Raw genomic sequence first — 46,557 nt, forward strand, 5'->3', positions numbered from 1 at the left:
GGCTGGGCAGTGATTCGCGACAAGGCGATGAACAAGGAATACGACGCCGCGCACATGCTCTCCCCGATGCCGATTGCCATGTCGATGGGAGTGGGCTCCAATCCGATGCCTTGGACGGTGCCTGCCATCGAGAACATCAACGGCCAGGCGATCACGCTGGCCATGAAGCACAAGGACAAGCGCGACCCGAAGCAGTGGAAAGGCTTCAAGTTCGCCGTGCCTTTCGACTTCTCGATGCACAACTACCTGCTGCGCTACTACCTCGCGGAAGCGGGCCTCGACCCCGATACCGATGTGCAGATCCGGGCCGTGCCGCCGCCGGAGATGGTGGCCAACCTGCGCGCGGAGAATATCGACGGCTTCCTCGGCCCGGACCCGATGAACCAGCGCGCGGTGTACGACGGGGTGGGCTTCATCCACATCCTCTCTCGCGACATATGGGACGGCCACCCCTGCTGCGCCTTCGGTGCCAGCAAGGAATTCGTGACCAGCATGCCAAATACCTATCAGGCGCTGCTGAAATCAATCATCGATGCGACCAAGTTCGCCAGCAACCCGGCCAACCGCAAGGACATCGCCACCGCCATCGCGCCAGCGAACTACCTCAACCAGCCCGAGACGGTGATCGAGCAGATTCTCACCGGCACCTTTGCCGATGGCTTGGGCGGCGTGAAAAAAGTGCCGGATCGTTTGGAGTTCGACCCCTTCCCGTATGAAAGCTTCGCGGTGTGGATTCTCACCCAGATGAAGCGCTGGGGGCAGATCAAGGGCGATGTGGATTACCGCAAGGTGGCACGCGACGTGTTCCTCGCCACCGATGCCGCACGCCTGATGAAGGAGAACGGCTTCCCTGCGCCCGAGGTGTCGATGAAGAAGCTGACGATCATGAACAAGGTATTCGACCCCGCCAAACCCGAGGATTACCTGAAGGGCTTTGCGATCAAGCGGAGTTGATACAACCCACCCGTAGCCCGGATGAAGGCCTGCGGCCGGAATCCGGGGCCTCTGCCACGCACCGCCCCCTGATTTCGCTGCGCTGCATCCGGGCTACTCGACACGAATCACCATGACCAAACAAAAACCCTGGCTCGCGCCACTCCTCTCACTGCTGATCCTGCTGCTCACGCTCGCCGCCTGGCATCTGGCCACGCGCCCGAAAGAGGCGGCGGTGATCGTCGATCCTGAATACGCGGCACTGGTGGGCGGCGCAGCCGCCACCGGAAGCAAGAGCGCCTTCCCCGGCCCCGGTGAAGTGGGTGCCAAGATCTGGTCGCACCTCAAGGACCCCTTCTACGACAAGGGCACCAACGACAAGGGTCTGGGCATCCAGATCAGCTTTTCGCTGGCGCGCGTGCTGGGTGGTTATCTGCTCGCCGCGCTGGTGGCAATTCCGCTCGGATTTGCCATTGGCATGTCGCCGCTGATCTACCGCGCGCTGGACCCCTTCATCCAGATCCTCAAGCCGATCTCGCCGCTGGCCTGGATGCCGCTGGCGCTCTACACGATCAAGGATTCGGGCATCTCGGCGATCTTCGTGATCTTCATCTGCTCGATCTGGCCGATGCTGATCAACACGGCTTTCGGCGTGGCCAGCGTGCGGCGCGACTGGCTCAACGTGGCGCGCACACTGGAAGTGAGCCGCCTGCGCACCGCCTTTCTGGTGATCCTGCCGGCCGCCGCGCCGACCATCATGACCGGCATGCGCATTTCCATCGGCATTGCCTGGCTGGTGATCGTGGCGGCCGAGATGCTGGTGGGCGGCACCGGCATCGGCTACTTCGTGTGGAACGAGTGGAACAACCTCTCGATCACCAACATCTTCACCGCCATCCTGCTGATCGGTCTGGTCGGCATGCTGCTCGACACGGCGCTGGCGAAGCTGACCAAGCTCGTGAGCTACAGGGAATAAGCCATGTCTTTCCTCAAAGTTGAAGCCCTCGCCCGGCGTTACGCAAGCAGCGGCCCGGCCGTGTTCGAGAACATTCATTTCGGCATCGAGCGCGGCGAGTTCGTGTGCATCCTCGGCCACTCGGGCTGCGGCAAGACCACCATCCTCAATGTACTGGCCGGGCTGGATGAAGCCAGCGCAGGCCATGTGTTCATGGACGGGCGCGAAGTACGCGGCCCCTCGCTGGATCGCGGCGTGGTGTTCCAGAGCCATGCGCTGATGCCCTGGATGAGCACGCTCGCCAATGTGGAGTTCGGCGTGCGCTCACGCGGGCCGGACTGGAGCCGCGAGCAGGTGGCCGCGCATGCTACGAAGTATCTGGAGATGGTGGGCCTCGGCCACGCCCTGCACAAGAAACCGGCCGAGCTTTCAGGCGGCATGAAGCAGCGCGTCGGCATCGCGCGTGCCTTTGCCATCGAGCCAAAAATGCTGCTGCTCGACGAGCCCTTCGGCGCACTCGACGCACTGACGCGCGGCACGATTCAGGACGAGTTGCTGGGCATCGTGCAGGCCACGCAGCAGACCGTGTTCATGATCACCCACGATGTGGACGAAGCCATCCTGCTGGCCGACAAGATCCTGCTCATGAGCAACGGCCCGCAAGCCAAGATCGCCGAGATCGTGGAGGTGACCATGCCGCGCAACCGCACCCGCGCCAGCATCCACCATGATCCGCAGTACTACCGCATCCGCAACCACCTGGTGGACTTCCTCGTCGAGCGCTCGAAGCTGTATGCAGGCGACGCGGTGGAAGGCCACGACCCGAAGCATCCCCCCATCGTGCGTCCCGGCCTCGCTGCCGAAGACGCCGTATCCAATCCCATCGCAGCCTGAAGGAGCCCGCCATGAAGCGTTACGACGTGACCGAAATGATCATCGAGAAGAAGATCGCCAAGAAGCTCAAATGGAGCCAGATCGCCGAAGTGGTCGGCCAGTCCAAAGAATGGACCACCGCCGCACTGCTGGGCCAGATGACACTCACCGCCGAACAGGCCGCGAAAGTCGGGGCGCTGTTCGAGTTGCCGGAAGAAGCGGTGAATCTGCTGCAGGTGGTGCCCTACAAGGGCTCACTGCCCACCTCCGTGCCCACCGACCCGCTGATCTACCGCTTCTACGAACTGATCAGCGTGTACGGCACGACCTTCAAGGAGCTGATCCATGAAGAATTCGGTGACGGCATCATGAGCGCCATCGATTTCAAGATGGATCTGCAACGCGAGCCCAACCCGATGGGCGACCGCGTGAGCATCACCATGAGCGGCAAGTTCCTGCCTTACAAGACCTACTGATCGAAGCACCCTCCCGACACCCGCCGGGAGGGCTTCAAAGATCAGACCAGCGTCAGGGTGACTTCGACATTGCCACGCGTGGCGTTCGAGTACGGGCACACCACATGGGCGCGCTCGATCAGGGTGTGCGCAGTGGCTTCGTCCAACCCCGGCAGGGAAATCTTCAGTTCCACTTCGATGCCAAAACCGTTCGGGATCGGGCCGATGCCCACTTCGCCGGTGATGGCGAGGTCGGCCGGCAGCTTGATGCCATCGCGATGAGCGACGAACTTCATTGCGCCGATGAAGCAGGCCGAATAGCCGGCGGCGAAGAGCTGCTCCGGATTGGTGCCGGCGCCGCCCGCACCGCCCAGTTCCTTCGGCGTGGTGAGCTTCAGATCGAAGCTGTTGTCCGAGGACACGGCACGACCATCACGGCCGCCGGTGGCGGTGGCTTGGGCACGGTAGGCGACTTGTTCGAGTTTCATGCTGGGACTCCATTTCATATTTTTGGCTATTAAATTGTGTGCAATTAATTTGCACCTGAAGGCCGGGCCAAAACAACCGACCTTCAATTCCGGGAAATTCAGGTTTTGAGCAAAGCTTCGCCCAACTTGCGGCGCAGCCGTTGCAGCTCCGCGGTCATGGTCTGCAGCTCGGGAATCGTGCAGGCCGTGGCGCACAGCACCGCCTGCGGCACGGCCAGCGCCTCCTCGCGCAAGGCTCGGCCAGTGTCGCTGAGGCTCACGATCACCTGGCGCTCGTCTTCCGCGCTGCGCGCCCGCAGCAACATGCCCTGCGCTTCGAGGCGCTTGAGCAGCGGCGTTAGGGTGCCGGAATCGAGGAACAGACGCTCGCCGAGCGCCGACACGGTCAACCCGTCCTGCTCCCACAGCACCAGCATCACCAGATACTGCGGGTAGGTCAGGCCCAGCCTGGCCAGCAAGGGCTTGTACACCTTGGTCATGGCCAGCGAAGTGGAATACAGCGCGAAGCACAGCTGGTTATCCAGCTTGAGCAAGGCGGCGGAGTCGAGCTGATTGGCAGGAGAGGCAGCACGGGAGTTCATGGCCCGAACATTACATTGCACACAATTTAATTGCAAGCACTAAATTACACGGACTGGATGCGCTGGCTCCCCTCAGTTCGTGTCGTGCTTGGCACGCAGCGTGCTATGGACTAACGGCCTGTCATCAGAGGCACCGTATAATCGCCGCCTTTGGCAACCCATCAGGAGCGCATCCGCATGTTTTCTCCGGCACCCGAGATCTTCAAGGCCTACGACATCCGTGGCATCGTCGGCAAATCCCTCACCGTTGAAACCGTGCGCGGCATCGGTCAGGCACTGGGATCGGAAGCCCTGGTGCGCGGCCAGAAAACCATCGTGATCGGTCGCGACGGCCGCCTCTCCGGGCCGGACTTCGCGGCGGCCCTGGCCGAAGGCATCACCAGCACCGGCATCGACGTGATCGACATTGGCTGCGTCGCCACCCCGATCACCTACTTCGCGGCCTATCACCTGGGCGCCAACAGCTGTGTCTCGATCACCGGCAGCCACAACCCGCCGGACTACAACGGTCTCAAGATGGTGCTGGGTGGGCAGACGCTCTACGGCGCAATGATCCAGGATCTGCGCCGCCGCATTGTGGAAGGTGATTTCGCTCAGGGTGCCGGCAGCGTTTCTCACACCGACGTGCGCCCGGCCTATATCGAACGCATCCTGAGTGATGTGAAGCTGGCCCGCCCGATGAAGATCGTGCTCGACTCCGGCAACGGCGTGGCCGGCAACACCGCACCGGAACTGTTCAAGCGTCTGGGTTGCGAGCTGACCGAATTGTTCAGCGAAGTGGACGGCAATTTCCCGAACCATCATCCGGACCCTTCCAAGCCGGAAAACCTCGAAGACGTGATCGCCGCGCTGAAGGCCGGTGACGCTGAAATCGGCCTGGCTTTCGACGGCGACGGCGACCGCCTCGGCGTGGTCACCAAGGATGGCGAAATCATCTATCCGGATCGCCAGATCATGCTCTTCGCGGCCGACGTGCTTTCGCGCGTGCCCGGCGGCCAAATCATTTACGACGTGAAGTGCACCCGCAACCTCGCCCCGTGGATCCGCAAGCACGGCGGCGAACCGGTGATGTGGAATACCGGCCACGCGCTGGTGAAGACCAAACTCAAGGAAACCGGCGCTCCGCTGGCCGGCGAGATGAGCGGCCACATGTTCTTCAAGGAACGCTGGTACGGCTTCGACGACGGCCTTTACACCGGCGTGCGCCTGCTCGAGATCCTGTCGCGCAGCCGGGATGCCAACGCCATTCTGAAGGCGCTGCCGGACGCCGTATGCACGCCCGAACTGAACATCAAGATGAGCGAAGGCGAGCCGGTGGCGCTGGTCGAAAAGCTCAAGACGGTGAAGTTCGCCGGTGAAGTCGAGCGCATCACCATCGATGGTCTGCGCATCGAGTTTGCCGATGGCTTTGGTCTGGCCCGCTCTTCGAACACCACGCCGGTGGTAGTGCTGCGTTTCGAAGCCGATGATGCCGCCGCGCTGGAACGCATCCAGAGCGAGTTCCGCAGCAAGATCAGCGCGGCCTGGCCGGGCATCGAACTGCCCTTCTGACGCCAGGCGCTCGGCTTGAACGGCCCGCCCTGTGCGGGCCGTTTGCTTTCAGGAAACTGGCTGGGCCTGCAGGCGCTGCACAAACTCCTGCGCCGGCAAAGGCTTGCTGAAGAAGTAGCCCTGGTACAAATCGCAGCCGTGAGCCTGCAGAATCATCAGTTGCTCGGGATCCTCCACCCCTTCAGCCAGCACCTTGAAGCCCAGCGCACGCGCCATGCTGATGATGGCCAGGGTGATGGCGCGGTCATCGCGGTCATGCACCAGGCCGTCAACGAAGCCCTTGTCGATCTTCAGCACGTCCAGCGGGAAGCGCTTCAGATAGACCAGCGATGAGTAGCCCGTGCCGAAATCGTCGATCGCGATGCGGATCTGGCGAGCGCGCAGATTGTCGAGCAGTCGGGCAACCTCGCTATGGGCATCCATCAGTACCGATTCGGTCAGCTCCAGCTCCAGCTGATTGGCCGGAAAGCCTGTTTCGCGCAGCACTTGCTCCACCAGTTGATCAAACTGGCCATGGCGGATCTGCTGGGCCGACACATTCACCGCGAGGCGCAGCGGCGGCAGGCCAGCATCCAGCCAGGCACGCCCCTGGCGACAGGCTTCGCGCAGCACCCAGGCCCCTAGTTCGCGGATCAGGCCGGTCTCCTCGGCTATCGGGATGAAGCGCGCCGGCGCCAGCAGCCCCTCCACCGGATCCTGCCAGCGCACCAGGGCCTCAGCTCCCACGATGCACCCGCTGTGCAACTCGACCTGCGGTTGGTAATGCAGGAACAACTCGCCGCGGGTGATCGCGCGGCGCAAGCGGGCATCGATGCTGATGCGGTCGCGCGCGGCGTCCGTCATGCTTGACGAGTAATACTGGAAGCGCCCGCGCCCCTCGGCCTTGGCCCGGTACATGGCAGCATCGGCCTGCTGCAGCAAGGCCTCGGCAGTTTCGCCGTAGCCGGGAAACAGACTGATGCCGATGCTGACACTGCATTGCACCTCGATTCCGTTGGGCAACTGGAAAGGCGTTTCAAGCGAGTGAATCAGTTCTTCAGCAACCCGCGCCGCATCCTCGAGACGCGCCAGGTGCTCAAGCAGGATGGTGAATTCATCGCCGCCAAGACGAGCAAAGAAATCCGTTTTGCGCAGGCGTGCCCCAATCCGCTCGGCCAGCAGCTGCAGGAGTTGATCGCCTACAAGGTGGCCGAAACTGTCGTTGATATCCTTGAATCGATCGAGATCGAACATCAGCAGCGCCAACAGGCTGCCATCGCGCTGCGCCACCGCCAGCCCATGCTCCAGGCGCGTGAACAGCAGCAGGCGGTTGGGCAGCTGGGTCAGCGCATCATGGTGGGCGAGATGATCCAGGCGCTCCTCTGAAGCCTTGAGGCTGGAAATATCCGAGAAAACCTGCACATAGTTGCAGACTTCCCCTTGCTCATCGCGTACCACGCTGATGCTGAGCCACACCGGCGCTACGCGGCCGTCCTTGATCTGGCCCCAGTACTCTCCCTGCCAGTGGCCGTGCTGCGCAACGGACTCCCAGATCCCCTTGAAGAACGCTTCACCGTGACGGTTTGAGCGCATCAGGGTGCCGGGTTTGCCCAGCACCTCGGCCTCGCTATAGCCCGTAATCTCGGTGAAGGCGGCATTGGTCATCACGATGCGCAGCTCGGCGTCGGTGATCACCACCCCTTCCCGCGCATTCTGGAACACGGCCGCCGCGCGGCGCAGGGCCAGTTCCGTCTCCTTGCGCACCGAAATATCGGTATGGGTGCCGGCCATGATCAGGGGCCGCCCCTCGGCATCGCGCTCGACGATGCGGCCGCGGGTCAGAATCCATTTCCACTGCCCACTGGCCGTGCGGATCCGGAACTCCACTTCATGCAATGGCGTGCGTCCGGCCAGATGCGCCTCGATCGAAGTGTGCGCCCGCGCCAGATCCTGCGGATGCAGATAATCGACCCAACGGGCCGGTGAAATATCCCACTTGCCGAACTGATAGCCCAGCATCGAAGCGAAACGCGGACTGATATCAAACTGGTTGGTTTGCACATTCCACACCCAGAAACCTTGCTCCGAGCCTTCGATGACCCGGGCATAGCGGACCTCACTCTCGCGCAGGGCATCTTCGGTCCGTCGCTGGGTACTGATGTCCTGCATCGCACCGCGAACGGCCACGATATGCCCTTCAACCAGCACCGGCTCGGCCACCAGGCGCACCCACTTCTCTACACCGCCGGGCGTCTGCAGTGCCAGCACCATGTCGCAGGCGCTCCCCTCCCCAAACAGGCGCGCCATGGCCGACTCGAACAACAGACGCCAGCGCTCACTGAACAGATGCGGACCAAACAGCAAAGGGGGCTGTGCAGCGGCATCGAGGCCGCAAATCCGCGCTACCTCCTCGCTAAGCGGCCCCTGCAGGCTCGCAGCATCCACCTCCCAGGCGCCCAGCTCAGCCATCGCGCTCATGTCCTTGAGCAAATCGTGCTGATGCTTCAGGGCCGCCTCCATGCGCCGCCGCTCACGCTCGTCGCTGAAGGCAAAAATCCGTCCGGCAGCCCGTCCATCGTCATGATGAATCGCCGTCTCGCGCAGGGACACCGGGATCTCCGCCTCATCGCGGCGGATCAGGGTCAGATCCCCCGAGAGCGCGGCAGCATGCACGGCGTCCAACCCCGAGCGACGCAACACGGCACCGATCTCCTGCCCGAGCGCTTCGCCCATTGGCCAACCGGTGATCCGCTCGGCCTCCGGGTTGAGATAGCTGATCTGGCCTCGCTCATCGACTGCAATGATCGCATCGCCCACGCTGCGCAGGATCGCAGCCTGGGTGCTCCGGCTGGCTTCGAGACGGAACCAGGCGCGATGCAGGGTTTCGCATAACACGCTGATCAGCAGGCCATTAGCGAGTAGAAAAACCCAGCGCAGCTTTTCACTCGGGATGGACAGCAACTGGGCCGCAGCCTCCGGCGGCATCAACAAAAGGGAAGCACTCGCCCCCAGGACCGTGGCCCACAAACCCGGCCACAGGCCACCAATGGCCGCGCTGACAATGATCGGCAAGATCAGGATCTGCAAAACCGGTGTCTCCGGGCCATGCGCCAGGCTGAAGTGCATGAAGGCAAAGCTCAGGCTGGAGACAAGGGCAAATCCATATTGCAGCCAGCGGGGCCACCCCAGCAGTGGGCGCAAGCCATTCATCGGCGTTGCCACCGCGCGCAGCGCATCAGCGGCCGGCACGGCACGTAAGGCGAAAAACAGCATGGCCGTGGTAATGAACACGAAAGCCACGCCCTTGGCTGTCGACAGCCAGACGATGCGCGACGAATCGGTGAGCTCGGCCAGCAACTGGTCGGACAGGAAGATCCAGGCCAGCGCAAAAACGGCATAACCCAAGCTCGCCAGGGCAATGAAGCGTTGTCGCGGAGTGAATATCATCGAGTGGTCCGTTCCCAAAGCCCCCGGCACGATCATCCGTGGTCACCCTCAAGTCTGCGTCAATCCTCACTGCAACAGCAACGCACACACCCTCAAGCCCATCCGCCGGCATGCAAAAAGGCGCCCGCAGGCGCCTTTCTAGTCTCAGACAAAAGAGCATTCAGAAGCGGTAACCCACCCCGAGGCCCCAGGTGATCGGGTTCAGACCCACATTGCCAACCTTGGTGCCGCCCACTTTCACGTCGGTATCCATCTGGAGGTATTTCACATCCAGGTTCAATGACCAGTTCCGGCTCAGGGCAAAGTCAAGCCCCGCTTGAGCCGCCAGCCCGATACTGGAACTTTCGACTTCGGCCGCCCCGCCAAGGATATTGCTGCGATCCGAGAACAGGGTGTAGTTCAGGCCCAGCCCAAGATAAGGCTTGAAAGCCCCCAGATCAGTGAAGTGGTACTGCAGCAGCAGCGAAGGCGGCAAGGCCTTGATCGTGCCCTGCTTGCTGCCCCCCACCTTGATGTCGACTTCCTGCGGATAAGTCAGCACCAGTTCGGTGGCGATATTTTTGGTGAAGAAGTAGCTGATATCGAACTCAGGAATCCAGCGGCTCTTCGCCTCAATGGCGGTCGAGCCCCCCAGCGGCAAACCGTCGGACTGCTTGTTATCGAAATCAACATAGACCGCGCGCACCCGCAGCAACCACGGGCTCTCCTCGGCATGTGCGGCAGGCATGGCCGTAGCCGCCAGCAGGGCAAACACGGCCGCCAGCATCTTCTTGTTCATGAGTCTCTCCTCTGTAGGTTGGGCAAACATTTCCGTCGCTGAAGAAGGGCGCTCCTGCACGCCCCTCTCCGCGCCCCTCAAATTGCGGAGTTGATCTTAATCAAAAAGACCTTTTCGCAAGAATGGGAATTGCCCCTACACGCTTTCCCGCAGGGAAAGCTCAAGCCTCACACAGGGAACGTGCATCCTCCAGCAGCGCATCCACGGTTTCCGCCTCGATATCCCAGGCGCACATGAAGCGTGCCGCACTACCGATGAAATCGTAGAAGCGCCAGCCACGCCGACGCAGGCCCGCCGCGACCTCGGCCGGCAAGTCCACGAACACACCATTGGCCTCAGTTGGCGCGATCAGGCGCAGCCCCGGCAAGTCTGCCAGCCCACGCGAGAGACGCTCGGCCATCGCATTGGCATGCGCGGCACGGCGCAGCCAGGCACCATCCTCCAGCATGCCCAGCCAGGGCGCAGCCAGAAAACGCATCTTGGACGCCAGCTGGCCGGCCTGTTTGCAGCGATAGGCGAAATCTTCGGACAGGCGCCGGTCGAAGAACACCACCGCCTCACCCACCGGCAAACCCATTTTGGTGCCGCCGAAGCACAGCACATCCACGCCGGCACGCCAGGTGATGTCCGCCGGCTTCACCGCCAGCGAGGCCACCGCATTGGCAAAGCGCGCGCCATCCATGTGCACGCGCAGGCCATACTGGCGCGCCCGCTCGCTGATCGCCGCGATCTGCTCGGGGCGATACAAGGTGCCCAGCTCGGTCGCCTGGGTGAGCGTCACCACACGCGGCTTCGGGTAGTGGATATCGCTGCGGCGCTCGACCAGACGCGTCACCTCGTCCGGGCTGATCCGCCCAAACTCGCCCGCGGCCGCCAGCAGCTTGGCGCCGTTGGAGAAAAACTCCGGCGCCCCGCACTCATCCGTCATCACATGTGCCGCCTCATGGCAGATCACACTGTGGTAGGACTGGCACAGCGAGGCCAGCGCAAGCGAATTGGCCGCCGTGCCGTTGAAGACAAAGTACACGTCGCAATCGGTTTCGAAGATCGCACGCATGCGATCCGATACGCGCCGGGTCCACTCATCATCGCCATAGGCCATGGCGTGGTCTGAGTTTGCTTCGGCAAAGGCGGCAAAGGCCTCCGGGCAGATCCCGGCATAGTTGTCGCTGGCAAAGTGCTGGGCCATGAAAATCTCCGCTACAGGCTGATCACAAGCCAAACATTATCCACCGGCGAGCGGCCTGCCTCGAGAGATGACGAAGCGGTTACCGCTAAATGACGGGCGTCTGTCAAAAATGTTTAACCTGTAACACATACCCTGCCGGATGTCGCTCTCGCTCTTCACAAGGAACACATCCATGCGTTTTGCCCGCCTTCCCGTCGCGGCCGCCCTGCTCGCCGCCGTTTGCCTGCCTGCCGCTGCGCAGACCCTCTACCCGATCAATCGCGCCGAAATTCTCGCCGGTTCGCGCTTCGACCTGAAGGTCGAGTTCCCCGGCACGGTCGATGCCGCCAGCGTAAAACTGACCCTCAACGGGCAGGACTATCACAAGCTGCTCGGCAAGTCCGCCAGCCTGATCCCGGACGAAACCGGCAAGGGCGCCTCCAGCCTGATCCTGCGTGACGTAACGCTCACCAGACCGGGCCAGTACAGCGTCGAAGCCTCGGACGGCACGAACACCCGCAAGGTGGTGTGGAACGTCTACGCCACGCCGGCCAAGCCTGCCGCGAAGAACGTGATCCTCTTCATTGGTGACGGCTTCTCCGTCGCCCACCGCACTGCGGCGCGCATCCTGTCGCAAGGCATTGAAGACGGCAAACTCAAGGGCAAGCTGGCCATGGACGAACTGCCGGCCATGGCGCTCCTCAGCACCCAGGGCACCGATTCGATCATCACCGACTCGGCCAACGCCGCCCACGCCTACACCACCGGTCACAAGAGCTGCGTGAATGCGCTCGGCGTGTATTGCTCGCGCGCCGCCAACTCGCTGGATCACCCGAAAGTCGAAACCCTCGGTGAGCTGGCAAAGCGCCAGGGCTACGCCGTGGGCGCCGTGACCAACTCCGAGATCGAAGACGCAACGCCTGCATCGATGGTCGCGCATACTCGTCGCCGCTCCGACTTCAATGACATCGTCAAGATGTTTTACGACTCGAAGATCGACGTGATCATGGGCGGTGGCTCGCCGAACTTCCTGCCGAAAACCACGCCGGGTTCCAAGCGCACCGACGAGGTGGATTACATCGAGCAATTCAAGGGTGCAGGTTACGCTTTCGCCACCACCAAGGCCGAAATGGCCGCCGCGGCTGACGACAAGAAAACCACCCGCCTGCTGGGCCTCTACAACACCGGCAACATCGATGGCGCGCTGGACCTGAAGTTCCTCAAGAAGGGCTCGGTCAGCAAGTTCCCGGATCAGCCGGATGTGGTCGAAGAAATGAAGGCCGCGATCAAGATCCTGTCGCGCAACAAGAAGGGCTTCGTGCTGATGGTCGAATCTGCCCGCATCGACAAGTACTCGCACTCGATGGATGCCGAACGCGCCATCTACGACACGATCATGCTCGACAAGGCGGTCGCCGAAGCCAAGCGCTGGAGCAAGGCCAACGGCAACAACACCCTGATCCTGGTGACGGCAGATCACAGCCACGGCGTGAGCGTGGTCGGCACGGTGAATGACGATGCTGCGGGCAACGACATGCGCAACAAGATCGGCACCTATGAAGATGCCGGTTTCCCGAACTACCCGGCGCCAAATGCCGAGGGCTATCCGGAGAAGGTCGACGTTTCCAAGCGCCTGCGTCTGGTGTTCGCCAACACGCCGGATTACTACGAAACCTTCCGCCCCTACCTGGACGGTGAGAACGTGCCGGCAATCAAGAATGCCGATGGCGTGATGGTGGCCAACGAGAAATACAAGGATGTGCCGGGCGCAGTATTCCGCACCGGCAACCTGCCCAACGTCGGCCCGCGTGGCGCCAACCAGGGCGTACATACCGGTGATGACGTGGTGCTCACCGCTGGCGGCCCCGGCTCGGCGGCCGTGCATGGCCAGATGGAAAACACGGATCTATTCCGCGTGATCGCCGAGGCGCTGGCACTCGGCAAGCCCGCTGCAACGGGCAAGAAGTAAGCAATGTTCTCCTCGCAGTTTGCCGGCGGCTCACGCCGCCGGTTTTTCTTTGGCCTGGCAGTCCTGCTCGCCAGCCCGCTCTTGCGTGCGGCCGAGCTCCTGAGTTTTGACGGACTCTACAAATCCAATACCGTGCTGGGCCTCAAGTTCGCCGAGCGCACTCTGGCGCTCAAGGGCCAAAGCGTGCGCCTGCGCGGCTACATGGCGCCGCCGCTCAAGCCCGAAAGCAAATTCTTCGTGCTCACGCGCGAGCCAGTGTCGATCTGCCCCTTCTGTTCTTCCGACGCTGAATGGCCGGTCGACATCGTGGTCATCTACGCCAGCAAGACGGTGGTCCCCACCAATTTCTCCGAACGCATCGAAGTCGAAGGCACGCTGGAAGTCGGCAGCCATACCGACCCCGCGACCGGCTTCGTCAGCCAGCTGCGCATCCGCGATGCCAGCTTCAACAAGCTTCGCTGAACCCATGAACACCGGCACCCTGCGCGCCACCGGCCTGCGCTTCCGCTTTACCGGCCAAACCGCCGATCTTTTCGCCCTCGACCGCCTCGAACTCACCGCCGGCCACATGCTGGGCATCCGTGGCGCCTCCGGCGCAGGCAAGACCACGCTGCTACACTGCCTCGCCGGTATTGAGCCACTCACTACCGGCAGCATCGTGTGGGACGACACGGATATCACCGCGTTACCAGGTGCAGGGCTGACGCGCTGGCGCCAGCAAAAGCTCGGGCTCGTGTTCCAGGACTTTCACCTCGTCGAAGGCCTTTCGGCGCTGGACAACGTGCTCCTGCCCGCCAGCTTCACTGGCTGGCGCATCGCCCCCGCACTGCGTTCGCGGGCAACCCGTCTGCTCAGCCGGGTTGGCATTGCGGAGCCAACAAGACGTGCGGAACTGCTCTCACGCGGCGAGCGCCAGCGTGTCGCCGTGGCCCGTGCGCTGCTCTTCGCTCCGCCGGTGGTGCTGGCCGATGAACCCACGGCCAGCCTTGACCCGGAAAACCGCGAAATCATCGCCGACCTGCTCTGCGGACTGGTGCGCGAGCACGGTGCCACGCTGATCGTCGTTTCCCACGAAAGTGCGCTGCTCCGCCGCATGGATCGCGTGCTCGAACTGCGCAGTGGCACGCTGCAGGCTGCGGAGGCCGCCCATGTTTAATCCCCTGCCCGTCGTGCTCGCCGACTACCGCCGCAACCGTCTGCTGGTCGGCATCACCCTCGCCCTGATCGCCCTCGCAGTCGCCATCGGGGTGGCCGTCATTGCGCAGGAGCGCGCGCTGCGCCAGGGCAGTGCGCGTGCGGCGGACGATTTCGACCTGCTCGTCGGCGCGCCCGGCAGCCCCACCCAACTGGTGCTGACCAGCGTCTATCTGAAGCTGCAGTCGATCCCTCTGGTGAGCGGCGAAGTGCTCGTCAAAACCAGTACGGCGCGCGGCATACGCTATGCCGCGCCAATCGCGTTCGGCGATAACTGGCAAGGCCATCCCATCGTGGGCACGACCGAGGACTTCGCCAGTCGTGGCGGACGCCTGCCGCCGCTTGAGGGGCACCCGTTTCGCCAGCGCGGCGAAGCGGTGATCGGCGCCCAGGTGCCGCTGGCAATCGGAGCCCGGATACACCCGGAACATGGCGCCCATCACCATGACGACGATGAGGAGGGCCACGAACATGAGCTCGCCTACACCGTGGTCGGTCGCCTGCCCGCACGGCATAACGTGTGGGACAACGCCATCCTCGTACCCGTCGAAGATGTATGGGCCGTGCATGAACTACCTTCGGGTCACCCGCCAGGCAGCACGCAGATCGGGCCGCCCTGGGATGCCACCCGGGTGCCGGGCGTACCGGCCATTGCCATCAAGCCCGAATCGGTCGCCGCAGCTTACGGTCTGCGCGGCCAGCTGCGCACGAACGAGAGCATGGCGCTGTTTCCCGCCGAAGTGCTCAACGAGCTCTACAGCACGCTGGGCGATGTGCGCGATCTGATGTCGATCCTGGCGCTAGCCAGCCAAGTCCTCGTCGTGATCGCGGTACTGATGTCTCTGCTCGTCGGTTTTCTCGCCCGCGCCCGCCAGTTCGCCGTGCTGCGCGCCATCGGCGCCGGCAGCCACTACGTGTTCAGCGTGATCTGGCTCGAAGTGAGCCTGCTGGTGGCTGGCGGCGCAGCCCTCGGCCTGCTGTTGGGCTACGCCGCCTCGTGGCTGCTGATGCAGTGGATCGCTCCGCGCATGGGTTTTGCAATGCCAGTATCCCTTGGCAGCGAGGAGCTCCTGCTCGCCAGCGCACTCGCAGCCGCCGGACTGCTGATTGCAGTCCTGCCGGCCTGGCTGTCCCTCCGCCGACCGGTAGCCACAGGCTTGAAGGCATGAAAAAGCCCGCACGCGGCGGGCTTTTTCAGCATCCGGAAGGCCTCAGGGGCGGGTCCGGCCTTTCATGTTCACGCCAGCTTGCCCGCTCACAGCGAGACTCTCCAGCGAGTCATGAACGATCTGCCCGGCGTAGCTGCGGTTGTGGAAAGCAGCACCAGGGTCGCGCAACAGGAAGGTGTAGTTGAACACGGCCTGCAGCAGACGCGGCGTATAAGCCTTGTAGCTGTTCGTCGGCTTGAGTTCATCGTCATCCACCACACCATTGCCATTGCTGTCGGTGTACCAGTAGGGAGAGGCCTTGGAAGAGTAGGCCAAGGGCACACCTCCGACCTTGATCGCATACTGCTGGATGCCGGCATACAGCGCATCCATGCTCTGCTTCAACTCGCTGCGGTAGTCCGCGATGCGGTCGCCCTTGTCGGTATGGCAGCTGTCACATTTCTCAACCTTGGCGTGGCCGCTGTGCGGGTCGTGGCAAGCCAGACAGTTATCCAGCTGCTTGGGATGCTTGTAGCGCCCGTCATAGGTCTTGCCTGCAAACTCGTAAGCCACCTTGGCCTGGGTGCCGAAGAGCGTGGCGCCCGCCGGGAAGTAATGCACATGGATGAAGGCCAGCGCCGGATCCGGCGTGTCGAGTACCTTGCCGGCAATCGCCTTGTTCACACTGGCCGTGGACTCACGCCCCTGGTGACAGGTCATGCACAGGTTGGCGTCATTGAGGCCGGCATCCACTTCCAGCCCGCTGGCGAAGGTGACCTTGCTGACCTTGTGACGCTCGTAGCTGAGCATGTCGGCATGGCAGTTGGTGCAGGCATAGGCATTCTTCACCTGCTTGGCCGGGGCGTTCTTGCCATTCGCCAGATATTCCGGCACACCCTGAGCCGCATGGCAGCGGGCGCAGCCGGCGGGAATTTCAGCCGCCTGGTCCCAGTAATGGAAGGCCTTGCCATCCCGGTTGAAGTGCCCCACGCCCATCTCGATACGCGCGCCAGCAGGTTTGCTCTGCGCCGCAGCAGGTTCGGCCGCGAGACACGGCGTAAGGAGTGCGGCCGCCATCAGGGCCAGCACCAGACTGATCATTCTCTTCATGAAAAACTCCGCTCCGGATCGTCGTTTGCACACGCAAAACCACTTCGTCAGGATAGGTGTTCAGAGCCTCAATCGACAGCCCCTGACGCGGCGGAAAACCCTCTCCCATCACGCTTTTCGCGCCGGGCATGACCAGCATCAAGAAGCGCCCGACACCAGATCCTGGACGTCCATCAGAAGCGAGAAACGCCCATCCGAAAACAACAGGGCCGCTCCATGGAGCGGCCCTGTTGTTGCGCTACAGCATCCGGATCAGCTCTTCTTGCCCCCGTAGAGATAGGGGTTCAGGGTCGGATCGTTGTACATCTTGAACTGCCGATAGACCTTGTAATGCGCCACGCCGGCGGCACAGTCGGCCAGCAGTTGCTCCAGGCAGGCGGCCAGGTCGGCGCGCTGCTCGCGCAGGCGGGCGAGCTTGGCTTCACAGGTCGCGATGTGCTCGGCCGAAGCATCGCTGCGCCGGGTCTGCTCGCCCATGTGGAAGACCTTAAGTCCGAGGATGGAGATGCGGTCGATCATGCTGCCCGCCGTTTCGGAATTCAGGCGGCTGCCCGTCACTGCCGGCGGCAGGGCGGAGAGGAAGACTTCGTCCATGCGCTCGATGGCATCGTTACGCTTCTGGTTGTAGCCATCGATGGCGCGCTTGTTGGCGGCGATTTCGCTATCGGCCACGTCCTTGCGGCGGGCCAGATCCTCTTCGTCCCAGAGCAGGTTGTTGAAGCGGTGATTCAGTTCCAGGAATTGCCACAGGCCTTCAGCAAAGCGGGCCGGCTCGGATTTGGCCCAGCTGCGGTTGGCCACGCAGGCATCGTGGAAAGCAATGATTTCGGCGCTATCGATCAGCTTGGTCATAGTGCGGCTCTGTGCATTCAATCGGAGGTGCGGCATTCTACGCCCTGCTGCGGTAAGCGTGCCGTAACACGGGCGCCATACGCTGGCAGCCCCGCATGGAGAAGCCTACCCAAATGGAAAGTCCCTTCAAAGGCAAGACTGGCATCGTCCGCATCTGGAATGCCTTCAACTATTCGCTGGACGGCCTCCGCGCTGCCTACAAACTCGAAGACGCCTTCCGGCAGGAAGTGCTGCTGGCCATTCTGCTGATCCCCTTCGCCCTGCTCTCTGCCCGCAGCGGCCCGGAAAAGGCCTTGCTGATCGCCTGTGTGCTGCTGGTACTGATTGTGGAATTACTCAACTCGGCGGTCGAGGCCGTGGTGGATCGCGTCTCGCTGGAGCGCCACGAGCTCGCCAAGCGCGCCAAGGATATCGGCAGCGCCGCCGTGCTGATCACCCTCATCAATCTGGCTGCAGTGTGGGGGTTGGTGTTTTTCGGCTAGGGGCTGACGCCCGGCAAATACCCTGACAGGCCTGGCGGCGACCATGCGCTACAATCCGCGCACTTTTACACCCGGATTCCGACCATGTCCGTCCTCATTTGCGGCTCGATGGCCTACGACACCATCATGGTGTTTCATTCCCAGTTCAAGAAACACATCCTGCCCGAGCAGATCCACATCCTGAACGTATCCTTCCTGGTGCCGGAAATGCGCCGCGATTTTGGCGGCTGCGCCGGCAACATCGCCTGGTCGCTGAAACTGCTGGGTGGAGAGCCGCAGATCATGGCCACCGTGGGCGACGATTTCGCTCCCTACCTGGCCCGCCTCAAAGAACAGGGCATCGGCACCCGCCACATCCGTCAGGTGCCGGAGAGCTTCACCGCCCAGGCGTTCATCACCACCGATCTGGACGACAACCAGATCACCGCATTCCACCCAGGCGCAATGAGCTTCTCGCACCGCAATAGTGTGCGCGACGCAGAGGGCATCAAAATCGGCATCGTGTCGCCGGACGGCCGCGACGGCATGTTCCACCACGCACGCGGTTTCGCTGCTGCCGGCCTGCCCTTCATCTTCGATCCGGGCCAGGGCCTGCCGATGTTCTCCGGCGACGAGCTGCTTGAATGTCTGGATCTGGCAACCTGGTGCACCCTCAACGATTACGAGGCCAGGCTCGTCTGCGAAAAGACGGGGCTCTCCCTCGAGGCACTGGCGGAACGTTTGCAGGGGCTGGTGGTCACACTCGGTGCGCAAGGATCCCGGATCTACACCGAAGGCCGCGTCATTGAAGTCGCCGGCGTAACGGCCGACGACATCGTCGACCCGACCGGCTGCGGCGATGCCCATCGCGGCGGCCTGCTCTACGGCCTCTCGAACGGCTGGGATCTGGAAAAGTCCACGCGCCTGGCCTCGACCATGGGCGCTCTCAAGATCGCCAGCCGGGGGGGCCAGAACTACAACCCGAGCCGGGATGAGATCGCCGCCCGCTACGCCAAGGCTTACGGCAGCGCCCCCTGGTAAGCACGAAGGAAAGCCGCAGATGAAGAACCCGCTCCTGATCCTCGCCCTGATCGCCACCGCAGTGCTCTCCGCCGGCTGCGCCAGCAGCAAGGCCGGGGATGTGTATTCACGCGCAGAAGCACGGCGGCCGATCAGCTACCGCGAAGGCACCTTGCTCGAGGTGCGCAAGGTTCGCTTGGAAGGAACCAAGAGCGGCCTCGGCGCACTGGGCGGAGCTGCCATCGGCGGCGTGGCCGGCAGCGGCATTGGTGACGGACGCGGCGCTATCGTCGCCGGGATTGTCGGTGCCGTCGTCGGCGGCGTGGCCGGTGCGGCGACCGAGGAAGGCTATACCCGCGAAAATGCCTGGGAACTCACCGTCCGCATGACCAGCGGTGAAACCATGGTGGTAGTGCAGGGGATCGGCAAGGAAGACAAGTTCGCCCCGGGTGACCATGTGCGCGTACTCCAGAGCAGTGGTGAAACCCGCGTCTCTCCGGCCACCGCACCGCTTGCTCCTGCCCCTGCCCCCAGCCCGGCCAAAGACAGCAAGGGCAGCGCCACCAGCCTCTGAAAGCGCGGTGTAATTTCCGCGCAACCAGCCGGTAACCGGCACGCAACACGATCCTCCTAGAGTGGCACGGCAGGCATGAGCCCTGCAGCCACTCGAGGATCAAAATCATGTTGCGTGTCAGCCCGCAAACCTCCGAACAAAAGTCCCGCTCGCTGTGGGTAGGCCTCGCGGCCACCGAATCCGAAATCCTGGCCGCGCAGAAACTGCGCTACCGCGTCTTTGCCGAAGAGATGGGCGCCCGCCTCAACCCGCGTACCCCGGGTGTGGACCGCGATCATTTCGATGCTTACTGCCAGCACCTGATCGTGCGTGATGAAGCGCATGGCCGCATCGTCGGCACCTACCGCATCCTTACCCCGGAAGCGGCACGCAAGATCGGCGGTTACTACTCCGAAACCGAATTCGATCTGACCCGCCTGCAGCATCTGCGCCCGAATCTGGTCGAGGTCGGCCGCTCCTGCATCGATCCCGAATACCGTACCGGCGCCGTGATCACCCTGCTGTGGAACGGCCTTGCCCGCTTCATGCAGAGCGGTGGCTACGAATACATGATGGGATGCGCCTCGATCGGTATGGCCGACGGTGGCCATAACGCGGCGAATATATTCCAGGCGCTGGCAGACAAGCTGGCACCGGTGGAATACCACGTTTTCCCGCGCCATCCTTTGCCGGTCGAAATGCTGGCCAGCGAAGCACGCGCCGAAATCCCGCCGCTGCTCAAGGGCTATCTGCGCGCAGGTGCTCAGGTGTGCGGCGCACCGGCCTGGGATCCGGACTTCAATACCGCCGATCTGCTGATCCTGCTGAACATGGCACGCGTCGATGCGCGCTACGCCAAGCACTTCGTGGAACGCCAGGGCGCTTGAGCGCGCGCCCCCGGATCATCCGCTCGGGCTACCGGCCTCACACCAGGTTGGCCCCGAGCGGAAAACGGGGCGGCACCGAGCCACAGTACGCTCAGGCGCCATGTCGGCCCTTGCGCCCGCCCCCAAAAACGTAAATGGGCAGCCGCCCTTGATCAAAACATGACCACGTCTCAGGCCCCCGCCTCGCCCGCGTCCCTCCAAACGCTCCGCAGCGCATTCACCGCCCCCTTTCGCGCCCTGCGCACCACCTGGCGTCTGACCCAAGTCGTCATCCTGGTACTCGGCGGCCTGCTCATCGTGCGCTTCCTCTTCCCATTCTGGTCGGCCTCTCGCCAGCGGCGTGTCAAACAACTGTGGGCAGCCTTCCTGGTCGACTCGCTGGGCGTAACGCTCGAAGCCCCCACGGAGGAGATCCCGCCGCAAAGCCTGGTGGTGTGTAATCACATCTCCTGGCTGGACGTATTCGTGATCAATGCCATAGCCCCTACCACCTTCGTCTGCAAGGATGACGTACGTGCCTGGCCCGCACTGGGCTGGCTGGTGGCGCATACGGGCACACTCTTCATCGAGCGCGGCAACCGCGCAGCTGCCGCCCGTTCTGCCGCAGCAATGGCCCAGCGCCTGCGCGAGGGCGAGCGCATTGCGGTGTTCCCGGAAGGCACCACCACTCAAGGCCACGCCATGCTGCCTTTTCGCCCGGCGTTGTTTGAAGCGGCAGTGGAGGCAGCGTCAGGGGTCCAGCCGCTGGGCTTGCGCTACCTCGGCCGGCACGATGAACTCAGCCTTGCGCCAGCTTACGATGGTGACATCAGTTTTGGCGCAAGCATGCTCGCGATTGCCAGTGCTTCAGGTCTGCGTGCGCGGCTGCAGGTACTGAGCCCCTTGGAACCAAGCAAGAGCCGGCGCGAACTGGCCAGCCAGAGTGAGCAGATCATTGCCTGCGCGCTGGGCTTCACGCCACAAGCCCAACTGGCGCCGACCGAGTCCACCGAACCCTTGTCAGAAGCCTTACCGGCCGTAGCTGGCTGAGCTTCAGACGCGAAAACGCCGCACCGTCTCCACCAGCGCCACAGCCAGCTGATCCAGGCTGCGCGCATTGTGGTCCACGGATTGTGCCGCGCCGTTGCTCTCCTCGCACATGCTGGCAATCTGCTCGACCTGCTGCGCAATCAGCTGGCTGGCCGAACTCTGCTCGCGCAAGGCAGCATTGATGCGCATGCTGGCTTCGGTGGTCTGATCTGCGGCCTGACTGATCTCACCGATGGACTGCTCAGCCTGCGAAGCCAGCCCCAACTGCTCCTCGAAGGCCTGCACCACGCTGCGCACATCGGCAATCGCCTGCACCGAACTTTCCTGGATGAGTTTTACCAGCGCATTGATCTGAGCGGTTGAACTGGTGGTTTTCTCCGCCAGCTTGCGCACCTCGTCGGCCACCACCGCAAACCCACGCCCCTGCTCACCGGCTCGCGCCGCTTCAATGGCGGCGTTCAGGGCCAGCAAATTGGTCTGGTCAGCAATTTCCTTCACCGTCTGCACGATGCCGGAAATGGCGTCAGAACGCGTTCCAAGCTCCTCGAGTACCGCAGCCGTCTGATGCACGCGCAAGGAGGTGCGTTGCAACTGCGCATTGCCCTGCTCGACAGCACCGTGCCCGTTCCGCGCACTGTTGCGCGAGCACCCTGCCAGTTGCTCGGCTTCCTGCGCCGCATCACCCACCTGACCGACACTGACGGTCAGCTCCTCGACCGCTGCGGCCACCGAACTGGCCGCACTGCTCTGGGCATTGCTCGAATGCCCCATTTGATCGACCGCACTGGCGATCGACGCAGTCTGCCGGGCAAGCTCATCCATTCGTGTGTGGATCTCCCGCACGATCTGCTGGAAACGCTCGAGCATCTGATTAAGCGCTACCCCGCATTCCGCCAGCTCATCCTTACCGCTCACCGGCGCGCGGTGAGTCAGATCCCAGTCCTGCTCCACCTGCAACATGGTGCTGCGCAGGCCGGACACCGAGCGCATGATCGATTGCAGCAGGTACCAGCCGACCCCAGCCAGTCCAGCCAGTACCAGCACCACGCCTGCCGCAGTCAGCCACTGTGCGTTATGCATGATGCTGGCGGCCTCCGCCCTGAAGTGCTCGGTCTGCTCAAGAGCGTAGGTCGCAATCACCTTGTCCAGCTCGGCCATTGCCGCAGCCAGGGTTCGGTCCATGCCACGTACAGCCACATCCACCTTCTTGCCCGCTTCCGGATCGGCCGGATCGAACTGCTGCAGAGCACTGCGGTATTTCTCACCCAAGGCCTTGAGTTCGCTATCCGCCTTGCGCACTGGAGCAGCATCCAGTCCCACTCGCTGCATCCCCGTATCCAGGATAGCCAGGGCCTTGGCCACCCGAGCCTCCTCCTCTCCAAACTGCTTGAGATAGCGCTCGTAAAGTGCCTTGTCATTGCCCCGGATGAGAATGTTCTTCCATTCCTGCACCTGGGTCTTGAAGGCCACCTGCGCCTCCGCTCCGGTCTTTTCCAGCTCAGCCGCCACCAACCGGCTTTCCAGGCCAGCATCCAGTTTGCCCTCCAGGCGCTGCATCTGCCACAGCCCGCACAGCCCCTGGCCGAGAATGATCGCAGCCCCCAACAGCAGGATCATGAGCAATTTCGTTCTGATCTTCATTTTTGCGCCCTTCGCCGACAAAGCGGATCAACAGCCTGCTTTACGGCTCACCAGGGTCACGACTTGATCACAGATTGGAGCACCTGAACCTAAGGACATAGTGCCCCGACTTGGCACAGGTCATACCACGCGGACGGGAATCGGCAATAATCGCGCTTGCCGCTGCGTGGCGGCGCCCGAACCCGTAGCTTCCCACCATGCATATCCTTATCGTTGGTGCAGGACTCGCCGGCGTGACAGCCGCCTGGTACCTGCGTACCGCCGGTCACAGCGTTACCGTCATCGAGCGCAATGCCGCTCCCGCCCTCGAAACCAGCTTTGCCAACGGTGGCCAGATCTCCATCAGCCACCCCGAACCCTGGGCCAACCCCGGCGCACCGCTCACCATCCTGAAGTGGCTAGGCCGCAAGGATGCCCCACTGCTTTTCCGCTGGCCCGCCGAGGCCGCACGCATCAAGTGGGGGTTGCAGTTCCTGCACGAATGCCTGCCCCACCGCACCCGTCGCAACACCCTTGCTATTGCGCGTCTGGCAGCATTCAGTGGCCACGAACTGCGCGCCCTGCGTGAAGCCACCGACATTCACTACAACAGTCTCTCGCGCGGTGTTTTGCACCTCTACTTCGCCAAGGAGAACTACCTCCACGGCGAAGCCCAGCAACGCGTGCTGAGCGAGCTCGGCATCGCCTCGAAGATGCTCACCCCCTCCGCCTGTGTGGATCAGGAACCCAGTCTCGCGCACGTTGAAACGCGTCTGGTTGGCGGCATGTTAGGAAGCGAGGATGAAAGTGGCGATGCCCAGCGCTTCGTCACGGAACTGACTGAGCGCTGTCGCGACATCGGCGTCGAGTTCCTGTTCAACGCACGCGTCCGCAGCCTGATTCGTGACAACAACCGGGTCGGCGGGATCGAGATCGAACGCGACGGGCAACGTGAAACCCTCGGAGCCGACAGTTACGTCATCGCCGCTGGCAGCTACAGCCCCTTGCTGGTAAGGTCACTGGGCGAACGGCTGCCGATCTACCCGGTCAAGGGCTACTCCACCACCCTCAAACTGAAAGATCCCTCCCGCGCACCAACGGTCAGCCTCACTGATGAATCCCGCCGCATCGTCTGCTCCCGCCTCGGCGACAGCCTGCGCATTGCCGGCACAGCGGAGCTCAACGGCTACAACACCGACCTGGATCCGGAGCGCTGTGGCGCCCTGCTGCGCTGGGCAGAAGACCTCTTCCCTGGCGCCTGCGATGCCAGCGAGCCCAACTACTGGGCCGGCCTGCGCCCCACCACCCCCAGCAACCTCCCCATCATCGGCCGTTTGGGCTACGACAACCTCTACTACAACACTGGACACGGCACCCTGGGGTGGACGCTGGCGGCGGGATCAGCCAGAAAACTCGCCAACCACATTGATGGATTAACAAGTTGGCCCTGAAGAATCAGGTGTTCACCGGACCGGAATGATCGTAACGGCCGATGCCCTGGCGATCAAGCTGCTGGCGAGCAGGTGATTTGTGCAACAAAGCCTGACGGGATTAGAAATCCGGCAAACCTAACTGCGCCTATTCTCTCACTCGCCCCCTTATGCAGGGAAGCTTGCAGGGCAGACTACTTTGGAAATGCCTGAGAAACCAAAACACGCTCATAGAGCTTCATATACGCACGCCCCACTTGCGTTGTATCGAACTTTTGCACACACCGTTCGCGAGCTGCTTTCCCATATTGTGCGGCGACCTCTGGATTATCGATAAGATTCTGCATAGCCACGGCAAACGCCTCAGGATTCGCTGGCGGAACGACTAAGCCTGTCTCAGCATGAACATTGACGTAAGACGTCCCGGTACCGATTTCTGTCGAGATCATCGCCTTACCCAAGGCAGCTCCTTCCAGCAAAGAAACGCCAAAGGCCTCAGCTCGTAGGTGCGATGGAAACACGACAGCCCTACACTGCTGAATAAGGGCGAACTTATCTTCATCTGAAACCCGGCCCAGGAAGTGCACATTCCCCAGTCCGGCCGCAAGATAGCGCAGCCGGTCACGCTCGGGGCCATCGCCAGCAATAACCACATTAAACCCCGTTATGCGTGCGGCCTCAATGAGGTACTCCAGCCCTTTGTAGTAGCGCAGAACCCCCACAAAAAAGAAGAACGGCTCCGGAAAGCGGCGTTGCCAAATCTGGGCGACCTCATCGGAGGCAGGCTTTATATCGGAGGGATCAATCGACAACGGAATCACATCCACCGAGCGCCCGGTACGCGACAGGTACTCACTGGTGCGCGCATAGGCCGGCGAAGTCGTGATGATCGAACTCGCCCCCGCCACGAAATGCGAGCGCAGCGGCGCGTAGATGGCTTCAGCCACCCGCTGGCGAACGATGTCGGAATGATAGGTGATCACATAGGGCTTGCCGGGGTTGCCCAACAACTCCAGCACATCTCCGAAAGGCCAAGGGTAGTGGAAATTCAGGATATCGGCACGTGCGGCCAGCCGGCGAAACCACAGCACGCTCAGCGGCGAACCGATATCGCACGACGACACATCCACCACGCTCCTGGCGCGGAACACTTCCGCGTCATCGATGCGCAGCACATCCGGACGCGGCTTCTTCGCCAGCGTGAAAACCGACGATGTCGCCCCGGCGCGCGACAGGCCGCAGGCGATTTGACGGATCGCCTCCTGCAACCCCCCTTGAGTTTCGGGGAAGTAGGTTCTGTAAATGTGGAGAACTTTCAAGCTCGCACACCACAGGAAGAATAGGATTTAACCATGAGCATGGTTACTGAAATGCATGTCATTAGAATGTAATGTGCGAAAAAGCAGCAAGGTCATGCCACGAACTAAATTTAACGAATGGCAGAAATTTCTGCATAGCAAACGCCAGACAAAACGCCTTCCGGTAAATTGAGATCAAACTCCCGCAATCTGGCGCCATTGATGGCGACCGGAATCGTGACACCGTTGCTGCCAAACTTCAAAGTACTTTCTGAACCCCCACCGAGGCTGGAACGATACCTTGCCACCAAAGTCGCTGATGGGCACTCAGGAGAGACTGTCTTGGCATGAAGCGAAGCTATCGCGCCAAATTCAGGATTCAACATCAACCGGGAATGCCCTGTTCGTAGCCTCACACCACCGTATTCCAGCGCCTCAAAGCCGATACCAGCCGTTCCGAATGTACCCCATGGATCGTCCGAATCCATCACAAACAGAGCCTCTTTACCAACATTCTCTTTTCCAATTTCTAATTTTGCGGAAGTGATCAACTCCAGGGCCTCGTCGAGGCTCGGCGAAGCTGTTCGTTTGTACAACGTAGCCCGGATTCCGTAAATCAAATCCTCCTGAATTACCACTTCATTTTTTTTTGCCCATGCGCCGCCAACCTGCTCCGATGCGAATGTGATATTGCGTTGCTGATCCGGCGGCAAGCTGTATTGATTCGGGAACACAGCGAGAATAGATTTGGCGCTTAACAAACCCGAGATTATTGAAGGATCTCTCTTATCGACGTTAGATGTCGGTACAAAAGTCAGTCGCTCCTTCTCATCCGGAAAGAGCTGAGACTCCCCCTCTTGAATGGTCGACACGTTCAAATCCACACTGGACGAAACAACCAATATATTGCTGCGCAAATCTTCCCGAGATCGTAACGTGGATATTATCCGCACTAGGGCGCCATAGTCTGGACGACTCAAAGGAAAGAACCGTTCAGCCATCGCTGACAGCACCCCTCTGCTCAAAACCTGCTCCATGCTTGGCCGCAGGTTGCACACCAAAAATTGAAAAAACAGAGGGACAAAACAGACAAACAGCCCGACACCTCGCAACCAAGACTTACACAACCATAAATTGACCGCCAACGCCGAGACTCCAATCAGCGTATAAGCCTGCAATGCGTCAGAAGTATAGTGAAAACCTGCCTGTCGTACCTGCCCTACCCAGACCCCAACCCATACAACAGTAATGATCGGAATGCATAGCACGCGCCTCCTTTTCCACACCCCAGGCCGAAATAGGCACCATATGTATCCCGCTGACGCGAAAACGATATTCATTGGTCCGATTATCCGGATAAACTCTAATATATTTTGGCCTGGAGATACCTCATAAGCCTCATACAGGATGCCTTTGGGGTTGTTCAGGCTATTAATCACAACATCGAACATCAAAAGCAGAACAAAAGACACAGTCAAAAACACAGAAAAACCTGCTTTGGCGACAGGAAAAAAACAACAAAGCAATGATTTAACCGTTCCGCGCCAGGTCTTCTTGACGTTGCCTATCGAAGCTGCAAGCGTAGAGATCAATAGCAAAAGCCAGATAGAAAAAATCGTGTAGACGAAATGCCTTCTGCAAGCGATTGCAGCACCCAGCAGCAAACCAACTACTACAGCGGTACGCAAGCGCGAAATCACGGGATCCCGCGCAAAACACACCAGTGCAAATATGGTGGCTGCGGAAGCAACAATGTCTGGATATCCACGAATCGCCAAACCATGAATGGACGGCGACAAAAATCCCGCTAGTAAGGTCAGTGCAATAACGGCATTCTTATGCCGGCGCTCAGGAACTAAAATCTCACAAACAAGGCAGCCACACGCAACAAAAAAAACAATGGAATAAATTGCCTCAATCGAAGCTACATATACATCCCTACCCAAGCCGGCAATAGCCATGACAGGAAGGATCGGAATCGAGACGAATGTCGTCACGCCATCTCTGTCTAGCCCCTGGAGCAAGGCCACAAATCCACCAACAATGCCTTGCTGAAAGCTCTGCACTACATTTCTTGCAGACAACCAGAAGGACGTGTAATCCCAGTAGTAAATAAAACTTTCACTTCTGGAAACCCACAAAGCGTAAAACAAATGCGCAGACACAGCGGCAGCGATAATTGAGAACAAACAAATATTATCGCGACGCTTAAAAATCACACCAAGCAACATTGACGCGCGCCCACCCTGCTCGGAAAAGAATTTAATGTTCATAGAATGATGTTGGTACGCGACGCAGACAATTGGAGCGCTTTATCTTTCGACAGCGGGAGTTCTGAGCTATCTCAGTTACGAAAATCTGGAACGCGACGACTCTATCGCTTTAAAATACGCAAACTCCAGCTCTTCAGCCACACGGTCCCACGTAAACTGGCGGACTCTCTCTCGAAGCAAGGGTGTATTTTGTGACTCAACAACCGCTTTATTGAGCTTCTGCGCGATATCTTCCGACCTCTTTGGGTAAGCATAGAAAGCTCCGTCCCCAAAATACTCGTAGGTACATCCCTCGCTAGTGATAACAAGCTGGCAGCCTGCAGCCGCAGCCTCAAGGGCTGCGAGACCCGGGGTTTCGAGCAGACTTGGCAGCGCAAACACTTTGCATGCCGAATACGCCGACCGCAGAATTTCACTACGATGGTCGAGGTATCCAAGGTAGCTAAAACTCTCAGCATACTGAGTACTTATCCGGGAAAAATATTCTTGATCACGTACATTACCTATGAGTACCACATGCATCCCAAGGCTAGATGCGGCTTCCAGCAAAGCCAACTGATTCTTGCGAACTTCTATGTTTCCAACACACAAAACGAAGGGCTGATGAATATTGAAATGTGACTCAAACACTCCTGGAGATATCGCTTCAAAAAAATCGCTATCAACACCATTGTGAGTGACATGGTACTTCTCCCGCGGAGCGTCAAAATGACTGATGAAACGCTCGACCTCTGCTTGTGAATTTGGGCAAATAACGTCAGCAATTGACGTTAGCAACCCGATTTCTCCCATCGGATATTGATCGATGTACTCAGATAGCCAAAGAATGGGACTGACAACCAGAGGAATTTTCTGATTGTGTGCATACATGCAAAGGTTGTAAGTCCCCCCTTGTACAGAAAAGTGGTGAATTACATCTGCATCGGACAGAGAGTGCTCCCACTGATTGAACAACACGACCTCATGGCCGCGACGCTCGAGTGCCTCTTTCGACTTCAGGAGCTGTATCTCACCGCCACCGGGGCACTGAAAGGCGACAGGATATGTATTAAAGAATATTTTCATCCGACTCACACTCAATTGAGCTTTGATTTTGAGTTTGCCTCAAAGCATTGACGAAAACATTCAAGATCAGATTGCCCGGAAATCGACAGATCATTGATTTTTTCAAGCATTTGATCGCAAGCAGGAAGGCTCTCTGTCTTCGCTGGCGCCCATCCGCCTTCGCGAAGTATTGCAGCCTTTTTCTCAAGAGCTTCAACGGCAATGGCTGCGCTTCTCTCCCAAGAAAACTGCTTGTGCCATTGTTCGCCATGAACTTTCACTCTCGCACGAAAAGCCCCATCCCTCAGACCGTGCAGCATTTTTCCCGACATCGACTCAACACTGTATGGATCAAAAAGCGCCTCGTCCAGACCAACTACCTCTGGAATACATGAGCAGTTCGACGCGATGACAGGCGCGCCCGCCGCCATTGCCTCCAGAACAGGCAGGCCAAAGCCCTCGTGCAGCGATGGAAAAACATACAAAGTACAAGCTTGATACAGGCAGATCAACTCGTGGTCTGGCACATAGCCAGTCATAACAAACTCGCCCTGCCTCAAGCCGAGTTCCGCGGCGATCGAGGTGAGCTGCTTTCGCAACGATTCATCAATCATGCTGGCAACAACAAGCTGATGTCTTGAGCGCACGTCTGTCGGCAAAATGGCATAAGCCTCCAAGAGGCGTTTCATATTCTTGCGCACATCAAAACCGCCGGGCGCATAGAAGATGAACCCCTGACTTACGCCAATCCGGGCGAGCACCTCAGCAATCTCTTTAGATGAACGCCGAGCCTCAAGAAAGCACGCATCAGTTGCCGAAGAGATGTGCACCACATCGTCAGGAGGCATTGCCATCCACTCAATTGCTTCGCTGCGTGAGTATTCAGAGATGGCAAGCAATAGATCAGCCTTCTTGGCGTCGGCGAGTTTACGCATGTAGTAGTCGCGAAAAGGGCCTTCGGGCATGTACTCGTCCGCCATGACCAGTGGAATCAGATCGTGCTGGGTCAGCGAGGTCGGGATGTGCACGCCCAACATGCCTACTGAGCCCACCGAATCATCTCCCCAGCCATCAGCGAGGAGCGCGGGTACGTGAACAAAGTCGGGCTCGAGGCATGCGATGGCATGCTCTCTCAAGATACGTGCCGCCATTTGCCGCCATGCATTTTCGGGTGCACCGGCTGCACAGGGAGATGGGATTCGAAAAGAAGTCAGCCTCGCGCCCGGCGCATTGCGACGAATATCGTCGCGAAGTTCGTGCAGCCCATCTGAAAAGGCTTCACTCAACAGGCACACCACCTCATGTCCGCGCGACATAAGACGATTGGCCATTGCCAGCATAAGTGCCCGCGAACCGCGCCCGATGCCACGATAACGACTACCCGACTGGCATGCCTGAAAATCAAGCACTACTCGCATCAACACTCCCTGAGAGACCTGATAAGTGCTGCGCCAATCTTACCTGCCGTCAGCGGAAGCTTCGAGATGCCCCCGATACTCACCATAGAAATTTGCGAGCTTTTTGGCATAGAGCTGAACGCTCTGAAGGGGTGATAGATCAATGCCTTGCTCCTCATACCAAGCTCGTTCTGCTCGGTACTGATTTTTAGCCTCGTTGTGCATAGCACGAAGAGACGACACGCTGGTATAGCCGAACTCCTTGACCCAGAATTTCCGGTCCACCTTTGCACGCTTGAATGTATCCCGCACACCATAGGTATGCGAGTGGTAGACGCCAGCATCCGGTGCATACGCTTTCGCATACCCTGCCTCAATGATATCTCGAGCCCATATCTGGTCTTCACCGTACTCAACATCGCGATAGGGAACTCTTTCCCATACAGATTTTCTGAGACAGGAGTTGTTGTCCGAGTAGAAGTGCATGAACTGGCGCATGGACAGAGATGCATCATACTCTGCGCGGTCTTCGATCCTGACGACTCGCGGCCCTTTGTCGAAGCCTTGCATGAATGACTCAAGGTCATGGCGCATCTTCGGCCCCGATGCCGGGTATGCATAATGCCGGCCAAACACTCCAGCCACTTCAGCACTGTCCATCATTGGGCGCACAAGGTTAGCTAACCAGAACTCGTCGACTGGCAATGCATCCTGCGTGAGGAAGGCGACATACTCGGAGTCTGAGAGTTGCACTCCCAAATTTCGAGTCTTACCATGCCCAAACTCTTTTTGTGGGATTTCCTTCAGACGAATCCTACCTTTTCCTGCCGCATCTCTCACGTAGCCCAGAGCCAGATCTGTGGATCCGCTATCGATCACGAGTACGTCGTACTCGAAATCTACTTTTTGGGAGAGAGCCATGCCAAGCACTGCGAGCAACAAATCCCCGCCATTGAGAACAGGAATAACGACTGTCGCCTTATTCATCGCCATCAAGCCTTGAAATGATTGCAGCATTCACTTTCTGAATCGAGGCATCCCACGAGTCTTTCGCTACAAACCGGATTCCGGCCTCACCATACTTCTGCCTCAGCTCGGGAGATGTCAGAAGCGCCTCAAGTTTGTCTGCAATCGACTCCGGATCAGGCTCAGCCTTGAGAATCAGGGAGTCGTCGAACTGCATGTTGATTGAATCAGTATTTAGTTCCACGACGGGCAATCCGCAAGCCATCATCTCTTTGGGTAGCAATGAGTAATTCGTTCCCGAAAAAACAATGCCCATATCCGCGCTGCGATACAATCCTGCCAGTTCGCGCTCGCTGACAACACCGTGGTCTACGTAGTCGTAAGCGACCTCTAAAGGCGGAAGCTCCCAGCCAAAAAAATCCACCTCGAATTCCAAACTTCGTTCGGCCAGAAGATCAAGCGCCAAAAGCATCAACTCCACACAGCGTCTCGGAGTAACAAAACGCGAGTAACAGGCGATACGAGGAACACCTTCTTTTTTGGAGGTTGAGGAAAAATAGATACTCTTGTCTACCGAAAGATCCCAAGACATCGCCCAGGCGCCGAAACGCTCTCTCATGCTGTGCTCGAGCCACTTTCCTGCGCACAGGCAATCGAAGCCGAACTTGTAAGTCGCCAAGGTTATGTAGTACTCAGAGCCAACCGCATAAAACATTTCCTCCTGGTCCTGCACAAAGTAAAACCTGCGTGAAAAATTCGCCATGGCCCGAACCGGGTAGCAGGTATAGCGATCCGTTGCGACGAGAACATCCCCCTGTATCGCGTCAATATTCTCAGGCAGGCGCCGCACCTCGGCATCTACATGAAAATAGGACTCTTCGACAATCTGTTTGTAGTCGACCCCCTCCGAATCGCCGTGCAGATCCAGAACATTGACCCAAATCGTGCATTTGTGCCCGATCAATTCGAGGCCGCGCACAAACCGGAGAATCGTAGTTAAACCACCGGCGCCACGACCGAACGCAGGCACCACCCAGTGAATATCTAGTGAGCAGGGATCCGGTTGGCGGGCAGCCTTAAGCGCTTTACTTCTGTACTTCGTTACAAAGCTAAAAATAGAGTGAAAACCTTTAGACATTTTTAGTTACCGATGATTTGAGAGAGTCTATTTTTTATGAACAATGAAGTAGCGCCAACTGAATATCGGTCAGAAATGAGCTCGAACCCATTCGCTCCTTTTTTTGCCGCGTCATCGCGCTTTTCAAAAACCCACCGCATTTTCTCGGCAGCATTGTCGATATCTGGATTGAACCATTTCCCTGTTTTATAAAAAGGGTAGTCCAAAGGGCTGATATCGATCAGCTTGCCGTCAACCAAGTACGCGTTCTCATCTGTCAGAAAATCCATACATCCAGAATAACGTGACGCGATGACCGGCTTGTGATGCGCAAAAGCATCTGCCATCAGCCGGCCAAAACCCTCTGCCCTGTGAAGGGAAACAATGCAGTCGCTCGCCTCCAGCAAGGAAGACAGTCTGGCCGGCGAAAAGACCTCATCAATGATGAGCAAACGCTCATCCGATGCAGCACGATTCAGGCACTCACGCCACAATGCATCGTTGGTTGTATTCATCGCCTTAACGACAAGCACAGCTGGATCATCGCGTTTGAACGCGCGCTGGAAAGCCTCGATAACCGCAAGAGGATTCTTACGCGCAATGAACGAAGATCCGTCGAATGCAGTCATGAACACCCAGGCATTTGCAGGAATCCCAAAAGCGTCTCTTGATTGTCCGTCATCGGGATAGGCTTTGACCGGCAGCGGCAACACATGGACAGGCTTGTCCGTAGCAACCGAAAGCGCTTTCTGACAAAAGCTCGAAATGGTCCAGATTTCATCGACAAGATCAAAAGCAAAGCGTGCTTTATCCGGAAATCTCGCCAGCTCCCACTGCCAGATACCCACACGATATCCACCGTCAAACGGATATCGGCCTGCGTCATGACACAAAGCAATCGTATCGAACGCAGGCATGCAAAAGACTTTGCAAAGGCTCGGACCAATTGATTCAATTCGCTCGATACCAGCATAGTCAATCGCCTTTGCGCCGATCTCGCGCTTCGACTGAAAAAGACGCACGTGACCGTACACACTTCGAGCAGCCTCAAATACAAGGCGTGCATCCTCCCCAATCCCGAACTGTCCGCTCGGATAACCGATCACCTGCACATCGGCAATACCCGCATTCGATTGACTGAGCGCTTGAGTGTTCGCAAGCGCCTCAGCGTGTTTAGCCTGATGAACGGCGACTGCACTGCAGTACAATATCCCCGCTAGTGCAGATGAACATTCCGGAAAGGTCAAAGCGCCCTCCCGCTGCCACCAGTCGAGCGCATCTGCTGCGCTAACAATGCCCTTTGCGCCAACCAACTGAGCCAGCACGCGTATACCACGCAATGCCTGCCGGGCGGCCTCTTGCGGCGAAACAACTTCACCCATCTCAACCAGTGCCATGATATGCCCAGATCCATATCGCGGTTCAGTTGCATGTGCGTAAGCAAACCGAAAGCACGCTGCAAAAAGCGGCGCCAGCACCAAGTGTGCAATAGCAGCAAAGCTCCTCATCCCACCGCATTCCAACCAGTTTGCAACATCCTGGCCAAGATCACCCGATACGGCATCCCCTGCAAAATAAGCCAGGCTGCGTGCATCTCGCGTGTCCATAAAATGCAGAAACAACGCAAGGGGATTGAGCGGCAAGCACTCAGATCCTAATGGACGCTCAATTACAGCCGTCAACATCGACGCGGGCAGCACTGGCATGCCTCTGTGCGCAAGATTGTAATCGCGCTCTGCATACCCGAGCCACCACCGCCAGAAATCGGCCTTTGCCGAGTCTTCGGAGAACAATTCATTCACGTCAGGCCTGTGGGTCAAGACGGCCTGCATTAGCGAAGATGCTTCTGGTACCACTCCCTGCAGATAGTCACAGAAACCACACTGATGGTGTGCCGTCACAACGCTGGCTGTGACCCGCTGACTGACGCCGTCGAAGATCGTCCTGCCGCGAGCGATCCACCAATAAACCAGAGATCCCGGCTTGGACTCATCTAAATGCAGTTCATTCTCTTCTCCGGTGATTTTCATCAGAAATTTAATCAAATCTGATGGCCTATCTGCGAATACGAACTCGCGCCCGGACACACCCAAAGGCAAACCAGAGTCAGGCAACTGGAGAGCCTTGCAACCATACAGACACCACCAAAGCCAGTAACCACGCGCTGCTGGCTCTTCGCTCAAATCGGGATACTGGGACTGCAAGTCTGCTCGCGATGCATACACGCTCCGCATCAGTCGAGTGAAATCATGAACTCGCAAAACCGGTGGTGCAGAATCGAGTGTGTGCAAAGTCTCCAGCAAGGCCTCAGTCAGCCTGGCAGACTGCGGGGAAAACATTGACTGCCCAACCTGGAACCACCAGAAAATCACCCTATCATCTTGTTGGGCAACTGACGGGGCCGGCAAATTGTCGCCGATCACATCACGGAAGAATTTTATGGTCTTTAGTGCGACACCTGAATCGAGCGCGCCCAATGGCTCACTGGGTGTCGGAAAGCCCCGTAACTCAAGGCCTAAGGCCGAGCTCCCAAAACCGCACCACCATTGCCAGAATCCGAGCGCCGAGATTTCCTCCTCGAGATCAGGGTACTGAGCCTGAAGATCCGACCTCAAGCCATATACGATACGCATCAAAGGCGTAATCGCAGAGTGCGAAAGCGGAGCCTTGTAATCAAATGAATGCAGTCCCCTCCGCAATGAAGCATTGATCTCGGGCGCAAGCCCGGGATGCAACCGCCGTCCGTGTTCTAACCACCAAACCACAAAGCCGGCTCGCCCTGCGTAGCAATCCAGATCCAAGTCCTGCTGAAATAGATATCCCTGAGAAGCCCAAAGGCCTACCAGAGACTGAGGCAAGCACCAACCAGAAATCGAATATTCAGAATGAGTTGTGGGCGTCAGCATAATATTTAATTATTTTTCACACCAGAGCCTGCATTGCTCTATTAATTTTTGATACCCAAAAGAGCGCAATACTTATCAAGAACAATTTCCGTTGAATAATTTTTCAAAACATTCTCATACGCGTTTCGCACCATACTTTCACGAAACTCAACGCCTGCCTCTATTTCAGACATCGCCTCCAACCAAGAATCTTTGTCGTTATTAACTAGCAATGCATCGACACCATTATTTAGTCGAGATCTATAAGGTTCAACATTTGAAAATACCCCGGGTATCTTACTAGCCCCATACTCAATAAATTTTACTATTGACTTTGCTGAATTGAACCTCAAAGACTCCGGATCCTCCCTCCCGCCAAGCGGAACAAGTGAAAACAAAAAGTCTTCAGTTTGTAAAATATGCTTATGTGAACGCCAGTCAGTAGCCCCTCGATATAGCATTCGCGTGAACTTGAAACTTTCCTGAGGAAGGTCTGAAAAGACATGAACCAAGCAGCCCGTTGTCTCACAAAATTCGTTAACAGCGGAGAAAAAATCATTTCTGAACGACTCGAACTTCAGTCCTGCAGCATTTGTGAAAATAATATTTTTTGAGACCTCTCCTGAAGAGCACTTGACAGCAGAAAAGCTCTCAAAGTCATACGAATTTGGAATTACATGAATATCATTTCTTGAAACCCCAAGACCCTCTAGCTCATTACCAATCACCGAATTCTCGACACTAATCTTTGTAGCCAAGGAAATATGCTTAAAAACAGATAATTTTGCCCGCTCTGCCCCGGAGCCTAAATCAAAATAAGCTGGGTAAAACCCAACCAGATCATCGATGTCGTAAACAGTGAAAACGCCTCTATTTTTCAACTCTTGATGCAAGTCAACAGATTTCTGACTATGATGACGGCAAAAAAAAACGGCGTCATCAACACCGACTTTTGCGGCATCCAAATCCTCCTCAGCACACCGAACCCCATACCCTGTCAAACAACTCAACCGTGACAAAGGACCAGTAAGTCGCAATGCAATTGATCTTGATGAAAAAGACCCGCCTCCGAAAGACGCCCCTCTATTTACTATCCAAAGTACTCGTTGAGGCATGACACATCCCGATTTGAAAACTTCATAACCCATGATCCATTTTGATTTTCGACCAGACACGAGACATGCAGATTGTCGATCCTTAAGAAAGGAAAGCGTGCATCTGGTATAGACATAGCTTCTGCCACAACGAAATTAATGAAACCGCCATGAGTCACAGCTAAGATATTATTCTCAGGTCTCGATAGCAGATCTCTCGCCGCTGAACGATACTTTTCAACACTTGAAGTTGCTAAACCATCCCAGCGAAGACCGAACTCACTAAGCTCAACCTCAACTTCATGCTTTGCTCGTCCTTCGAGTATCCCATAATCAACCTCGACCAAATACTCTAAGATTTCAAACTCTCGATTGAACAGTGATGCAGTGGTTTCTACACAGCGTGATAAAGGCGAAGAGAATAAACTCCACTCGCTGGACAACTTATACCTCCCCGCAGATTTGAGGCTTTCCGCCCCTCTCGCGGACAATGGAGAGTTGCCGACCCCACATACGAGATCCCTCTCATTAGCAATACATTCAGAATGGCGCAGCAGCAATATAGTCCTGCTCATAAACAACAGAGCCCACCGTCAATCCGGAATTCGGCTCCGACACAACTCATTTTTGGCTTAGTCAGGAGATCTACTACAAAGCTCGCAACCTCTTCGGGATCGGCGATCGAGCCCGAAGGATACTTCGTTTGTGAGCCTTGCACTTGCTGAGCGCTCATGCCGGCTTTAGTTGCCCAGTAAAGGGGGGTGTCGGTGCCTCCGGGCGCCACGGACGTCACAACGATTTTTCTTGGTGCCAAGTGAACCGCCAAGGATCGTGAGTAGGCGTGCAAAGCTGATTTAGCTGCGGCATATGCCGCTCCGCCGTCTTTCACCCTATGAATCTGATCTGTGGTCGTAAAAACTAACGATTTTAATCCGGCAGCGTCCTGCAGGGACGGCAGTATTGCACTGACAAAATTCAAGTGCGAGTAAAAATTCGCTGAGAACTGTTTCTCGAAAGTGCACACTGAAGAGCTTTCATGGCAATACGAAAGATATGAACCTGCATTTGAAAAAGCGCCGACAATATTTTTAAGACCTGCCTCAGCTATTGAATTTAATAAAACCTCGGAAGAATCAGACCTCTCTAAATCAACACCAACCCATTTGAAAAAATCGGAATCATCTATCTCGGGAAGTCTTCGTGAAACAGCTAGCACCCCAAACCCTCGATCAAGTAATGTTTTTGCGACCCACCTTCCGATTCCGGAACTCGCGCCACTTACTACGAAGGTTTTTTCGGCGCCCCCTAATTTTTTCATGAAGTCACCCATATATTTGGCTAAAACAAAGCATGCACCTTGTTTTTTCGTAGATGACTCTCTGAAAACCCTCTGAACTTACAAAATATATATCGTCAGCTTCCATTCTGTCCGCAAATTTTCTTATGCTAACGCTAAGCGCATCACCGACCGGCCCGTCGGCTATCGCTCGATCGGACTCTTTTATATATTTATTAGGGCAATATCCGCTCATTGGAGGGGATGCGAACGCAAATGAATAATTTTTAGCCTTAAACTTAGCAAGCCACTTCGAAACGAGCATAGCTGTAGTTCCACTAATCAGCGCCTCATCAACAACCAATATGCTCTTACCGACCAGAGAGGACTCAAAAGAGGAAAAATACTCATTGTAATATTTCACTCTTTCTCCATTCGGCATATCTAAGGTTCTGATTCTTTTTTCTCTGTCGAAAATTTCAATATATGGAATATTCAAGTATTCCGAGACGTACTTAGCGTACAAAATTCCCGTCATTGGAATTGGTACGACAAAGTCAAACCGCCGGCATTTTTTCTTAGACACTTCAGCAGCCAGCGATTCAGCAAGCTTTCGCCTGTAGTCTTGAACCAGAATGCCATCAATAGAATGCATCGGATCAAAAGAGTAGATTAAGTTAAACGCACACTGGCTAGGCTCAAGATTTTTCATCTCGTCTTTATCTCATTTACTAGCGTCGCGGCTACGACGTTCGAATGATAACCGTAAATATTTTTTTTAGATTTTAATCTAATTTCGACAAAACGATCTGACACCGAGCTGATCCGCACAGCATGCTTCAATTCTGAAATGATGCTGCTATCTTTGTCGACGAGCACACCCCCTCCCATCCAAAGTTTCTCCAACACCGAAGATGTGACTCGATCATTGGATTCATACAAGTACTTTGCGGACGACAAGCACTCAAACCAATCGCATCCGCCGTATCGGAAGCGTTGTAGAACTTTTGATTTTTGATTTTTATCGACACCTTGCTCAATACTCAGCACATCGTTTGTCAGAATAAGGTTATTTGCGTCTTCCGATAGAAAGTCGAGCGCCTCATACAGCCCTATAGATCGCGCAGGTTCTACCATCGCCAGCAAATCGACACTCCATTTTTCTGTGCTGGGCGCGCTGTCTTTAATGAATTGAAATGGGGCTATGAACCACTGGTGGGCGCGCAACACCAACATAGCGTCAATTTTATTTGTGTAATCTCTATATTCATAATCTGATCGCGCCACCAGCTTTAGGCTTTCAAAACGTTTCCATTCGACGTCGTTAAAATCGACGGAATTCAAAGTGTCAGTATTTGGAAAAATAACAATATTTGCAGTTGGTGGCAAATCTGCGATGAAAGACTTGGATTCCTTTGAAAGTGTAAAAACGCAAAATATCTCGTAACGATCTATACTCTCAGACTCAAGCCCATACACATCAGCATCAAAACCTGCCAACTGGAATCCCCACAAAAGACATCGCGCCTCGATTTCACCACTTGAGGGGCAAGAAAAGTAGGACCACGGGTAGTACATTAAAACCTTAGGCCTCATAAAAACTCAACCCAGGCATATTTTCGTTGAATACATTTTCATGTTTAATTATCTCTCACAGAAAATCCAAATGTCAGATCCAGCATCTTCCGTGTTCTAACTGCCCAAGTATTGCCAGAAACAGCAGCTTTCGAAGCCTCACGAGATATCTTGTCCCTAGATAGCTGTTTCTCGACAGCGGCTATCAGTGAGTTTGCGTCAATAAATATTTCAGCCAAATTCGTTTTTTCCTCCAAAAATGGCAGCCTCGTTGAGACTACAGGCACGCCTGCAGCAATGTATTCGTAGTACTTCATCGGAAACATTGATCGGGTATATTCGTTTAAAAGCGACGGGATCATTCCAACCTGAACTCCTCGAAGATAATCGGGCAGTTCGCGGTAGCTTCGGTATCCCAGAAAGCGAACATTTGATAAATTTGCAAGTTCAGCCACTAGTTCGCTTTGCTGCCCTTCCCTCTCTTCACCAATGAATATCCAGCTCCAGTCTTTGCGGATTTTTGCTGCATCAAGTAACAGTTGGAAGTCAACTTTGAAATCAGACAGTACGCCGTGATAGCCAATTCGCGGCTCCGGAATATCCGCAAGGTCAGCGGGCAAGGGTTTTACATCCATCGCCTTGGAAAAATGGTCTGCATCGACAACATTTGCGAGATAATATGTATTCGGATTTAGTCTCTTACAGCGCTCAACTAATGATGGCGCGGTGGCAAACACAGCGTTCGCGCGACATATAAGAGCGTCCTCGGCTATCCGGAATGCTTGCGCGTCGATGCCAGGAACAGCTGAGAGGTCATCGACGCAGTGGTAAATCAGGGCGCCCGGTGCACCACCATTTAGTGCTTCAAGCATAAATGGGTGGTATGTCCAGATAAGAGGTTGATTAAACCTTTTCCCCCATGTTGAGCGGATGATCGCCGCTTTGAGCAGCAATCTATTGATCTGCCGAGTCAATGCATGGCGATGCCCGGCTGGAATGAGCAACGGGGACAGAACATAAATCCCGGTCGATCTCTCAGGTGCGCCGAAGATTAGTGAAACCAGGCCTTTGCTGAGGCGATTCCAGAGTCGCTTCCAGTCTTTCCTGCTGCCTGCCTTGGGGCTACGCAAACCAACGCTTTCTACATAGAGCACCTTGGTGCCCAAGTCGGCAAGGGACTTTGCGCAGTGTTGTTTGTTGGTCCAATAGGGCTCATCCCAGTCGGCAGTGGCAAACAAGATGCAACTTTGCGGGGGAGGCACTTCACGCTCAGCCATGGAAGGCCTCGCAGGGCTCGCCAAACAAGGCAGACACGATGCGCTCTGATGCATGGCCATCACCATACGGGTTCTGACGTGCGCGGAGGGTTTCACATCTGGCCGGGTCGCTGAGCCAACCATCCACAGCCGCCTCGATAGCAACGGGATCTTGTCCTGCCAGCGTTGCAAAACCAGCCTTCACGCCTTCCATGCGCTCGGTGTGCTTGCGCATGACGACCACAGGGGTACCAAAACTGGGAGCCTCTTCCTGGATGCCACCCGAATCACTCAGCACTAGGCGGGCACGGCTAATGAGATAAAGGCTAGTATGGTAATCGACAGGATCAGTTAGCAGAAGATTGGCTTCTTGCCCTAGCAGACGCAGCACAGGTTCGCGCACAGACGGGTTCAGATGCACCGGGAAGATCCACTGCGTATCCTTGTTCTTCCGGCATAGCCGCGCAAGCATGTGACAAAAGGACTCCATTACGCTGCCGAAATTCTCACGCCGGTGACATGTGACGAGCACGGTCGGACCAGTAGTCAACCGCTGCTCAATGGCGGCCGGCAAAATGGCGGGCATCCCTCCTGGCCAAGTGGCTTTAGCTTGAAGAATGGCATCCACCACGGTATTGCCGGTAATGCGAATAGCACTCTCAGCGATACCCTCAGCGCATATGGCGGCGGCAGCCATCTGCGTAGGTGCGAAATGCAGAGTGGAGACACGCGAGAGCAGGCTACGATTAGCCTCCTCAGGAAAAGGGCTAGCCAGATCACCTGTACGCAGCCCCGCTTCGACATGGCCTACGCGAATGCCACGCTGAAAGGCCGCCAAGCCCGCGCAGAATGCCGTAGTCGTGTCGCCCTGAACCAACACCCAGTCTGGCCCCTCCCGCTCTAGCACAGCATCCAGCGCTTCAAGTAGGCGCGCTGCGAGTATATTCAGCGAGCGCCCGGGACTCATGGTATCGAGCATGATGTGTGGCTGTAGATCAAAAGCGTCAAGGGCCTGCTGGAGCATTTCTCGGTGCTGACCACTGGCACAGACCCGCACCTCAGCGCGCAGCTTCAACGCGGAGATGACCGGGGCCAACTTGATGACTTCGGGCCTGGTACCAAGGACGACAAGGACTTTCACTTCAGAACACCTTCATCAGTCAATGGCAAGAGTTCGCCACGATATTCGACGCCAAACCCGAAAGCGTGGGCTTGAGGCAGCTGCACCGCAAAACTCCGCTCGTTGTGAAGCAGGCTGATCGCTGCGCGCGCACGCAAAAAGTCCAAGGCTTCGCACTCATCCATAAAACAAGGCGCTTGGGCTTTGCCGCGAATGTGGGCGATCAGATCGCAATGCGCCTGGATACGCGTGGTTTCATCCGGCCAGCCGTAAGCGTAGCGTTCGGAGAAGGGGTGGTCGAGAAAACCGAAAAGCGTGCGGGTTTCCAGCGCCCGATCGAAAGAGGCCTTGAAAATCGCCAGCTGGTCACCTTCGGCCAGCATGCAGTCGCCATGCAGCATGGTTTGCTGACTGTGCCCTACGAAACCCTGTGGCAGCCCCGCCAACTCACCGCCCCTGGCCAGCAGAAACTCGGGGTCGTTGCGGACGATGCCGCCGATGCAACCGCTATAGCCTGCGTCGCACAGGCCTTGCAGCGCGTAATGCGGCGACTGATGAAAGGGGGAGACGGCATAGTCTACTGAAACGCCCGTGGCGGCCAGGATGCGATTGCGTGATTCGCGCCCCTCGGCAAACGCGGCCTCGTAGCTGCCTCCCCAGTTCGGCGCATGCGTTGCCGTGTGAGACATCAGCACTCCGCCGTGTTCGCAGAACTCTCGCAAAAATGGGTAGTGAGCGTCGTGCAATAGGTTACTCGTATGAATGGCCAGCGACAGCGGCACGCCCATTTCGCGGTAGGCCAACCAGAGCGGGCGTGCGGAAGTGATGTCCTCATCACAGTCGAGCCGCATGGTGATGGCAGCATCATAGCCCCAGGGCAACTCGCTGAGCACCGGCACGCAAGGCAGCGCATCGGACTGGTAATGCGCCAGGAAGTGCTCAACCATGCGCCACTCGAAAGAGTCGATCGTGCCAACAGACCGATTAACCCAGAGGACATTGCTCGCGGCCAGGGTAAAGCGCGCGGCATAGCTGGTCAGCGCCTGGTCACCAACCTCGACGCGGGCAAGCTCTGCGCCGTCTGGCGCACGGACTGCCTCAGCCAAGCTCCACCTAGAGCCCTCGGCGCGGATTGCCCCGAAGGCCAGATTGTTCCATTCGTCGGTGAAATCGAAACGCTCTAGAGCGCGCTCCCAACCTGCAGCGCCAAGAGACGCGGCGTCAGGCAGATAGCGCACACGGCCGGCACTCTCGGACTGCCCGCGCGACGGTGCAGAAGGACTGCGGGCCCAGGCATCAGTCGGCTCAGGCCATGCGCATGTCTGCACACCAAAGTGGGACTTGAGACCGGCCGGCAGGCGGCCAAACACGATCAGCTTGCGCGGGCGCTCCACAAGCCATTGGGCCAGAAGCTCGCCTGCAGCGTCAGAGGGATCGATCGTCAGCGCCACATCGAAGTGCCCTAGCGCCGCTGGCGCACAGTGCACAGCCAGCGAGTGGCTGACCGAGCGACGCAAGGCAGCCAGCACCAACGCCGCGGACTCATGACGCGGGTAGTCTGCAAGCACGCCGATCATGCCGTCACCACATGGCGGAATTTGGCGCGATGACCGACGCGCACAAAGGCATCATGCCCCACGAACTCGACCGTGAGAGCTCCGGGCCAGTAGCCCTCGATCTTCGCCGCGATCTGCGCGGGATCGGCATGTGGCTCGGGCACAATGCGCAGCACGGGCTTATCGCCTCGCACATCGATCTGAAACTCCTGGATGCCGCCCACACGATGGTCCAGCATGTCTTGAATCGTGTGCGTGGGATAGGCCACGCCGGCTAGATGCACGATGTCGTGAATCCGCCCTACGATGTTGGTGAGAAAGAAACCATCCTTACGCTGCTCGACGCACGCAAGATCGCCAGTGGCATAGCGGATGAGCGGCATGAGGCGGTTGCGGAAACCGGTCAGCACAAGCTCATGGCTGCCACCCTCGGTGACACGACTCTCGGGCCAGCCTTCGGAGTCGAGCACTTGGAGGCCCTTGTCGTGACCATCGAGCTCATAGGCCATCACGCCCAGCTCGGCCAGGCCGTAACGATCAACCACGCGGCAACGCAGGACTCGCTCGATGGTTTCGCGCTGATGAACTTCGAGCAGCTCACCGCTGGATTCGAAGACCTTGAAACGACGTATCGGCCCGTACTTGCGCTGGATGTAGCAGGCCAAGGCATAGATTGTCGAAGGGTGAGCATGGACCATGTAGGGGCGGCGGCGCCCGAGCGTGTGCCAGATTTCTTCGAGGCCCACATCATCCAGGCGATCGAAGAAAATGTTGCTGCGATTCATGGCGAAACACTTGAAGTCCTCGCGCATCGGCCAGCCCTGATCCAACATATCCGGGAAGCGACAGGCAAAGTGAAGCTCGGAGCGCCACTTGTAGTTACCCGCCCGCTCGCGCGCATAAAGGGTAACTGCCGAAGAGTAGTCCGCCGCCGGCTGATCGTAGGCAATGTGGCACGACAAACCGGTGGACCCACCGGTTTTGCACATGTGATGCCGCAAGCCTGCCAGGGGGCGCGAGTACATGCGATCGCCCTGCTCACGCATGATCTCTTTGGTGAGATAGGGCACTTCTTCGAAGTAACGAATGTCTTTGCTGATGCGCTCCGGGTCGAAACCGATGCTTGAAAACAGGTCTCGGTAGTACGGCACGTTGGCCGCAGCAAAGCACAGAGTGTTGAGCAGAGATGTCTTGGCTAGCTGCTCACGCTGGGCAAAGGGCTTGCGATAGTGCTGCCGCAACTCGCGCACTTTCGGGCTGACATCGCGTTTCTCCAGATGTTCGGCAATCGGATAGGCTACCGCCGCGCTGACAAAACCTTTGAGCAGATGGAATGGCGGGAGCGCGAAGAGCTGTTCGGATGCCAGTAGCGCGGGGTGGGTGGAAGAGATTTTCATGCGCGTGGTCAGGCTACGACAGCAATGTGCGGTATGCACTCATTGCTGATGATATTGCCATGATCTAGGTGAATCTTCCGATTGCAGGCCCTGCCGATCAAATCAGGATTATGAGAGGCAATCACAAGAATGGATGCGGAATCGACCAGCTTATCGAGCCGGGCTGCAGCCTTCTGACTGAACTCCGCGTCACCAACACTGAGCCACTCATCCATGATCAGGATCTCCGCCTCGACGCTGGTGGAAATGGCGAACGCAAGACGCAGTAGCATGCCACTGGAATAGGTACGAACAGGCAGATTAAGGTAGTCACCGAGCCCGGTGAAGTCGGCGATTTCATCCACCTTGCTGCGAATCAATGCCGGGCGCAACCCATCCATGATCCCGCGCAGATAGATGTTTTCGAAACCCGTAGCATCCGGATCCATTCCCATGGACACATCGAGCAGTGAGGCAACCTTGCCATGCACATGCAGCGAGCCTGAGACAGGCGCATATACTCCGGACAAAACGCGCAACAACGTCGTCTTGCCAGAGCCGTTGTGGCCAACCAACCCCACCCGATCACCTTCCTTGATTTCGAAATCGAGCTCGTTCAAGGCACGCACTACGGGATGCTGACCCGCATTAAGCCCGATACGGCCGCCAGTGCTGAGGTGCATGACGGTATTTTTCAATGAACGATGCGAATTCTCGAAGATGGGGAACTCGACGCACAGCTTCTCGGCTTTGATGGTTATTTGCATGTCACAACCAGTAGGCGACGCGTTCGCGGCAACGAACCATTAGGTATTGCGCAAACGCAAAACCCAGCACTAGCAGGCCAAATGCCCAGAGCCAGGACTCCAAGGCAACCGGCACGCCCAGAATCGGTCCGCGGACGATTTCGATGAGGTGATGAAAGGGATTTAAATGGGCCACCCAGGCTCGGTGCTGAAGCGCATCCACTCGCCACATGACCGGAGTCAGGAAGAAGCCCACCTGAAACAGGTTGCCAATGATCGGAGCGACGTCCCGATAACGGGCGCACAGAATGCCGAAGACAATCCCCGACCACACTGCATTTAGCAGCAGCAGCAAGAGCCCGGGAATAAGGAGCAGCATCTGCCAGGTGGCCGCGTGGCCGAAAAATAGCATCAGAACCACCACGACTGGCAGGCTGTGAAGCAGGATGATGAAGTTGCGCCAAGTCATGCGGCAAACATGTGCACTCAGTGGCATGCGAATCTGTTTGATGACTTGGGCGGCACCGATCATCACCGTACATCCTTCATTGGCCGCGGTGCTGATGAACTGCCAGACGACCATGCCGATCCCGAGATAGGGAAGATAATCCGAGACCTCTTGCTTGAATAGCGTCGAATACAGAAACCCCAGCACGCCCACCATGATCAGCGTGGTCAGCGTGAACCAGAAGGGACCGAGCACTGAGCGCCGATAGCGCTGGCGGATATCGTGCCAGCCCAAGGCCAGCCAGACGTGGGTAGCACGCAAGCCAGTAAGGATATCGTTTTGTCCGGTGTGACTGCGCCAGTGCTCCAGAGCGCGCGCTTGGTGCGACGTACCGGCTTGCGCCGCAGTGGCGGTGTGCTCAGTTGCGGCCATATGAATCCTCGAAACGCACGATATCGTCCTCTCCCAGATAGGAGCCGGACTGGACTTCGATGATCTCCAGCGGCAGCTTGCCGGGGTTGGCGAGGCGGTGCACATGGCCCAGCGGGATGTAGGTGGATTCGTTTTCGCCGAGCAGCAGGGTTTTCTCGCCATTCACCACTTCAGCGGTGCCGCTCACCACGATCCAGTGTTCGGCGCGGTGGTGGTG

At 57.8% G+C, this 46,557-nt stretch carries 42 protein-coding genes (1 of these 42 running past the window's edge); 15 read left to right on the forward strand and 27 right to left on the reverse strand.

All coding sequences use genetic code 11. The annotated features are described in order from the left end of the window. The 4 genes from Q3Y64_RS17670 to cynS all read left to right on the forward strand — a co-directional run. Nucleotides 1–954 carry the 3' portion of a CmpA/NrtA family ABC transporter substrate-binding protein gene (locus Q3Y64_RS17670; RefSeq protein WP_303563882.1) on the forward strand. The gene continues 396 nt to the left of window position 1, outside the view, so 954 of the gene's 1,350 nt are visible here — the last part of the coding sequence; the start codon falls outside the window, past its left edge; its stop codon occupies nucleotides 952–954. 112 nt (nucleotides 955–1,066) lie between these two features. Then, nucleotides 1,067–1,909, forward strand: coding sequence for a nitrate ABC transporter permease (gene ntrB, locus Q3Y64_RS17675; protein WP_303563885.1), 843 nt, complete (start codon nucleotides 1,067–1,069; stop codon nucleotides 1,907–1,909). A 3-nt stretch (nucleotides 1,910–1,912) separates the two neighbouring features. Next, nucleotides 1,913–2,782, forward strand: coding sequence for an ABC transporter ATP-binding protein (locus Q3Y64_RS17680; protein ID WP_303563891.1), 870 nt, complete (start codon nucleotides 1,913–1,915; stop codon nucleotides 2,780–2,782). An 11-nt stretch (nucleotides 2,783–2,793) separates the two neighbouring features. Next, entirely contained in the window at nucleotides 2,794–3,237 is a 444-nt protein-coding gene (gene cynS, locus Q3Y64_RS17685; protein WP_303563894.1) for a cyanase, read from the forward strand. A gap of 41 nt (nucleotides 3,238–3,278) precedes the next feature. Here the strand turns inward: cynS and Q3Y64_RS17690 are convergent, their stop codons facing one another. Both Q3Y64_RS17690 and Q3Y64_RS17695 read right to left on the reverse strand, forming a co-directional pair. After that, complete coding sequence (locus Q3Y64_RS17690; RefSeq protein ID WP_101941836.1) at nucleotides 3,279–3,704, reverse strand: organic hydroperoxide resistance protein; 426 nt, start codon at nucleotides 3,702–3,704, stop codon at nucleotides 3,279–3,281. Nucleotides 3,705–3,802: 98 nt separating this feature from the next. Beyond that, nucleotides 3,803–4,285, reverse strand: a complete 483-nt coding sequence (locus Q3Y64_RS17695; RefSeq protein WP_303563898.1) for a MarR family winged helix-turn-helix transcriptional regulator — start codon at nucleotides 4,283–4,285, stop codon at nucleotides 3,803–3,805. A 177-nt stretch (nucleotides 4,286–4,462) separates the two neighbouring features. Between Q3Y64_RS17695 and Q3Y64_RS17700 the strand changes: the two genes are divergently transcribed. Beyond that, nucleotides 4,463–5,836 carry a phosphomannomutase/phosphoglucomutase gene (locus Q3Y64_RS17700; protein ID WP_303563900.1) on the forward strand — a complete coding sequence of 458 codons (1,374 nt, stop codon included), beginning with the start codon at nucleotides 4,463–4,465 and terminating at the stop codon, nucleotides 5,834–5,836. Between the two features lie 48 nt (nucleotides 5,837–5,884). On the opposite strand, the gene Q3Y64_RS17705 is transcribed toward Q3Y64_RS17700, so the two are convergent. The 3 genes from Q3Y64_RS17705 to Q3Y64_RS17715 all read right to left on the reverse strand — a co-directional run bounded on the left by Q3Y64_RS17705 (nucleotide 5,885) and on the right by Q3Y64_RS17715 (nucleotide 11,229). Next, entirely contained in the window at nucleotides 5,885–9,262 is a 3,378-nt protein-coding gene (locus tag Q3Y64_RS17705; protein WP_303563903.1) for an EAL domain-containing protein, read from the reverse strand. 160 nt (nucleotides 9,263–9,422) lie between these two features. Then, complete coding sequence (locus tag Q3Y64_RS17710) at nucleotides 9,423–10,040, reverse strand: OmpW family protein (protein ID WP_303563906.1); 618 nt, start codon at nucleotides 10,038–10,040, stop codon at nucleotides 9,423–9,425. Between the two features lie 160 nt (nucleotides 10,041–10,200). Further along, nucleotides 10,201–11,229, reverse strand: a complete 1,029-nt coding sequence (locus tag Q3Y64_RS17715) for a low specificity L-threonine aldolase (protein WP_170020053.1) — start codon at nucleotides 11,227–11,229, stop codon at nucleotides 10,201–10,203. 172 nt (nucleotides 11,230–11,401) lie between these two features. On the opposite strand from Q3Y64_RS17715, the gene Q3Y64_RS17720 reads away from it, so the two are divergent. The 4 genes from Q3Y64_RS17720 to Q3Y64_RS17735 are packed head-to-tail and all read left to right on the forward strand — an operon-like array spanning nucleotide 11,402 to nucleotide 15,540. Next, complete coding sequence (locus Q3Y64_RS17720; RefSeq protein WP_303563908.1) at nucleotides 11,402–13,177, forward strand: alkaline phosphatase; 1,776 nt, start codon at nucleotides 11,402–11,404, stop codon at nucleotides 13,175–13,177. Nucleotides 13,178–13,180: 3 nt separating this feature from the next. Further along, nucleotides 13,181–13,639, forward strand: a complete 459-nt coding sequence (locus tag Q3Y64_RS17725) for a hypothetical protein (RefSeq protein ID WP_303563910.1) — start codon at nucleotides 13,181–13,183, stop codon at nucleotides 13,637–13,639. Nucleotides 13,640–13,643: 4 nt separating this feature from the next. Then, entirely contained in the window at nucleotides 13,644–14,333 is a 690-nt protein-coding gene (locus Q3Y64_RS17730; RefSeq protein WP_101941843.1) for an ABC transporter ATP-binding protein, read from the forward strand. After that, on the forward strand, nucleotides 14,326–15,540 hold the full coding sequence (locus tag Q3Y64_RS17735; RefSeq protein WP_303563913.1) for an FtsX-like permease family protein: 1,215 nt from the start codon (nucleotides 14,326–14,328) through the stop codon (nucleotides 15,538–15,540). Before Q3Y64_RS17730 ends, Q3Y64_RS17735 begins: the two co-directional genes overlap by 8 nt. Nucleotides 15,541–15,582: 42 nt before the next feature. Here Q3Y64_RS17735 and Q3Y64_RS17740 read toward each other — a convergent pair whose 3' ends face one another. Continuing rightward, nucleotides 15,583–16,629 carry a hypothetical protein gene (locus tag Q3Y64_RS17740; protein ID WP_303563915.1) on the reverse strand — a complete coding sequence of 349 codons (1,047 nt, stop codon included), beginning with the start codon at nucleotides 16,627–16,629 and terminating at the stop codon, nucleotides 15,583–15,585. A 252-nt stretch (nucleotides 16,630–16,881) separates the two neighbouring features. Then, nucleotides 16,882–17,481: a DUF4254 domain-containing protein gene (locus Q3Y64_RS17745; RefSeq protein WP_303563917.1), complete on the reverse strand. Its 600-nt coding sequence runs from the start codon at nucleotides 17,479–17,481 to the stop codon at nucleotides 16,882–16,884. A gap of 113 nt (nucleotides 17,482–17,594) precedes the next feature. Between Q3Y64_RS17745 and Q3Y64_RS17750 the strand changes: the two genes are divergently transcribed. The 5 genes from Q3Y64_RS17750 to Q3Y64_RS17770 all read left to right on the forward strand — a co-directional run bounded on the left by Q3Y64_RS17750 (nucleotide 17,595) and on the right by Q3Y64_RS17770 (nucleotide 21,431). After that, the gene (locus tag Q3Y64_RS17750) at nucleotides 17,595–17,963 is read left to right on the forward strand and encodes a diacylglycerol kinase (RefSeq protein ID WP_101941847.1); all 369 of its coding nucleotides are present in this window, start codon (nucleotides 17,595–17,597) and stop codon (nucleotides 17,961–17,963) included. A gap of 84 nt (nucleotides 17,964–18,047) precedes the next feature. Next, nucleotides 18,048–18,983 carry a carbohydrate kinase family protein gene (locus tag Q3Y64_RS17755; protein ID WP_303563920.1) on the forward strand — a complete coding sequence of 312 codons (936 nt, stop codon included), beginning with the start codon at nucleotides 18,048–18,050 and terminating at the stop codon, nucleotides 18,981–18,983. 19 nt (nucleotides 18,984–19,002) lie between these two features. After that, nucleotides 19,003–19,536 carry a hypothetical protein gene (locus tag Q3Y64_RS17760; protein WP_303563923.1) on the forward strand — a complete coding sequence of 178 codons (534 nt, stop codon included), beginning with the start codon at nucleotides 19,003–19,005 and terminating at the stop codon, nucleotides 19,534–19,536. A gap of 107 nt (nucleotides 19,537–19,643) precedes the next feature. After that, nucleotides 19,644–20,402, forward strand: coding sequence for a GNAT family N-acetyltransferase (locus tag Q3Y64_RS17765; RefSeq protein ID WP_101941849.1), 759 nt, complete (start codon nucleotides 19,644–19,646; stop codon nucleotides 20,400–20,402). 159 nt (nucleotides 20,403–20,561) lie between these two features. Next, the gene (locus Q3Y64_RS17770) at nucleotides 20,562–21,431 is read left to right on the forward strand and encodes a 1-acyl-sn-glycerol-3-phosphate acyltransferase (RefSeq protein WP_303563928.1); all 870 of its coding nucleotides are present in this window, start codon (nucleotides 20,562–20,564) and stop codon (nucleotides 21,429–21,431) included. Between the two features lie 3 nt (nucleotides 21,432–21,434). On the opposite strand, the gene Q3Y64_RS17775 is transcribed toward Q3Y64_RS17770, so the two are convergent. Beyond that, on the reverse strand, nucleotides 21,435–23,048 hold the full coding sequence (locus Q3Y64_RS17775; RefSeq protein WP_303563930.1) for a methyl-accepting chemotaxis protein: 1,614 nt from the start codon (nucleotides 23,046–23,048) through the stop codon (nucleotides 21,435–21,437). 221 nt (nucleotides 23,049–23,269) lie between these two features. Here Q3Y64_RS17775 and Q3Y64_RS17780 point away from each other — a divergent pair, with 221 nt between their 5' ends. After that, nucleotides 23,270–24,502: a D-amino acid dehydrogenase gene (locus Q3Y64_RS17780; RefSeq protein ID WP_303563933.1), complete on the forward strand. Its 1,233-nt coding sequence runs from the start codon at nucleotides 23,270–23,272 to the stop codon at nucleotides 24,500–24,502. A 173-nt stretch (nucleotides 24,503–24,675) separates the two neighbouring features. Here the strand turns inward: Q3Y64_RS17780 and Q3Y64_RS17785 are convergent, their stop codons facing one another. From Q3Y64_RS17785 to Q3Y64_RS17875, 19 genes are all read right to left on the reverse strand, one after another. After that, nucleotides 24,676–25,800: a glycosyltransferase gene (locus Q3Y64_RS17785; protein WP_303563935.1), complete on the reverse strand. Its 1,125-nt coding sequence runs from the start codon at nucleotides 25,798–25,800 to the stop codon at nucleotides 24,676–24,678. Nucleotides 25,801–25,910: 110 nt separating this feature from the next. Next, a complete protein-coding gene (locus Q3Y64_RS17790; protein ID WP_303563938.1) occupies nucleotides 25,911–28,052 on the reverse strand; it encodes a hypothetical protein in 2,142 nt (713 codons plus the stop codon). Between the two features lie 75 nt (nucleotides 28,053–28,127). Then, entirely contained in the window at nucleotides 28,128–29,117 is a 990-nt protein-coding gene (locus Q3Y64_RS17795; protein ID WP_303563941.1) for a glycosyltransferase, read from the reverse strand. An 11-nt stretch (nucleotides 29,118–29,128) separates the two neighbouring features. Continuing rightward, nucleotides 29,129–30,514 carry a glycosyltransferase family 1 protein gene (locus Q3Y64_RS17800; RefSeq protein WP_303563944.1) on the reverse strand — a complete coding sequence of 462 codons (1,386 nt, stop codon included), beginning with the start codon at nucleotides 30,512–30,514 and terminating at the stop codon, nucleotides 29,129–29,131. Between the two features lie 39 nt (nucleotides 30,515–30,553). Next, the gene (locus Q3Y64_RS17805; RefSeq protein WP_303563946.1) at nucleotides 30,554–31,510 is read right to left on the reverse strand and encodes a glycosyltransferase family 2 protein; all 957 of its coding nucleotides are present in this window, start codon (nucleotides 31,508–31,510) and stop codon (nucleotides 30,554–30,556) included. Then, nucleotides 31,473–32,597 carry a glycosyltransferase family 4 protein gene (locus Q3Y64_RS17810; protein ID WP_303563949.1) on the reverse strand — a complete coding sequence of 375 codons (1,125 nt, stop codon included), beginning with the start codon at nucleotides 32,595–32,597 and terminating at the stop codon, nucleotides 31,473–31,475. Before Q3Y64_RS17810 ends, Q3Y64_RS17805 begins: the two co-directional genes overlap by 38 nt. A gap of 2 nt (nucleotides 32,598–32,599) precedes the next feature. Next, complete coding sequence (locus Q3Y64_RS17815; protein ID WP_303563951.1) at nucleotides 32,600–35,377, reverse strand: glycosyltransferase family 4 protein; 2,778 nt, start codon at nucleotides 35,375–35,377, stop codon at nucleotides 32,600–32,602. 146 nt (nucleotides 35,378–35,523) lie between these two features. Then, nucleotides 35,524–36,426 carry a hypothetical protein gene (locus Q3Y64_RS17820; protein ID WP_303563954.1) on the reverse strand — a complete coding sequence of 301 codons (903 nt, stop codon included), beginning with the start codon at nucleotides 36,424–36,426 and terminating at the stop codon, nucleotides 35,524–35,526. Nucleotides 36,427–36,551: 125 nt separating this feature from the next. Next, nucleotides 36,552–37,130 carry a histidine phosphatase family protein gene (locus Q3Y64_RS17825; RefSeq protein WP_303563957.1) on the reverse strand — a complete coding sequence of 193 codons (579 nt, stop codon included), beginning with the start codon at nucleotides 37,128–37,130 and terminating at the stop codon, nucleotides 36,552–36,554. Then, the gene (locus tag Q3Y64_RS17830) at nucleotides 37,127–37,885 is read right to left on the reverse strand and encodes an SDR family NAD(P)-dependent oxidoreductase (protein WP_303563959.1); all 759 of its coding nucleotides are present in this window, start codon (nucleotides 37,883–37,885) and stop codon (nucleotides 37,127–37,129) included. Before Q3Y64_RS17830 ends, Q3Y64_RS17825 begins: the two co-directional genes overlap by 4 nt. Continuing rightward, on the reverse strand, nucleotides 37,878–38,543 hold the full coding sequence (locus Q3Y64_RS17835) for a phosphoribosyltransferase family protein (RefSeq protein ID WP_303563961.1): 666 nt from the start codon (nucleotides 38,541–38,543) through the stop codon (nucleotides 37,878–37,880). The genes Q3Y64_RS17830 and Q3Y64_RS17835 overlap by 8 nt, the downstream gene beginning before the upstream one ends. Continuing rightward, the gene (locus tag Q3Y64_RS17840) at nucleotides 38,540–39,331 is read right to left on the reverse strand and encodes a hypothetical protein (protein WP_303563964.1); all 792 of its coding nucleotides are present in this window, start codon (nucleotides 39,329–39,331) and stop codon (nucleotides 38,540–38,542) included. The genes Q3Y64_RS17835 and Q3Y64_RS17840 overlap by 4 nt, the downstream gene beginning before the upstream one ends. 140 nt (nucleotides 39,332–39,471) lie before the next feature. Continuing rightward, complete coding sequence (locus Q3Y64_RS17845; protein WP_303563966.1) at nucleotides 39,472–40,683, reverse strand: glycosyltransferase; 1,212 nt, start codon at nucleotides 40,681–40,683, stop codon at nucleotides 39,472–39,474. Beyond that, entirely contained in the window at nucleotides 40,676–41,803 is a 1,128-nt protein-coding gene (gene wecB / locus Q3Y64_RS17850; RefSeq protein ID WP_303563968.1) for a non-hydrolyzing UDP-N-acetylglucosamine 2-epimerase, read from the reverse strand. Before wecB ends, Q3Y64_RS17845 begins: the two co-directional genes overlap by 8 nt. Then, a complete protein-coding gene (locus tag Q3Y64_RS17855) occupies nucleotides 41,800–43,359 on the reverse strand; it encodes a hypothetical protein (protein WP_303563970.1) in 1,560 nt (519 codons plus the stop codon). The genes wecB and Q3Y64_RS17855 overlap by 4 nt, the downstream gene beginning before the upstream one ends. Next, nucleotides 43,356–44,735, reverse strand: coding sequence for a hypothetical protein (locus tag Q3Y64_RS17860; protein ID WP_303563973.1), 1,380 nt, complete (start codon nucleotides 44,733–44,735; stop codon nucleotides 43,356–43,358). The genes Q3Y64_RS17855 and Q3Y64_RS17860 overlap by 4 nt, the downstream gene beginning before the upstream one ends. An 8-nt stretch (nucleotides 44,736–44,743) precedes the next feature. Continuing rightward, the gene (locus Q3Y64_RS17865; RefSeq protein WP_303563975.1) at nucleotides 44,744–45,481 is read right to left on the reverse strand and encodes an ABC transporter ATP-binding protein; all 738 of its coding nucleotides are present in this window, start codon (nucleotides 45,479–45,481) and stop codon (nucleotides 44,744–44,746) included. 1 nt (nucleotide 45,482) lies between these two features. Continuing rightward, entirely contained in the window at nucleotides 45,483–46,340 is an 858-nt protein-coding gene (locus Q3Y64_RS17870; RefSeq protein ID WP_303563977.1) for an ABC transporter permease, read from the reverse strand. Then, the coding region (locus tag Q3Y64_RS17875) for a cupin domain-containing protein (protein ID WP_303563979.1) at nucleotides 46,327–46,557 on the reverse strand (231 nt) is incomplete at its 5' end. The genes Q3Y64_RS17870 and Q3Y64_RS17875, both read right to left, overlap by 14 nt.

It is taken from the genome of Uliginosibacterium sp. 31-12, assembly GCF_030548425.1.
GTDB lineage: Bacteria > Pseudomonadota > Gammaproteobacteria > Burkholderiales > Rhodocyclaceae > Uliginosibacterium > Uliginosibacterium aquaticum.

Coding starts and splice junctions, on each gene's coding strand:
- ntrB (WP_303563885.1), top strand. CDS start 1,067: ATGACCAAACAAAAACCCTGGCTCGCGCCACTCCTCTCACTGCTGATC.
- Q3Y64_RS17680 (WP_303563891.1), top strand. CDS start 1,913: ATGTCTTTCCTCAAAGTTGAAGCCCTCGCCCGGCGTTACGCAAGCAGC.
- cynS (WP_303563894.1), top strand. CDS start 2,794: ATGAAGCGTTACGACGTGACCGAAATGATCATCGAGAAGAAGATCGCC.
- Q3Y64_RS17690 (WP_101941836.1), bottom strand. CDS start 3,704: ATGAAACTCGAACAAGTCGCCTACCGTGCCCAAGCCACCGCCACCGGC.
- Q3Y64_RS17695 (WP_303563898.1), bottom strand. CDS start 4,285: ATGAACTCCCGTGCTGCCTCTCCTGCCAATCAGCTCGACTCCGCCGCC.
- Q3Y64_RS17700 (WP_303563900.1), top strand. CDS start 4,463: ATGTTTTCTCCGGCACCCGAGATCTTCAAGGCCTACGACATCCGTGGC.
- Q3Y64_RS17705 (WP_303563903.1), bottom strand. CDS start 9,262: ATGATATTCACTCCGCGACAACGCTTCATTGCCCTGGCGAGCTTGGGT.
- Q3Y64_RS17710 (WP_303563906.1), bottom strand. CDS start 10,040: ATGAACAAGAAGATGCTGGCGGCCGTGTTTGCCCTGCTGGCGGCTACG.
- Q3Y64_RS17715 (WP_170020053.1), bottom strand. CDS start 11,229: ATGGCCCAGCACTTTGCCAGCGACAACTATGCCGGGATCTGCCCGGAG.
- Q3Y64_RS17720 (WP_303563908.1), top strand. CDS start 11,402: ATGCGTTTTGCCCGCCTTCCCGTCGCGGCCGCCCTGCTCGCCGCCGTT.
- Q3Y64_RS17725 (WP_303563910.1), top strand. CDS start 13,181: ATGTTCTCCTCGCAGTTTGCCGGCGGCTCACGCCGCCGGTTTTTCTTT.
- Q3Y64_RS17730 (WP_101941843.1), top strand. CDS start 13,644: ATGAACACCGGCACCCTGCGCGCCACCGGCCTGCGCTTCCGCTTTACC.
- Q3Y64_RS17735 (WP_303563913.1), top strand. CDS start 14,326: ATGTTTAATCCCCTGCCCGTCGTGCTCGCCGACTACCGCCGCAACCGT.
- Q3Y64_RS17740 (WP_303563915.1), bottom strand. CDS start 16,629: ATGAAGAGAATGATCAGTCTGGTGCTGGCCCTGATGGCGGCCGCACTC.
- Q3Y64_RS17745 (WP_303563917.1), bottom strand. CDS start 17,481: ATGACCAAGCTGATCGATAGCGCCGAAATCATTGCTTTCCACGATGCC.
- Q3Y64_RS17750 (WP_101941847.1), top strand. CDS start 17,595: ATGGAAAGTCCCTTCAAAGGCAAGACTGGCATCGTCCGCATCTGGAAT.
- Q3Y64_RS17755 (WP_303563920.1), top strand. CDS start 18,048: ATGTCCGTCCTCATTTGCGGCTCGATGGCCTACGACACCATCATGGTG.
- Q3Y64_RS17760 (WP_303563923.1), top strand. CDS start 19,003: ATGAAGAACCCGCTCCTGATCCTCGCCCTGATCGCCACCGCAGTGCTC.
- Q3Y64_RS17765 (WP_101941849.1), top strand. CDS start 19,644: ATGTTGCGTGTCAGCCCGCAAACCTCCGAACAAAAGTCCCGCTCGCTG.
- Q3Y64_RS17770 (WP_303563928.1), top strand. CDS start 20,562: ATGACCACGTCTCAGGCCCCCGCCTCGCCCGCGTCCCTCCAAACGCTC.
- Q3Y64_RS17775 (WP_303563930.1), bottom strand. CDS start 23,048: ATGATCCTGCTGTTGGGGGCTGCGATCATTCTCGGCCAGGGGCTGTGC.
- Q3Y64_RS17780 (WP_303563933.1), top strand. CDS start 23,270: ATGCATATCCTTATCGTTGGTGCAGGACTCGCCGGCGTGACAGCCGCC.
- Q3Y64_RS17790 (WP_303563938.1), bottom strand. CDS start 28,052: ATGAACATTAAATTCTTTTCCGAGCAGGGTGGGCGCGCGTCAATGTTG.
- Q3Y64_RS17795 (WP_303563941.1), bottom strand. CDS start 29,117: ATGAAAATATTCTTTAATACATATCCTGTCGCCTTTCAGTGCCCCGGT.
- Q3Y64_RS17800 (WP_303563944.1), bottom strand. CDS start 30,514: ATGCGAGTAGTGCTTGATTTTCAGGCATGCCAGTCGGGTAGTCGTTAT.
- Q3Y64_RS17805 (WP_303563946.1), bottom strand. CDS start 31,510: ATGCTGCAATCATTTCAAGGCTTGATGGCGATGAATAAGGCGACAGTC.
- Q3Y64_RS17810 (WP_303563949.1), bottom strand. CDS start 32,597: ATGTCTAAAGGTTTTCACTCTATTTTTAGCTTTGTAACGAAGTACAGA.
- Q3Y64_RS17825 (WP_303563957.1), bottom strand. CDS start 37,130: ATGAGCAGGACTATATTGCTGCTGCGCCATTCTGAATGTATTGCTAAT.
- Q3Y64_RS17830 (WP_303563959.1), bottom strand. CDS start 37,885: ATGGGTGACTTCATGAAAAAATTAGGGGGCGCCGAAAAAACCTTCGTA.
- Q3Y64_RS17835 (WP_303563961.1), bottom strand. CDS start 38,543: ATGAAAAATCTTGAGCCTAGCCAGTGTGCGTTTAACTTAATCTACTCT.
- Q3Y64_RS17845 (WP_303563966.1), bottom strand. CDS start 40,683: ATGGCTGAGCGTGAAGTGCCTCCCCCGCAAAGTTGCATCTTGTTTGCC.
- Q3Y64_RS17855 (WP_303563970.1), bottom strand. CDS start 43,359: ATGATCGGCGTGCTTGCAGACTACCCGCGTCATGAGTCCGCGGCGTTG.
- Q3Y64_RS17860 (WP_303563973.1), bottom strand. CDS start 44,735: ATGAAAATCTCTTCCACCCACCCCGCGCTACTGGCATCCGAACAGCTC.
- Q3Y64_RS17865 (WP_303563975.1), bottom strand. CDS start 45,481: ATGCAAATAACCATCAAAGCCGAGAAGCTGTGCGTCGAGTTCCCCATC.
- Q3Y64_RS17870 (WP_303563977.1), bottom strand. CDS start 46,340: ATGGCCGCAACTGAGCACACCGCCACTGCGGCGCAAGCCGGTACGTCG.